The following is a 57,671-nucleotide window of genomic DNA, read 5'->3' as shown; positions in this document are numbered from 1 at the left end:
TGAGAATAAAAAAGCGATGGAAAAATGCATCATAGAAGGTTTATTGTGAAAAGAGGGGAAATAATGGTTAATTACTATGATATTGTAAAGGAAATTACAAACGAACTCACCACTACTTTAAACCAAATTGATATGAATGAAGTCAATAAATTGTTAATCGAGATAAAAAAAGCAGATAAAGTATTTTTTGTCGGGGTTGGAAGAGTTCTATTATCTTTGAAAGCTATCGCTAAACGATTAGCCCATCTTGGTATTAAAACTTATATTGTCGGCCAAATCACTGAGCCTGCAATAACTGAAAAAGACTTATTGATAGTGGGGTCGGGAAGCGGAGAAACGGCTTTTCCATTAATCATTGCAAAGAAGGCAAAGCAATTTAAAGCAAAAGTTGCTCATATAGGTGCAAATCCAAATAGCTCAATGAATGAGTATTCAGATTGTTTCGTAAGGATACCAGTAGGTACAAAACTACAGCTGCCAAATGAAGTGAAATCTGTACAACCAATGACAAGCTTATTTGAACAAAGCTTATTGTTATTAGGCGACGCGTTAGCCTTAATGATGATTAGAGAGCAAAATATTGATATGTCTAGTCTTTGGCAATATCACGCGAATTTAGAGTAAAAAGTTAATAGCCTCGCTGGATTGGATATTCTTTGATAAAGAGTTTTAAGTATTGTAAAGGGAGATAATATTATGCTAGCGTTGCATTTTGGTGCAGGGAATATAGGGAAAGGTTTAATTGGTTACTTATTAAACAAAACTGGGTATGAAGTTTGTTTCGTGGATATAAATCAAAAAACGGTTGATAAATTTAACAATTACAATAGTTATCAGGTTGAGATATTAGATGATAATCATACGGTAGAGACTATCTCTCCGGTTTCAGCATTAAACAGTGTAACACAAGAAGAAGAAGTGGTCAATGCTATTGTGAATGCAGATTTAATTACAACATCTGTCGGCATCAATAACATACCTAAAATTGCTAATATATTAGCTCAAGGCCTTTTGAAAAGAGCAAAAGAAAATAAAAAGAAGATCGACATTATCGCAAATGAAAATGCAATTAACGCTTCTTCCAGTTTGAAACGTGAGATAAAGAGATATGTTTCAAATAAAGAAATGGAAAATATATGTACTTTTGTTGGCTTTCCTAATTCAGCTATTGATCGCCTAGCTTTATCAAAACATAGCGAAGGGGGTGAGAGTGTTCTTGTAGAACCGTTCTATGAATGGATCATTAACAAATCAGAAATCGTTAATGCAGATTCGCCTATTATAAAAAACGCAATCTATGTTGAAGATTTACAGCCTTATATTGAAAGAAAATTATATTTAGTGAATATGGGTCATGCGGCAACTGCTTATATTGGGTTTTTAGCAGGAGAATCTACAATACAGAGCGCTTTGAGAAATGCAAAAATTGAACATCTTGTACGGGAAACGCTAAATGAAGCTTCCCAATATATTTTGAGGAAATTTAATATGGATCCAAAAGATATGAGTGATTTTATTGAAAGAATTATAAAGCGCTTTAAAAACAAAAATATTAGCGACTCGATTTTGCGAGTAGGAAGATCGCCGATTCGCAAACTGGGCTATAATGAACGATTAATTAAACCCACTAGAGAACTTTTTGATTTAGGACTTTCAATAGAATATTTATCAGTTGCCGTTGCTGCTGCATTTTTATTCGATAACCCTGATGATGAAGAGTCTGTAATTTTGCAAAACTACATTTGTGAAAATGGGATCGAACAAGCCATTTTACATTTTACAGAGTTAGAAAATAAAACAATTAGAGAAAAAATTAAAGAAATTTATTATCAACTAAAAATACAGAAATGGTAGTGTAAATAGAATCATGAAGAAAGGTGAAACGGTGTGTTAAGTGAATATTTAAAAGGTAATATAAATTTCTTGAATAGAGTATCTTCATGGGAGGAATCTATAAGAGTTGCTTCCGATCCTTTATTAAAAAAAGGTAATATTACTCCTAAATATATTCAAGATATGATTGATAATGTCAATAAAAATGGTCCATATATAGTAATTGTTCCGGGAATTGCCATGCCGCATGCAAGAAACGAAGGAGGAGTAATCAAAACAGGCATTTCTTTTTTGAAATTACAAAACAACGTGCAGTTCCCAGAGGGAAAAGAAGTGAATATTATTATCGTCTTAGCGGCTGAAGACAATTCAAGTCATTTAGGTTTGCTATCCGACTTATCTTCTATACTAATTGATGAAGATGTTGTAAACAAGTTTAGAAATTCAAGCAATGAAGAAGAAATAATGAATGTTATTAAAATGGTAGAATAAAAAATGTTTTTTTGATTAAATTTAAAATTTAAACATCGTTTTTTTTTTCAAAAAAGTATAAAAATTTCTTCTATAATATTGATATGAAGAAAGGGTGTTATACATGGAAAATGTAATTAAAGCCAAAACTCCATCTTTTCGTGCACGCATCCAAGCTGTTGGAGGATTCTTGACCAATATGGTTTTGCCGAATATTGGAGCTTTTATTGCATGGGGATTATTAACAGCTTTGTTTATACCTTCTGGCTGGTTTCCAAATGAGAATCTTGCTAGTATAGTTGATCCGGCAATCAAGTATTTATTGCCTTTGCTTTTAGCAAGCACAGGAGGGAGAATGGTTGCCGGCCAAAGGGGCGCTGTAATGGGTACCATCGGAGCCATAGGGCTAATAGTTGGATCCGATATACCAATGTTTTTAGGCGCGATGATTATTGGTCCTTTGGGAGGCTGGCTTATAAAGAAATTTGATAAATTGATAGATGGTAAAATACCTGCAGGATTTGAAATGATTGTTAATAACTTTTCAATTGGTATTTTAGGCTTCTTTCTAATGATTTTCTCCTTTTATTTTATAGGACCGGTTATTGAAGCGGCAAATAATGTTGTTTCATCCGCTATTAAATCTCTAGTGGATACAGGGTACTTACCATTATTATCTCTTATTAATGAGCCAGCTAAAGTATTGTTTTTAAATAACGTCATTGATCAAGGAATATATTATCCTTTAGGTATGCAAGAAACGCTTGAAGCAGGAAAATCAATTTACTTTACCGTTGCGTCAAACCCAGGACCTGGTCTTGGATTATTATTAGCTTTTAGCTTTTTCGGCAAAAAGGCTGCTAAGCGGACTGCTCCGGGTGCTATAATAATTCATTTCTTCGGAGGCATTCATGAGTTATACTTCCCATATGTATTAATGAAACCATTAACAATTTTAGCAATGATTGCCGGCGGGATGTCAGGTATTACAACTTTTTATCTTTTCGATGCGGGTCTTGTAGCTGGACCTAGTCCGGGATCCATAATATCTTATTTAGCTTTAACCCCTAAAGGTAATTTCCTAGGAATCATTTCAGGTGTAATCGTAGCTGCGGTAGTATCCTTCATCGTTACTGCAATAATATTAAAGTTTGATAAAAAAACAGATGAAGAAGATTTTACAAGTTCAATCGAAAAGTCAAAAGCAATGAAATCTGAAGGGAAACAAATTTTAAATCCATCTAATGAACTGTCTAATACAAAAATAAGTAAAATTTCATTTGCTTGCGATGCAGGTGCCGGCAGCAGTGCATTAGGTGCAACCACATTTAGAAAAAGACTGCAAAAAGCAAATATTGACGGTATTGAAGTAAAACATTATAGAATAGAGGATGTTCCAGAAGACACTGACATTATCGTCGTTCATAAAGATTTATTAGAAAGAGCAAGATTATCTCATAAAAACAAAAGAATTATCACTATAGAAAATTATATAGAAGATCCTAATTTATTAAAATTAATTGATGAATTAGGGAAAAGGTAAACAAATGGTTTTGTGTAATTGGAGATTCCTTGCTTGCAAACGTTATCAACAATTTTATAGATATTAGTATTAAAAAGAAAAATAATCATTAGGAGATTAGAGATATGAAAACAGTACTCCCTTGAGATTTAGCTTTTGTGGACGTGGTGTTTTTGCAAATGGCGCAAATAAGGCAATGCTCATTTTTGCAATCGCGGACGGCTCACCACGTCCACTATTCAAAATTAGATTAAACAAAGGCCCTAACTTATATAAGTTAAATAGCCTAAGATACCATAAATTTAATTTACGGTTTTTCTAATCTGAAATGAATTGAAAGCAATGGAACTCCTGATTTATCTTTTTAAAAATATGTTCAAAGTTTTTTAAGTTTCTATCTCTCTAATAAACGAAGAAGTTGTTTTATGGTAATTTTGCAAAATTAAGCGATACACCAATTATTTCAGATTCGGCTATTGTGATTTTGTGTTGAAGACAACAAGAAAATAATAAACATCCGTCCACTATAAAATTATTAATTTTCACTTTTTCAAACGTGCCTATTTCTAAGTCTTTCTATATAATACTTGAATTTGGAAACAGTTTCAAGTTTTATTTAATAATCATTATAGGTGACACCTTTTTTTCGAGTTTGAGCTGTCTGCTTATTCTTGTGAAAAATCATTCTACATGCGAAAAGCTTTTTGGGAAAGAATTGCACTTTGGAACAAACAAAGATAAAGAAATAATAGGAAATGACAGAAATGATGGAAAATACGCTCTGTTTTTTCTTAACGTTTAACTATGTAGAAAACGATCAAGATCAGAAATATCATCTTTACGAATGAATCTAACAAAGCTGTTGAAATCATTATCTTCAATCTATAGCAAAAGCCGGAATGGTATCATAACCACTCCGGCTTTTTGATGTGCGCCCGGCATGTACATGAACTATAGGGTGTAAGTCCCGAACCCCGAAGACAGAAGTAGAGGTTAGCCAAGAGCAAGGGTGTCCGTGGTGACGCGGAATCTGAAGGAAGCTGGAGGCAAAACACCGGTCCGAGGAACACGAACCTCATATAAGGCTAGGTATGATTGAGTGAGTTTGCATAACAAAACAAAGCTCTTTCTGTCGAAGGTCATATCGAGTAAATGAGGCGGATAGATGGTGTGAAAGTGCATGTACTTACCCGGGGAGGTCTGGCGGATATGTGAAGTACTCTTCATAACCTACTTAGTGATAAGTAGCTGAACCGTCAGAAGTCAGCAGAGGTCATAGTATTAGTTGATCTAGAACAACTGAGAAGGACCGAACAATTAAGAGAGAATAGCCCTTGGCATTCAGTGAGTCATGATGAACACAGAAAACGTAGTACCTCACTTGAGGGAGGAAGCGGTGAATCCCGTGGGAGACCTCTTGGAGGGTGGAGTGACCACTGGCATAAAGAGAACAGCTATTCACGGAAGTTATAAAGACTTGCGTCAATTATCTTAATTGAACCGCCGTATACGGAACCGTACGTACGGTGGTGTGAGAGGACGGGAGTTAATCGCTCCCTCCTACTCGATTGCAAAGTTTTTGGAATTATATCGGTTATATTAAGCTGCGGATTGCTTATTATTTTTAAAAGAATTGATATATGAAATAGCTTTTTCAACATCGAACTGACCTTCCCATTTAGACATAACGACAGCGGCTAATGAATTTCCAATGACATTGACCACTGTTCTAGCCATATCGAGAATACGGTCAATACCTGCGATAAATGCAAGACCTTCAGGCGGGATGCCTACTGCTCCCAGCGTAGCCAACAATACAACAAATGAAACGCCTGGAACGCCTGCAATTCCTTTTGAGGTCAACATTAATACTAGCACCAATGAAATTTGATCAGCGATGGACAAATCAATGCCATACATTTGTGCTATAAACAGTGCTGCTAATGCTTGGTATAGGGTTGAACCATCTAAGTTAAAGGAATAACCTGTTGGAATGACAAATGCTGTAATGGATTTTGGGCATCCAAATTTCTCCATTTTCTCCATTATTCTTGGCATAACTGTTTCTGAGCTTGAGGTTGAATAGGCAAGGATAAGCTCTTCTTTAAGTAAACGGATGATGTGAAAAATGTTTAGACCGACTAATTTTGCAACAAATCCAAGAACGACGACAACGAAGAATAACATTGTTCCATAGCCGACAATTACTAATTTACCCAACGGCACCAATGATTCGATACCGAATTTAGACACAGTCACACCGATAAGGGCAAACACACCAAATGGTGCAAATTTCATCACTTGGTTCGTCACCCAGAACATCGTTTCAGCTGTACCTTGGAAAAAGGCAATGATCGGTTTTCCACGCTCTCCGATGGCTGTGACTCCAAGTCCGAAAAATACAGAGAAGAAAATGATCGCCAGCATATTTCCTTCAACAAATGCCTGGAAAATGTTTGGTGGAACAATGTTGACAAATGTATCAGCTATTCCGTGGCTTTCAACTGCTTCTGCCGTATCGACATAACTATTAATATCTGTTTTCTCTAATGAGCTCATATCGACGCCGGAACCAGGCTGAAAAATGTTAGCTGCTAAAAGTCCGACAATAATGGCGACAGTTGTAATAATTTCAAAATACAAAATTGTTTTTCCGCCAAGCTTTCCGAGCTTTTTTGTATCACCTACACTTGCAATACCGACAATTAAGCTGGAAATAACAATTGGAATGACGATCATTTTAATTAATCGTAAAAATATATCCCCAATTGGCTGCAAAAATTTCGCAACATCTGGGTTACCATAAAAAATAGTACCAACAACAATACCTAGTACAAGACCTATTAAAATTTGCCAAGCCAAGCTTATTCTTTTCATCATAGCACCTCTTTTCTTTTATAATTGCCTCCAAAACGAATGGATGACAAAATTGATTATCATTATCTTTTAAATGATTACTCGTCGAAATAATAAGCTATAATAATTAGTAGAGTTGTTTGCGAGAGCGCTTACGAGTTATCTTATCTAATTTAAAATTGAAACTACAAGATCAGACGATAAATCTACAAAATTCTACAAATTGATTATTTACTTCGTTTTTAAAATTCTAACTTTTATTCAATTTTTTAAGAGGAACCATTATAACAAGGTTGTGGTAATATTGAACTTGCACTCTCTTGAAAAAAAAGAACTTCAATTATTGGTTGCAATGATCATTTTGGTTCCGCTCGCTGGCGAAATTAAATTTTATCCATTTAATGAAGTTTATCGGGTGAGTTTTGGACCTCCAACATTGTTTATTTTTTTATTGTGGCTGAGAAAGGTACCAGCTGTTATATGTGGTGTTCTTGCAGGCTTATCAATTGTGACATTTCGGGTTCTTCTCGATTTGATATCCCTTACATCTGTTGATTGGATGGCTTCCATTCATACAAATTCTCCTTATTTTTTCTATTACTTCACGTATGCGCTTGTTTTTTCTGTTTTAAGAATTCACCGATTTTACAATCGACCATGGGTGATCGGCCTTTTGGGGATTGTGATAGAATTGGCAGCCGGGATTGTCGAGCTACTCGCTGAAAATATTATGATTGGAACGGTAATGACTTTAGATGCCTTTAATAAAATTATGATTATTGCCATATTCCGAAGTTTTTTTGTGATCGGTTTATTTAGTATGATAAAATTGCATGAATCTAAGCTAAGGGAAGCGGAGATTCAAAAACGCAATGAACATATGATCATGCTGGTATCGAACCTTTACGAAGAGTCGGTGCTATTAAAAAAATCCGTTCAAGATGCTGAGGAAATTACGAGGCAATCTTACAACCTGTATCAAAAATTGCAGGAGATCAGGAAAGGGAAGAAAAGGCTGTCGCTGGAGGAGCTTTCACGGCATGCCTTGAGGATTGCCGGCGAGGTTCATGAGATCAAAAAAGATAATCAACGCATTTTGTCTGGACTTTCAAAAGTAATTTCAGAAGAAAGCTCCCTTGATTATTTAGATGTCCGATCACTTTTATCAATCATTGTTCGAACACATGAGAAGTATGCTGAGCTGTTGGGGAAAAACATTGAATTCAGTATTGCATATAATGGGTCACATCCTGAGTATCATGTGTATACGTTTATTTCCATTGTGAATAACCTTGTCGCTAACGCAGTGGAGGCCATCAAAGGAACTGGCAGCATTGAGATTGCAGTGGAGCGGGAAAATGATTGGCTCCAAATACGCGTTCATGATGATGGTCCCGGAATTCCCGATCAATATAAAGATATTATTTTTAAACCAGGATTCACCTTGAAATTCGACAGCACGGGTAATTCATCAACAGGTATTGGGCTTTCATATGTGAAAGAATTGGCAGAAAAGCTTAACGGGGAAGTAATGATTGCGCATCAGGAAGATAGCAAAGGGGCAACATTTATCGTTCGTCTGCCAATTGGAAATTTAACCCAGAAAAGGTGATTTTATGAGGTTTTTTATAATAGATGACGATGAGTCAATTCGTACTATGCTATGGCATATCATTGAAGACGAGGAACTTGGTGAAGTCGTAGGCGAAGCAGCAGACGGTGCTGATGTTAGCGGTGAATTTTTAAATTTGAAGAAAGTCGATATTTTATTAGTTGACCTGTTAATGCCCGTTCAGGACGGCATTGAAACGATTAAGAAAATCAAGCCGATTTTTAAAGGAAAAATTGTTATGATATCGCAGGTGGAATCAAAGGATATGATCGGCCAAGCTTATGAATACGGAATCGAAAACTATATAACGAAGCCGATTAATAAAATTGAAGTATTGTCAATCTTAAAGAAGGTGATGGGTCATATATGTTTGGAAAAAACCATTCAGGATATCCATCATTCTTTATATAGCGTTATGAACGTTGATCATCTTCTAAAGCAAAATGTAAATCCTTATAAAGAAAATTCTCTTTCTGCCAGTGCACGATTCCTCCTTTCAGAACTAGGCATTGCCGGAGAAAGCGGCAGTAAAGATCTCATTGAAATCATGCAGTTTTTATATGATTACGAACAAGAGAAAACATTTGCCGGCGGATTTCCTTCATTAAAGGAGATATTTAGAAATATTGCGTTGAAGAAGCTTGGAGAAGGAGCCAGTGAAGAGGATCTGAAAAGGGAAATTAAAGCGTCTGAACAACGTGTGCGGAGGGCGATCTATCATTCCTTGAACAACTTAGCGTCACTTGGGCTCACAGACTTCATCCATCCAAAGTTTGAAAATTACTCATCCAAATTTTTTGATTTCATTGCTGTTCGTCAAAAAATGGAGGAATTAAAAGCCGATCGGCCTGCAGCTGCATCGTCTATACGAATCAATACGAAAAAATTTATCCATGCTTTTTATTTTGAAATCAAGCACTTGATGGAGGAATAAAATCGATTTCAAAGATTCCCTGCATGCGTGCAAACTTATGAAAGTAAAAATGAATCATTCATCTTATTCAAAACAGCGAAACGGTCATAAGTGCCGAAAAAGAGGAAATAACTACAGCTTCATTTTTTATGGGCCATTCTTATTGTAAGAAATGGCCCATTACGTCTTTTAGGGATTGGCTGGCCAGCTCGTCTTCCATCGCTTTTTGAACGCGCGTAAATGTGCTGTCCAGGGCGGATTGAATGTTTTTTCCAACGGGACAATTGGGGTTCGGATTTTCGTGAATAGCGAATAATTCATCTTTCGGTTCGACCGCTTTAAAAATATCCAAAAGTGTTATGTCTTCAGGGTTTTTTGTTAATTTTGCTCCGGTTCTGCCGGCATGGGAAGTTAATAGTCCCGCTTTCTTGAGCATGCTTGTAATTCGCCGGATCACCACGGGATTCGTGTTGACGCTTTTGGCAATAAATTCTGAAGACATATGCTCAAGGGGATTTGATGCTATTAAGATCATAATATGAATCGCCACTGCTAAACGGCTGTTAATCATTCGTTTTCACCACCATTTGTCACTATTTTAGTGACAAATTTGAAATTTTGTCAAACAGGTTGGCAGACAATGATTTCCGGATGACAGCTTCAATCAATAAGTTGACAGGGATTTATATTTGTAACTGTAGTTGAGTAATTTTAATTACAATAATTACCATATAAAAGAGACAAACAGGGTACCCCTTATGCCACGTGGAGCTGTTTTTTCACGGTATCAATGGGAATATTTTGTTTCGCTGCACGGTAAATGAACTCCACGAGGCTATGTCCTTTTCTCTTGCGCAGAAGATCGAGCCCATCAGAAAAATCGCTGTTCGACTCGAACATGCTGTACACGTAAGCAAGCTGCACCAAGATCCAGTAGCGTTTCACCGCCCGACGTCCGCGAACGCGGTATCCATCGAGTTTCAGCTGGTCTTTCGCTTGACGGAAAAAACATTCGATCGACCAACGCTGGGCATAGTAGCGCAAGATCTCTTCATCGCTTAGATCCCGGTCGGTGCTCAAGACGCAGTGAAGATGTTCCGATGTCATCGGCTGATCGGCTTTCCAAGCGAGCAGCACCACGGCATCATCGAGACCTTTGAGAGAGCCTTCGTAGCGATACACGCGATAACGCTCTTCTCCCACCGTGACGAGGTGAGTGTCTTTCGGTTCGATGTAGCGGGCAAACTCCCTCACCTGAACCGCAATGCCTTTTGGATAAAGAAGCCGATTGGCCTTGAGCATTGCGATTACGTGGAATCCCTTTTTCAGACAAGCTTCCACGAGCGTTTGCGATGGATACCAAGAGTCCATCAGCACATAAACAGGACGGTGTACATCCAAAGAAGAAAGCATCTCGATCGCGAGTTCCCCCTTGCTTTTCCCAGCCGCCTTGTCGTAGAGGCGGAACGCAAAGGGAAAAGCCTGGGTCATCGTATGAACCATGAGCCAAACAAGAGAATGTCCCCAGATCGACTTTTTCTCTGTGTGAGAATAGTGCCAATCACACCCTTGAATGGCGTGCGTTGCCCGTGACGAAGGCTTGATTTTTTGGCAAATCGTATCATCGATCGAAACAAAAAGGGGTTGATTTTTCTGTTTGGCGATCCGTTCGACACGATGAAGCATCCATTGCTGGAGTTTGCGAAGCAGCGTCTCTTCATCCCAAGGGCTTTTCGTGAAAAAATGGCTGAGTGTCGTTCGATGATTGGGGTGAAAGCTCCAATGATGAAGATCGGTCAACGTTCCAGAAAAGCCTTTCGTGATCATCGCATCCACGATATGAACGAGATGCTTCATGACAGGTTTTGAAAAATAAAGTGCCAACCCCAACATCGTGAAAAACTTGTGGATTCCTTGATGATGTGCTAATCTATTCATGAGACATGAACCTCCTTGTGTGAATGGTTTGTTGGCACATCTATTCTAACCAAGGAATCGGGTTCATGTCTCTTTTTTTGTTTGGTTGTAAATTTATGTTAGCGAATTTGCTCATCTACAGTTTGTAACTATAATAGTTACATATAATCTGTAACTGAATTAGTTACATAAAGGGAGGAAAATTGTTTATGAAAATTGCCGTTATTGGTGCAACGGGAAAAGCAGGAAGTTTAATAGTAAAGGAAGCAAAGGAACGAGGACATGATGTGACGGCTATTGTCCGCAATGCTTCTAAAGTGACTGATGTACCAGCTGTTGAAAAGGATATTTTCGATATTACATCAGAGGATATAAAAGATTTTGATGTCGTCGTTAATGCATTTGGCACTGCACCTGGTGAAGAGCATAAACATGTAGAAGCAGGAAAAGTATTAATCAATGCCTTGAAAGGAGCACCTAATACGCGGCTTATTGTTGTAGGCGGAGCGGGCAGCCTGTTTGTCGATGAAGCGAAAACAACCCGCCTCTTTGACTCGCCGGATTTTCCAAAAGAATATTTGCCGGTAGCGAAAAGCTCAGCTCAAAATCTGCAAGATCTTGAAAACTCTGAAGGGATTCAATGGACTTATATTAGCCCAGCTGCATTTTTTGATCCGCAAGGTCCGCGCACAGGTGAGTATAAAGTTTCAGGCGATGTGCTTGCTGTCAACTCTGAAGGCCAAAGCTACATCAGTTATGCAGACTTTGCCATAGCACTTGTAGATGAAATTGAAAACCGTAAGCACATTAATAAACGGTTTTCAGTTGTATCCAAGTAAGAGTGCAAAGATTTTTTTAGGCAGTTCGCGGCTCAGCAGTTTTTGGATTTGGGAGGATCGGCTGATCAAGTCCTGGACTTTGTGTAAAAAGGAAGCGGTTAAGTTTACCAGGAATCTAGGTTTCAGAGCGGGAATGAGATGTTACACAATAATTAGGGCTTGACCGATCGGCTTTATTCATTTAATAAATGTAAGCCTCAGCACCTTATAGGGAACTGAAGCTTACATTTTTTTTTATCATGAAAGCGCCGCTTTAATTACCTTTTTATAATAGAGCACGGACAAGATGCCGAAAATCGAGTACAAGGCTGTGTATAGAAGCATGACGAGGATCATTGGCGTCCAGAGCTCTGTGCCGAATAAAAACCATCCGGATTGAACGGCAAAGTAGCTGTGGAAAAGTCCGATGATCAAAGGAATCCCAAAATTAAAAGCTTGTTTGGCTTGAATTCCTTTGATCAAGTCGCTTTGTGTGAAGCCGAGTTTTCTTAAAATCGTATAATTTGGCTTTTCATCTTCGCTCTCATCCATTTGTTTAAAATAAAGAACGCAGCCGGATGTAATCAAAAAAGTTAAACCTAAAAAGCCGACGATAAACATGATAAGCCCCATCGATTGCTTCTGTTGGCTGCTCATGGCGAGCCGGGAATCATGTTGGCCGTTAAACGAAATTTTTTGAAAAATTTCATCGGCTTCTTCTATCTTTGCTTCTTCTTCAATATCAATTCCTATATAAACCGTCGAATCTTTTTGTATTTTCGGGTTCATATCCTTTTTTAAACGTTCAAAAATGGTTTCGTCCACAATGGCGACAGGCAGGCCGCCGCTTGTGAAATAATAGGAAATGTAGTATTCCTTCTTTAAACCTAAATATTTTTGCGGGATGACTTCGTGACGGCCTTTTAATTCGATTTGCCCGGAACTTTTCAGTGACATAAATTTCTGCAGCAAATCATTATAGCCGGCAAACAGAGTTTCATCCGGAGACAGATCGATGTTTCCGATGTCATCATCGCTAATCATCGGAATAGTCATGGCGGCCGGGTCAAATTGTAATTCCTTTAGATTTGGATCTAATATTTGCGTGACATTGGCGCTTACTTGGATGACATCAATCATTTTTTCCCTGTATGGAATGTTTTTTTCCTCTAATGCTTTTTTAAATTGCTTGGCATCTTCCGCATTCGTCAACGAAAAATCGGCGGCGACATTCTTCTCAGCAGATTTTTCCGCAGAATAATAGGAAATATAACTTAACGATAACAATCCAATGGCAAGGGCGGAGACGGTTGTTATGATGGTTAATAACAAGGCATTGGACTTCATGCGGAACATGATCGATGACAGAGATAGCACCTCATAAATGTTTAAATAGCCGCTCTTCTTTTTTCTAATAAGATAGAAAATAAAGCTGACCGTCCCTTTATAAAATAAGTATGTGCCGATAATAACAGATCCTAATATAAAGATCATGGCTAGGAAAAGCTCATTCATCGTTGTAAAGTCACCATCAAATAATTTAGACGAAATATAGTAGCCTAAAATGATCAAGAAAATGCCAAAAATTCCGATAATCATTTCAAGCAGGGATATTTTTTTCACTTCCGTTGTGGAAGCAACTTTAAATAAAGATAAAATGTTTTGCTTTTTAATAAATACGTAATTCATCAACATAATACAAAGATAGACTGCACTAAAAACAATCACTGTTTGTACAAAGGCTTGAGGTGAAAAGGCAAGTGTTGCAATTGCCTGAACACCGGTAATTTTAAACAAAATCATGATGAATAATTTGGAGGTGGCAAATCCAATAAAGATTCCAATGAATAATGAGCTGAAATAAATGAAAAAGTTCTCAGCCGTAAGAATGCGGAATATTTTCCCTTTTGTCATGCCGATTAATTGAAATAAGCCAATTTCTTTACTGCGCCGTTTAATGAAGATGTTATTGGCATATAAAAGAAAAACGGTCACAATGGCAATCAATAATACGGATGCTGTTCGAATGGCAGCAGCCCCTTTAATCGACCCTTTTGTTGCGTCCATTGACGGGTCATATTGCAATGTAACAAAGGCAAAATAAAGAGCCACAGCAAAAATTAAGGCAAAGACATACAGATAGTAGTTTTTCAAATTTTTTTTCAAATTACGGAATATCAGCTGCTTAACGTTCATGTTGCACACCGCCTAATACCCCTTGGGTTTTCATAATATGTTGGAAGAACGTTTGTCTTGTTTCTTCCCCTCTATTTAATTGGGTATAAATTTGCCCGTCTTTTATGAAAATGACCCTGCTTGAGAAACTGGCTGCGACCGGATCGTGGGTGACCATGACAATGGTGGCTTTTCGTTTTTGATTTAATTCTTGCAGCTTGTTTAACAGATCCGATGCCGATTTTGAATCAAGGGCGCCTGTTGGCTCGTCGGCAAAGATAATGCTCGGCTCGTGAATAAATGCCCTTGCTGCTGAAGTGCGCTGTTTTTGGCCGCCGGAAATTTCGTTTGGATATTTATCCTTTATTTCATAAATGCCCAGTTCTGTTGCCAGTTCATTGAATTTTTGTTCCGCTTCTTTTTTTGCTGTTTTTGTAATAGATAAAGGCAGCAGGACGTTTTCCTTCACTGTCAGTGTATCGAGCAAATTGTATTCTTGAAAGATGAATCCTAAGTGCCTTTTGCGGAATTCCGCCAGCTGTTTTTCTTTCATGCCGACAATGTCTGTTCCTTCTATTTTGATCGTTCCTTGGCTGACTTGATCAATGGAGGATAGAACATTGAGCAATGTCGTTTTCCCTGAGCCGGATGGCCCCATGATGCTGACGAATTCTCCCTTTTCTACACGAATGTCCAATCCCTTTAACACTTCTTGTTTATTAAATTTGTTTCCATAGCTTTTGTAAATTTTTGTTGCCTCTAAAATATACATATCGCGTCCCTCCTTGATATTTTTATCATAATCGTCCTTCTTGTATTTTTCCTTCGATTCAGCGAACAAAATGAAAAAGCATGTGACAAAATTGTCACATGCTTGTAATACGGACAAATTCATTTTTCTTTGGAAAGGTTAAGGTAACAGTCGTTCCTTCTTCAAGTTTTGACTCGACTTGAATATTGATCAGCAATGCTTCGGCGGCTTTTTTCGCCAAGTATAATCCCATGCCTGTTGCGGCATTGTCCTGATGTGCGGCCGTGGATGTGAAGCCTTTGTCAAAAATACGCGGCAGATCTTTCGGGTCAATGCCACGGCCAAAATCTTTCACTTCTATCATTGTTTGATCATTTTGCCGATAGCTTTGAATGATGATATCGGATGAATCGCTGTATTTTACTGCGTTTGTCAACAGTTGTCTGATGATAAAGGCGAGCCACTTTGCATCACTGAGGACTTCGGCAGTCTCTAGCTCGACCTCAAATCCAATTCCTTTTTGCATACACCATGATTGTAAAGCTTTGATTTCCTTGAAAATGATTGGTTCTAACGCAACATTTTCAATGTATAAATCATTTTCTATGGAGGGAATTCGCTTTTGGTGTAGCTGCTGATCAAGCAGCAGATGAATGCGCAGCCATTCATATGTCAATTGTGCTTTGATGGCTTCATCATCTAACCGTTCAATGATTAGATGCATTGCTGTCAGCGGTGTTTTGACTTCGTGAATCCATGATAGCAATTCATCTTTTTCCTGTTCCAGCGCTATCCGATTTTGCGAAGCCTCTTGTTTCAAAAGGTTCGTTTGGTTTATAATCCGCTGTTCAACCATTTTTTCGAAAGGGCTTTCCGCATCCGCTATGCTTGTTAAATCAAGGTTGTTTTCCCATCCTTCTAAGCTTTTATAAAACTTTGTTTCTTTATTGTAGCGGATGATGACAAAAATAATAAAAATCATCATCAATAAAAAGACAACATAAAGAATGGATCTTAATGAAATGGTTGTGTCAAGATAAGAGACAAAAACGATAAATAGCTGCATGAATAAAACGAGAAGGATCCAGCTCTTTCTTTCAATAATATATTTTTTAATCATATACGGCTGCCTCTTCCTTTGCCATGTAGCCTTGGCCGACTTTCGTTTCAATAAAGCGTCCCAACCCAAGCTCATCCAATTTTTTTCGCAAACGATTGACATTGACCGTTAATGTATTATCGCTGACAAAGCGCTCATCATCCCACAGGCTTTTGATTAATTCTGTCCGGCTGACGATTTTGTTTTTCTTCTCAAGCAAATGCTTTAATATCAATAGTTCATTCTTAGTTAGTTCAATCGTTCCTTTAGCATTTGTGACCGTATTGTTCTCATAATCGACTGTCGCTCCGCACCATGCCTTCAGCTTCATTTGTTCTGTATTATAGTTGTATACTCGGCGGAGAATGGCTTGTATTTTTGCGATAAGCACCTCGAAATGAAACGGCTTTTGTATAAAATCATCCGCTCCAAGCTGCATTGACATCACCATATCGGTCGGGTGATCTCGCGATGATAAAAAAATAATCGGAACGTTGGAATGGGAGCGGATCATGCGGCACCAATGGAATCCGTCAAATTTTGGAAGCTGAATATCAATGATGACAAGATCAGGTTTAATGGCGGTAAATTCTTCAATCACTTTTCCGAAATCTGTGATGCCATATACATCATAAGACCATTGTAATAACCGTTCTTTGATTTCATGAAACAGGGTGGTGTCATCTTCAATGAGCAAAATTTTAAACAATGTTTTCACCACACTTTTTTCACTTATGTTTGTTAGACTTTTTCCCGCTGTCCTATATTGTGCATGATTGAGCGGATAGCGGTGTTTTTTTTGCGATTTTTCTATAATTGATTGTATAAAATCATTTTCCGGCTTTCTGAAGATTGCTGTTCCCGAGGGTAAAAAATGATCTTTGCCCTTATTATAATTGATTTTACAAGGTAAATGAAACAGGTTTAATGTTGCGATGAGCCGTTTACAACATCGTTTAAGAGTTTTAAAGGTTTATTAAAGGCGGATGTGAGGTCAGAATACTTCTTGTTAAATTTTGTTTTTATATTAAAAATATTCCAGTCTATACCGATATAAAAATTGGAAATTTTATAAAATAAGGAATAAGACATTATTGTGGCTATGTAAATTTTACAATTGTTAGGGAGTGATCCTATATGAATATTACTGAAACTCAATATTTTGCTGCTTATACGCAATTGACGCTTGTAGCTCCGTTCAAAAAACATTTGGAAACAGGCAGCCCTTATGGCAACGAGACAAGAGAAGAATACAACAGCAAAATGGATTTTTATGAATTTATGGACGCAATAAAGGAAGGGAAAATTGTAAATGAAGATTTAGCCAGAGAAACGTCTCATTTCCATAATAAAATTTTGGATGATAAGATGAGGTATGGTGGAGATCCATTTTTCAATGCTGAAGTAGCAAAAATTATTCAAAAAGCATTTAAACTCGGTTTAGTCGGAAAAAACGAAGAACTTATTGCCAAATACGAGCAAAGCATTTAAAAATGGAATAAAACAAGCCGCTTGAACGCCAAATCACCGGCAGTCAAACGGCTTGTTTTCGTTTTGTCTGTTAATTTTTAGTGAATTATTTCACTTCTAAATAAATAGTTCAAGTATTCTCTTTTGTTCCAGCAAAATGCTTTACACAAAATCAAATTAAATTAAAATAAACTGGTTTTATGTTATACTTTGTTCAGTAATAAGCGGGGAACAGATTATGATGAAGGGAAAGAGGCTGCATGAAAATACGAGTATCTGCTGTTCAATATCATCTTCATTCCATCGGGAGCTTTGAAGATTTTGCAAACCAAGTAACGCATTATGTTAAAACCGCAGAAGAGTTTGCTGCTGATTTTGTTCTTTTTCCTGAATTTTTTACGACTCAATTGCTGTCCATTCCGAATCAAAAGCAGACGATTCAAAATTTACCTCATTATACGGATCGATATTATTCACTATTTACATCGCTTGCTAAAGAAACGGGCATGCATATTATTGGAGGCACTCATATTATCGAAAAAGAGGGACGATTGTATAATACTGCCCATTTATTTTATCCCGATGGCCGGATAGCAGAACAAGCGAAGCTTCACTTGACGCCGACGGAAGTGAAAGAATGGCATTTAACTCCAGGAGAAACGGTTCAAATATTTGAAACCGAAAAAGGAAAGATTGCCATGTTAACTTGTTATGATATCGAATTTCCGGAAATTGTTCGAATTGTACGAGGAATGGGAGCTGACGTTGTTTTCTGTCCATCTTGTACGGATGACCGCCACGGATTTCAACGAGTGCGCTATACAAGCCACGCCAGAACGATTGAAAATCAAATCTATGTGGTGACAACAGGGACAGTAGGTTCGCTTCCTACCGTTGATTTTATGAGGGCAAATTTTGGCCAGGCAGCGGTCATTACTCCGAACGACATCCCATTTCCGAAAAACGGGATCTTGATGGAGGGGGAAATAAACCACGATATGATTATTACGGCGGATCTTGATTTATCTCTCTTATACAAAGTGAGAGAAAACGGATCTGTCACCACTTGGAGAGACCGCCGCTTTGATTTGTATCCTGATTTAAGTGTTCATGGACGAAAGGGGAATGGAGATGAGCCGTTACAGAAAGAGATTTTATCTGAATAATCAAGGTCGCAATGTCGAAGTGGTGATAAGGAATTATAATGAAGCAGATTTTGATGAATTAATTGAAATTCAAAAGGAAAGCTTTCCGCCGCCTTTTCCATCAGAACTTTGGTGGAATAAAGAGCAATTAACGAATCACGTGACATTGTTTCAGGAAGGCGCTTTATGTGTTGAGGTAGAAGGAACGTTAGCAGGATCGATGACATCTTTAATCGTGAATTTTGATCCCGCCCATCCTGATCATACTTGGGAAGAGATAACGGACAACGGCTATATCCGTAACCATGATCCGAATGGCAACACTTTATATGTTGTGGATATTTGCATCCGTCCGTCCCACAGAAAGCTGGATTTAGGAAAATGGCTTATGCAATCAATGTACGAAGTAGTTGTCCATAAAGGATTGGATCGCTTGCTCGGCGGCGGCAGAATGCCGGGATATTATAAATATGCGGATGAGATGTCAGCTGAACAATATGTCGATGCTGTCGTCAGCGGAGATTTAAAAGACCCGGTTATTTCATTTCTCCTCCGTTGCGGACGGACGCCTCTTGGAATTGTGGCTAATTATTTGGAGGATGAGGAATCCCGTAACTATGCTGTTCTAATGGAATGGAAAAATCCGTTTAAATAAGTAATTGAAAAAAGCTGCTTGAACGCCAATTATTGGTGATACAGCGGCTTTTTTTCATGCTCGCTCTCTGCTAATATTTTAAACTTGCTTTCACATGGAATATGAGCCAGTTTCCATATCAAACTTCGGCTTTTTGGATCTGTACCTCCGATATGATCGTTCGGCATTTACATATTGCAGCCATTGCCTATTCACTTTTGCCTAAGGTAAAATCAAGCATAATAAGGCATAAATGGGGCGATAAATAGTGGATGAACGAACGAGGCATTATTTTGCGGAATTGCAGTCAAGTGATAGAAATGCGCAGTACGAAGCGTACAGCAGCATTATGAAGATCACTGAAGAAGAAGTCGATTGGGCGTATGAAGTATGGGATCAGCTGAAGGAAGAGCTGACAAGTAAAGACCCTCATAAGCGCTCGCGTGCTGCTCAGTTTTTAAGCCGCTTAGCGATCAGCGATCCCGAACAGCGAATGTTGGAGGATTTTCCTCAAGTTTGGGAAGTAACCTATGATAAAAAGTTTGTAACTGCCAGACATAGTTTGCAGACTATTTGGAGGATTGGTTTAGCTGGGGAAAAGCAAAAAGAGATGGTCATCCGTCATTTGGCAGCTCGGTTTGACAACTGTGTTGACGAAAAACATGCGACACTTATTGGTTCGATATTATTCAAGGGCTGCGAAACTTGTATGATAAAGTGCAGGATGAAGCGATCAAGCAGCTTGCCTTCGATTTAATTGAAAAGGAAGAAGATCCGAAATATCAAAAAAAATATGCAGCAGTATGGAAATAGAAAAAAAGAGCCGTCAGTAGCAACACTCCCAGTAAATGAATGGCAATATGATTGAAAGAATGATTGTTTGCTGATTATAGTAGTGGCTTTAGAGGATCGGAAGGTATTTGCAGACTGTCTCAGGCATTCATCTCCAACAGATTAATTGAAGAACAAACATATTCTTACAATAACAGAAGGAAAAATAATGCCCTTTTAAAGTGATTGCACATCAAATAAATGCCGTTTGAAGTGAAAAAAGAAGAAAATTTTCATTTTGAAGTATTATACGCTGTCAAGCTTCTATAAAAAATGCTTTTGATCATTCGTCTCAGCGTTTCAAAGCAGAGGTTTCAAAAGAAAAAACTGCACGTAAATATTAAATCGGCAACATTTTATAAAAAAATTTTTCAGTTGATTGGCTATCATAGAACAAAGAATTACATTTCGGAGTGATAAACGATGGAAAATTCTCAAATAAATGAAGTTCAAGAGCTGTACCAGCAACTAATCAATGCGTGGAACAATCGAACTGCTAGCGGAATGACGGATCTGTTTACTAAGGATGGCGAAAGCATTGGTTTCGATGGCAGTCAGTCGATTGGACGCGATGAAATATTCGCACATCTCCAGTCCGTCTTTGAACACCACCAGACAGCTAAATTTGTCAGCAAAGTGAAAAATGTCCGGTTTCTAGCTCCTGATATCGCTATTTTACGAGCGATTGCCGGTATGGTTCCTCACGGCCAGTCCGATTTAAATCCTGATGTGAACACTCATCATACACTTGTTGCAGTGAAAACGGAAGGAATTTGGCGTATTCAGCTTTTTCAAAATACTCCAGCTCAGTTTCATGGCAGACCTGAATTGGTTGAACAAATGACCGAAGAGTTAAGACAGCTGCTTAAATAATCCATGTCCTGTTCAGGGGAATGGTGAAATATACTTTCATGCAAAAAGAAGATTAGGAAAATCCTAAATCTTCTTTTTTGATGTGTGCGAATAAAACGCTTCACATTTTCATAACGAAAAAATCATTTTTATATAATCATCGTTGATATCAAATTTGTTATTAATGACTTTTTGTTGCTGTAAGCCTTTGTGATATTTGGACAAGTAATCTTTGATACCTATTAGTGGCATTTGTTTTAAATAAAAAGCGGGCAAATCGGAAAATGCTTTTACTACTATAAAACTACCCTCCAATTATGATTGCAAGCTGCGATGATAGTTTTGTGCTCTAATATGTAGTTGGCAATGAGTTCGGTCATGTCGATGGGGATATTTTTAACGATCGGTTTTTCTTTAAACATATCAAAATTGCCTGTTCCACCTGCGCGGTAGCTGTTCATGACGACATCATATTCTTTGTCAAGCTCCAATGGGCTGCCGTGATAATTTAGCTTCACAACTCGTTGGCCAACTGGATTAGAGATTTTTAATTCGTATTCAATTCCTTCCCACATATCATAATTGTAATGCTGCGGTTTAGGATATAAGAAAGCGGGATTGACAGAGATTGTTCCGTTTTGAACCGTAAAATACTTGGCGCTTTGCTCTAAAGCATCTTTAATATCTTGGCCGCTGATGCGGATGACAGTTAATGTGTTCGGATAAATATAATTGGAAACAATATCGCGCATTGTAACATGTTGTTTGAATCCAGGCAAGTCATTATTGAATAAGGCAGTGGCAGAAATATCAACTTTGGCTGTTTCCATTTGCACCTTATTGATAAATTCTATAAAAGGATTGTCTTGTAATCGGGTCTTGAATGGATCAGATACGGTCATGTCACCAATAACGGTTCCGATCGGCTGATCCAGCCATTTTTGCGTTTCTTGTTCAATATCGGATATCAATGCCAAAACATCTTGATTCGCTTCCATTTTTTCATCAATTTTGATTAAGTTGGAATGACTAACGATTGCGGGGCTGTTTCCATTTGCCTTTTGTCTAACTTTCATCGTCACTTCACCCAAAAATTGCCCCAGATGGCTTGGCTGAATGATTGTGATGCCGTTTAGTTTATCTGCGAGTGGGCGGTGCTGATGGCCTGTGATTAAAATATCAACACCCTCTAGTTCTTGGCACATTTGGTAGGCTTGGTTTTCTCCTGTCAGCTGTTCTAAAGGCTCTCCTGTTTGTAGATCCCTTTCAAATCCTCCATGATATGAGACGATCATCACATCTGGTTTTTCTTTTTGACGAATATCATTCACCCATAATTTAGCCGTTTGCAATGCATCTTTGAAAACGAGTCCCTCAATATTTCGCGGTTCTTCCCAATTAGGGATGAAATGAGTGGTTACACCAAGTACAGCAATTTTGACACCGTCCAATACTTTGACGAAATAAGGTGTTCCAAAAGCAGGCTCTCCTGTTGTTTGCTTTAAGATATTGGCGGACAGCCAAGGAAAAGCAGATTGGTGAATCGCTTTTTGCAAATAATTGAGCCCATAATTAAATTCATGATTTCCCAATACGCATGCATCATATTGGAGATCATTCATAACTTGAATCATCGGATTTTCACTGTCGGGTCTCCTTTTTGCGTGATAATAAGTCAACGGGCTTCCTTGAATCAAGTCTCCATTATCAAGTAAGAGCACGTTCCCTTTTTTTCTTTTTTCTTTTATAATCGTGGCTATTTTGGCCAGTCCGAAGTTTTGTTCAGCTTTGTTTCGGTAATTGGTCGGGTAAATGTAGCCGTGAAGATCGCTAGTCACAAGCAAATGAATCGTAGTTTCCTTCTCCATTATTTTCCTCCTCCTTTTTTCATCATAACAAATTGTTGCAAAAATGAAACGAATAATTGAGTGAAAAGAAAAATTTACAAAGTTAACAAAATATTATTAATATTTTATAACAACATTTACAAATAATAAAAAAATTGGTGTTAAAATGGAAATTAGATTTTCAAAAAGATATGGGGGAAATTAATATGTTTAAAAAATTAGTAGCTTTTGGAACAATACTAGCTTTAACAGCGGTGGTCATCAGCGGATGCGGGGACTCAAGCCAACAAACTAATAGCAGCAAAGAATCAGAAGGGTATATTCCGAAAACTCTTTCTGTACAATTTGTACCTTCTCAAAATGCAGATACATTGGAAGCCAAAGCAAAGCCGCTTGAAAAGTTATTGGGGGATCGTTTGGGTATACCTGTAGAGGTGAGTGTTTCAACGAACTATAATACCATTGTTGAAGCAATGGAATCCAAAAAAGTAGATGTAGGATTTTTGCCGCCAAATGCCTATGTGCTGGCGAAAGAAAGAGGTGCTGCTGAAGTAATTCTTCAAGCGCAACGTTACGGAGTGGATGATGAGACCGGGCAGCCAACAGATGAACTAGTAGACAATTACAAATCAATTTTTGTAGTGAAAAAAGATTCTGCTATTAATAGTGTGAAAGATTTAAAAGGAAAGAAAATTGCTTTTCAAGATGTCACTTCATCTGCAGGTTATGTTTGGCCGGCCGCCACGCTGATGGATAATGGGATTGATCCATTAAAAGATGTGCAAGGAATAACAGTAAAAGGGCACGACCAAGCGATTATTTCTGTTTTGAACGGTGATGTCGATTGTGCGGTTGTTTTCCAAGATGCCCGCAATACCGTAGCAGGAGATTACCCAACTGTTTTCGAAGATACGAAAGTCATTGAGTTTACAGAACCGATTCCGAACGATACGATTTCCGTCCGTTCCGACATGAATTCGGAATGGATTGACAAAATCAAGAAAGCTTTTATTGATATTGGAAAAGATGAAGAGGGGCATGCGATTATAAAAGACATCTATACGCATGAAGGCTACATAGAATCGAAAGACAGCAACTTCGATATCGTCAGGGAATATGCTGAAAAAGTGAAAACTGAATAATGTATTTTCATAAAATATAGCCAGTCGAATCGTTCGTACTGGCTAATCTCTATGAATAGATAAAGCAACATCGGGACGTTTCGATAAATTATTTAAAAAAAGGTTGGTATGCAGAGTGATAGAATTTCATCGTGTTACAAAAATCTATCCCAATGGTGTAGTAGGATTGGAAAATATTGATTTAAAAATTGAAAAAGGGGAATTTGTTGTGATTGTCGGTTTATCTGGCGCTGGAAAATCAACGTTGCTACGTTCTATTAATAGATTGCTTGAAATTAGTTCCGGAGAAATAACAATAGATGGGAAATCCATCACGAAAGCAAAGGGGAAGGAACTCCGCCGCATCCGCCGCGACATTGGGATGATCTTCCAAAATTTTAATTTAGTGAAAAGGTCGACTGTTTTGCGAAATGTTTTATCTGGAAGAGTCGGCTACCATTCTACTCTCCGAACCGTTTTGGGATGGTTTCCAAAAGAAGATGTGGATTTGGCCATGAATGCTCTGGAACGAATGAATATTCTTGAAAAAGCGTACACCAGATCGGATCAGCTTTCAGGAGGACAGCAGCAAAGAGTGTCAATTGCTAGAGCTTTGGCGCAAAAAGCTAAAATCATTTTAGCGGATGAGCCTGTAGCATCTTTAGATCCTTTGACAACAAAACAAGTAATGGATGATTTAAAAAAGATCAATCAAGAGTTAGGAATAACGCTTGTTGTCAACCTGCACTCGGTCGATTTAGCTAGACAATATGCCACAAGGATCATCGGCCTGAAAGCAGGACAAATTGTGTTTGACGGATCTGCTAGGGAAGCGACAGATAAACGGTTTTCTGAAATATATGGAAAGCCTTTTGAGGTGGGAACAAATGAAGCGGATAGAGAGTTTAAATATGAATCGATTCACTAAACAAGAAATTCCTAAAGCACCTACTAAAATAAAGCATTACTTGACAGCAGCGTTGATTGTGCTGCTGATCGGCTGGAGCGCCTATCAAACGGAAAGTTCTTTCATCGATTTTGTTGAAGGGTTTCCAAATATGTTTGATTTGCTTGTGCAAATGTATCCTCCCAGCTGGTCATATTTTGATGATATTGTTCCGGCAATGCTTGACACATTCCGCATGGCGGTTATAGGGACAACGATGGGAGCTTTGCTTGCGGTCCCATTTGCTTTGTTATGCGCAAGCAACATCGCTGCAAACACTTGGATTTATTACCCGTTCCGATTTATTTTAAATTTAATTCGTACCCTTCCAGAACTGCTTTTGGCCGCTATATTTGTTGCGATTTTCGGATTGGGGCCATTACCAGGAATATTTGCTTTAGCTGTTTTCTCAATGGGCATTATCGCAAAATTAACTTATGAAGCGATGGAAAGTATTGATAAAGGCCCATTGGAGGCAATGACGGCAGTTGGCGCCAACAAAATTCAATGGATTGTCTACTCTGTCGTTCCACAAGTGTCCCCTTACTTTGTCTCATTCGTTCTTTACACCTTTGAAATCAATATAAGGGCTGCAGCTATATTAGGGCTAGTTGGAGCAGGAGGAATCGGAGAATATTATGATAAAACATTAGGTTTTCTAGAATACGACAAAGTGAGTACAATCATTATCTTTACATTAATGGTTGTTTTGTTGATCGACTATATTAGTACTAAATTGCGGGAGAAACTATTATGAAGAGTGTTGCAAGACCAGTTAAACCAAAAAAGAACCAGTTTAAGCTGTGGAGTATATATGTGTCATTGGCTGTTATTTATGTATGGGCATTATCTGGTATTCCAATAGAAGGATTTAAAGAAACGGCCGGCCAAATTACAAAAGCAATTTTATCCGGCATTCTTTCTCCTGATTGGGGTTATGTTTACTTGCCCGATGGCGAAGATTTGCTTCGAGGGCTATTAGATACTTTAGCGATTGCTGTATTAGGCACATTTATTTCAGCTTTTCTATGTATACCGTTTGCTTTTTGGGCGGCTAATAACATGACGAAAGGGAAGATTGCGGCAGGAATAGGAAAATTTATTTTAAGCTTTATCCGAACATTTCCAGAACTAGTGATGGCGTTGTTATTTATTAAAGTAGTAGGCCCTGGCTCTTTTGCCGGCGTGTTGGCGCTCGGACTCCATTCCATCGGGATGCTCGGCAAATTGTTTTCAGAAGAAGTGGAAAATATTGATTTCGGACCAATTGAAGCTTTGAAAGCTACAGGAGCAAGCGGCTTGCAAACGCTATGGTTTGCCGTTGTTCCACAAATCATTCCTGGATTTATCTCATACACCTTATATCGTTTTGAAATTAACCTCCGTTCCGCAAGCATTTTAGGAATCATCGGTGCAGGCGGAATCGGTACACCGCTTATATTTGCCATGCAGTCTCGCGACTGGAGTCGTGTCGGTATTATTTTATTAGGAATCATTGCCATGGTTACGATCGTCGATATCATTTCCGGCTATTTGCGCAAGAAGGTAGTTTAGCAGATGCTCATAAGGCAGCAATGTATATCGGAAGCTTCAGCAACAATGGCTGAACTCAATAAAAGGCTTTTTGCCTTGTTGAGTTAATAAATTATGGAGGTAGAGTAATTATGAGAAAGAAGCTGTTGCAGGGCCTTATGGCAGTATTGGCGTTTTTTATTATTGCTTTGGAAAACGTAACTGTAAGTGCAGAAGGTCCGAATGATCCGGCCCCAATCTTAGTTCCTAGCGATCCGAACGGCAAGAAAGTTTTGTTTGATAACAGCCATGGCCAAACAGCAGGACAGTCCGATTGGGTGATTGATGGTGCATTTTCCGATTTTGCCAATGCATTGCTTGAAGCGGGATATACAGTGAAGGAGCATCGGAGTTTAGATCCGCTTACTCTGGAAGATTTAGAAGGTTATGATGTTTTTATTATTCCAGAGGCACAAATTCCTTTTAAGAAGTCTGAACAAGATGCTATTGCCGAGTTTGCAGAACAAGGGGGAGGCGTATTTTTTATTGCCGACCACTATAATGCCGACCGAAATTTTAACCGTTGGGATTCAAATGAAATTATGAATGGTTGGCGCAGAGGGGCTTTTGATAATCCAACAAAAGGGATGGATCAAGGTGAACAAGCCGCAATGGCCGGTGTTGAAAGCACTGATTGGCTAAGTGAAGAATTTGGTGTAAGATTTCGTTTTAACTCGATAGATAACACAACAGCAAATGTGATTGTACCATCTGATGAATCCTTTGGAATAACGAATGGCATTGATGAAATATCGATTCATGCAGGTTCTACACTGGCTATTATGAATCCGGAAATTGCTAAAGGGATTGTTTATTTGCCTGATGGGCTTACTGTAGAAGAAAACAAATGGAGCAATGCAGTTGACGAAGGGGTTTATTTTGGCGGCGGAATTCATGAAGGGCCCTTTGTAGCGATAGGAAAAAAAGAAAGAGGAAAGGCCGCTTTCATCGGCGACTCTTCTGTGGTGGAAGACAGCACCCCTAAATATCGAAATGAAGAACACGGCGGAGTCAAGAGAACGTACGACGGATTTACTGAAAAAGATAATGGCCAATTGCTAATGAAAATTGTCGAATGGCTGTCTCATAAAGAAAGTTATCTGACCTTCTCTGAACTTGGTATACCGCTTGATCAGCCTTCACCAATATTAGAAATGGAAACCCCAGAGCATTCTGAGGAGCTGAAGCCTGAGCCTTGGCGTTCACCGAATGAAGGTTATCTTTGGTATGACCAATCGACATTTGCTGACGGTTCATTTGGCTCGGAAATGGATCCTCCAAAAGACATTAAATATAACATTGAAACACCTGAATTTTTGCCAACTGGCGGAGAACCTTTTCAAGTAACACTCAAATTAACAGATATGAAACCGGGACAAGTCATTGAAAATGGAGAAATTCAAGTATATTTAGAAGGTGGTACATCAATTTCGCAAGTTCGGCTTCCGAATGGAACATGGCCAACCACTTACGGTTATCAAAGTGTTGGGAGCATTCAAGCCAATCAGCATGGTGTGGCGGAAAAAGTACTGACAATGAGGCTTAACCCAATGGTACAAGACGGAACAACAGGATATATTCGTCTTCGCATAGGGGCTGGAAACAACGTCTTTACCAAAACAGTCGGTATCGGTCAGTCAAATGTTGAGACGCCGCCTAGTGGTGAAGAGAAATATCAATTGTTAACACCGAAATTCATTCCGCTCGGTGGTATACCATTTCCGGTAGAAGTGGTGATGAATGGTTTAACACCTGGCCAAACAGTAGCAAATGCACAAATCCAAATATATTTGTCAGGCGGCAAAAGCATTTCGCAAATCCAATTTGAGGACGGAACATGGCCAACCACTTACGGTTATTTCAATATCGGCAAACTGACAGCAGATGAAAATGGAAAAGCAAAGAAAACGATCATGATGCGCATCAATCCAAATGTATCGGCTTATGAAGCCTATATTCGCCTGCGACTAGGTTCGGGCAATAACGTTCTCACGCAGAAGGTAGCTATGAGATAGCCATTACAAATTGAAAAATGTGTGTATCAGGTTTTTTAGAACAGTATTTTGCAACGGGGTTAATAATTATGTTTACATTAATTCGATAAAGTATCACTAAAATGTTATTCAGCTGAAAGAAGAAGACTAAATATTCACCCTTACGTGTGGAAAAGCGGTGTTCCTTATATGCCCCTTTTTACATTATTTAGTGATCCGATAAGTCCTAATAAGATGAAGCCAGTATAGAAAAACAGCTCATTTTTCTATACTGGCTTTTGTATATGTTTACAATTTTTACTAGAAAACAGCTGGCGTATGACGGCTATCCCTTCATGAGCCTCGGCAAATTCTTGAAGCTTTCTCTCCGCCTATTTCTCATTAAAATCCTGAATTGTTTTCCTCAGCTTTTGAGTTCAAACTGTACATCGACTTCAAACGTTTCCGAATCTCCTTGATCGTCTGTTCGATTACATTGGTCGCATACATCACGCTCCGAATACTGACTGGATTCGTCCATAATTGTCAGAAGGACATCCAAGTCGTTGCTGCGATTGCGCCTCTCTCAGATACTTAGTAATGACGGAATGGCAGATCATAAAATATTGCCTGCGCCCCGGGAGCAATGGTGATACGCTTTCTCAGGCGTAATCACTTGCAGCACTGGCGGGATCACTATAAATAAAAACAAGGGGATTCCCTTTTTCCACTTCAGAGTCGAAGTAATAGCATAAAAACATCCGCCTGTCTAATCCCTTTCAAAATGCATAATGAAGCAAAAAATTTCCCACGGCATTTGAACGGGGAAACAATTGAAAATTTTATTTGCGAAAATTTCATGAAGATTCTATTATTTATTTAGAAAATCGCTATATGTTTTGGAGTGTGGTCGCATATTTATGAAAATGGTTTCTTTTAATGCATACCGGACTATCGGAATTCCAGGTGTTCACTATATAAAACCTGATAATATGTTTAAAGAATTAGAAACCATTCGACAAGCGGATATTGTTCTTTTTCCTGAAACGTGGCAAGCCCCTGCTCTTGTATACGGATTAAAGAAAAAAATTTTTCCGAGCATTGAATCTTTGCAATTGGGCTTCAGCAAGGTGGAAATGACAAGAGCTCTTTGGACGGTGGCGCCAGAGCATGTTCCATATACGGAAATATTGGCGAGCACCCCAAGCAATATCGAAAAAGTGTTGGAAACTTTCCCATTCCCATTTGTTGCAAAGGAAGCCCGGAATTCAATGGGGCAGGGGACTTTTTTAATAAAAAATGAGTATGATTTTTATCAATATGCCAATCGGAATGATGTGCTGTACGTACAAGAATATTTAGAAAACGATGGAAAAGATTTGCGGATTTGTATCGTTGGAAAGGATATTTTGACCGCCTATTGGCGGGTAGGGGCGGAAGGGGAGTTTCTCCACAATGTAGCCCAGGGAGGCAGCCTCTGTTTTGATTTTATACCGCAAGAGGCTTGCGAGCTTGTGTTGAATGTCTCAAAACAATTGAATATTAATCATGCCGGTTTTGATGTACTGGTAAGCGGAGGACATTATTATATTCTTGAGTTTAATGTTCTTTTTGGCAATCAAGGCATTGCCGAAAGGGGATTATCTGTAGAAAAAGCAATCTATGACTATTTGCAAAGCGAATTTGTGCCTCCTTTTCCAACATCACCGACTACAAAAAAGGTTATTTAAATCAATAAATGCTAAATGTTCATTTTTGTAGATTCATAGTGATACTTAATAAGGAAAAGACGGAAGAAATGCAATAGTTTTTCTTATCAAAGAGTGGGAAGCGGCCAATTGGAAATTTTTGTTTTTTTGAATGGGAAATACAGTATGAAATTGCTTGTGGATAGATCGTGCGCCAGCTTTGGAAAAGATGTATTAACGGGCTTCCTTCGTCGATTGTGTACATGCTTCAGGAAGAGCATGTAATGGTTCATTTGCATGAAGAATTATTTTAAAAAAACTTTTTTCTCGCTATTGCTCAGCTGATCACAAAGGGTAGATTTTTTTATCTTTAAACGAAAGGACAGCCGAAAGTTGCACCTTCCTTCAATAACGATTTGCCGCACAACAGGTAAAATTTGAGCCGGCTGTCTGATTTATGTTTCACATGGAACAAATGTGCTGAACGTTTGTCTATTGCAATAAATATGAAAACATTTATTATAAGGTATATATTTGAAAAAATGGAATTTTAAAATTTTTATTATTTCCCAGGTTAAATTGTTTGCGTTCCCTTTATTATCATGTAATAATTTCTGTTAACAACATAGATATTTAGTATTTCAAAACAGATCTCTATAATACTGCAAGTGGTGGTGTATAAAATGGAAGGAATCAATCAGTTGCCAGTGAAAGTAGGGGATTGGGTAAAAGGAAAAACAAAAAGCGGCGAATTTATTTACGGTTATGTTGAAACGATAGATTCATCACAAAAGATTATAAGAGTAAAAGTTATGGCTTGCGACAATGAAATCGTCGTTGGTAAAACAGTTGAAACATTAAATCATTGGGTAAAAAAATTGCCCGTATCTCCAATAGAAAATGAAGAGCAGATTAAAGCATTAATTGATTTAGCCTTGTTAACAAAAGATGAAAATTGGTTTATGGAGCTGTCCAACAAATTAAAACAATTAACGAAAGAAAAGGAGAAAGAAAACATAATATAAATGAATAGGACAGCTCCGATGATAATTTTTTCACAATAATTTTTATGATCGTTTTAATACGATTCACGTTCCCCCGTTATAACTTTATGTTATCCTCCCAGAATATAGAGCATTTTATTATTTCAATATATTATACTTCTTTCCCATTGCCAAAAACCTTTATTCTTTTATAGCTGCCCAAATTCCTACCATTGTATATATTTTTTTATCAGTTCAATTCAGTTGTTATGTAATGAAGGAAGCCGTTTGAAAACATCATCATACTGATCAATATTTGTTCACAATGGGGAGTCGTTTGAAAATCGTTTCGTCTTTTTTTATGAAACATATTAAAAAATCACTGATTTTAAACATTAGGAATTACTGTTTAAATGCCATGAAACCGTTTCTTTTAGAAAAAACAGAGCTTTGCCAAATCACCATCCGATCAAGTTGATAACTGGCAATACAAATTTCCAAACACATGCATAATGGAAAAAAGAGAATGATTTGGCCTTCCGTGCAGCAGCAAATAAGGCTGATTCCAATCTTTTGGAATCGGTTTTTTTTATGACCAATTTTGTACAATTTTGTCGATGTGTCCAGTACGATCGGCAACTGTAAATTTCTGTATTTACGGGATATCAAAAGAAGGGAGCCCCAATTTCTCATGATTGAAAAAGCAAAAGGGGGTTTCCAGCATTTTTGATTTAAAAAGTTTCAAAATAAAAGGAGCTTCATTCAGTGGATCGCTAGTTCTCACAGCTTTTTTGTAATGCTACAATAAAGGAGAATATTAAAAAATACGATAAACATTGTAAGCTGGCATGTGATGCGATTGGACGGAGAAGCTTCAATCAACAATTGAAGGAGGTGTTTTATGATGAAGAAAAGAGAGTATGTCAAACAATGTTGGAAGCGCTTTATTTTTGAAAATAAGCTCGACGAAAAATTATCTCCCATTGTAAAAGATTCATGGATTCGTTCCAAAGAAATGGAAGTTGACCCTTTTCAGCGATACGGTCAAATAAAAAAAATTGAAATAGACCATTACAAGCCTTTAATTGAATGTTCGGTTCCGTTTATGGAAGGATTGTATTCAATCGTAAAGGGCTCGGGTTTTTTAGTGATTCTTTGCAACGAAAAGGGACAGTTGTTAAAATCAATTGGCGACGCTGATACGTTAAAGATGGCAGCTGATATTCAATTTGTGGAAGGTGCTGATTGGAGTGAACAAGCAATGGGAACGAATGCAATCGGCACTTCGATTGTGATCAATCAACCTGTACAAATATATGCTGAGGAGCATTATTCGGAAATTTGCCAGGCATGGACATGCTCGGCTGCGCCCATTCACGATTCAAAAGGAAAGATAATCGGCGTATTAAATGTTTCAGGCCCATATGAAAAAGTGCATCCACATACTTTAGGAATGGTAGTGTCAGCAGTGAAAGCGATTGAGTACCAACTGGAGCTGATTGAAAAGACAGAAAAAAACATTATGATGCAAAGATTTCTTGAAGCGACTACCAATAATATGAAAGAGAGCATCCTCATTTTCGATACGGAAGGGCTCATTATTAAAGTGAATGATCAATTAAAAAAGCTGCTTCAATTGAATCATTCTTGCCTGGAAGGGAAAAAGATCAGCGAAGTTTTTAGCAACAAATCGATTATTTCCAATCGCCCTCGACATCTTCAAAATCATGAACTGCACTTAAAAATAAAACAGTCAAACAAAGTTTTTCATGTTCTAGTTGATAAACTCCCCATTTATAAAGACAGCCAATGGATCGGTTCAATGATGATTATAAAAGAGATTCAAAAGATAAGACAATTTATTAATCATTTATCAGGCAATCAGGCGAAAATCACTTTTTCTGATATGATCGGGAAGCATCCCCAGTTTCTCCAAAAAGTAAACGAAGCGAAGCTAGCAGCAAAAACGGACTCAAATGTATTAATTTTAGGAGAAAGCGGTACGGGAAAAGAAATGTTTGCACAAGCGATCCATAATGAAAGTGACAGAAAGCATAAGCCTTTTATAGCCATCAATTGCGGCGGAATTCCTCGAGATTTATTAGGAAGCGAACTGTTTGGTTATGCGGACGGTGCTTTTACCGGAGCGAAAAAAGGGGGAAGTGCAGGAAAATTTGAGCTTGCCGATGGCGGTACGCTTTTTTTAGATGAGATTGGAGAAATGTCTTTGGAAATGCAAGTATTGCTTTTACGAGTCATACAAGAAAAGGAAGTGGTGCGAATCGGCGGGCATAAAGTTTTGCCTGTTGATGTTCGCATCATCGCAGCGACGAACAAAAATCTTCGGGAAGAGGTCGAAAAAGGCAGCTTTCGGGAGGATTTGTTTTTCCGGCTTAATGTCATGCCGATCACTTTGCCGTCATTGCGAGAAAGAAAAGAAGACATACCGCTCCTTGTTCATCATTTTATTGAAAAAAATTGTGAAAAGTTAAATAAGCCTTTTCCTGAAATCAAACCGGATTTTTTTCAAGCGTTAATACATTATCATTGGCCGGGAAATATTAGAGAATTGCAAAACATAGTAGAAAGAACTTTAAACAAATTGACGAAGCCTGTTTTAACTATTAAAGATTTGCCTGAGGAAATTATAAAAACGGACTCCAAGCCAAAATCGGAAACGGTGTTTATTCATCGAGATGAAATGAAAAAGCAGTCGATCTTGCAAGCTTTACGTCTATATAACGGCAACATCACAAAAGCTGCGCAATATTTAGGGATATCACGAAGCACTTTTTATCGGCAAATGCAAAGATTTCAAATCCCTTATTAATATCATTTGTTTCATTTCGTATCAAATTGTATCATTGTGTCTCTAAAAAGCGTCCCAAAACGGGACGTTTTTTGTGTAGCATAAGAAAATCTTATTCATTTTCAATGAAACTAAATATATCAATCACGAAAAATGTAGTTTGGCACAATTTTTGCATTTAACTATTTGAAACCGTTTTCTATTTTGGTAGAAGGGAGAGAATACATTGGCAATTTCTAAAAATGATCTTTTATGGATGTATGAAAACATGTACAAAATCCGTTATTACGAAGACAAAATGGCAGAAGCTTATACTGAAGGGAAAAATCCGGTTTTCAATATTGGGGCGGGTCCTGTTCCTGGCGAGATGCATTTGGCAACAGGGCAAGAACCGGCAGCCGTTGGCATATGTGTTCATTTGAAAAAAGAAGATACGGTTACGTCGCCGCACAGGCCTCATCATCATGCCATCGCGAAAGGCGTTGACCTAAATAAAATGACGGCTGAAATTTTCGGAAAAGAAACCGGGCTTGGCAAAGGCAAGGGAGGACATATGCATTTGTTTGATCCGGATGTCAAGTTTTCCTGCGGAGGAATTGTTGGAGCAGGAATCCCACACGCTCTTGGAGCAGCTTTAGCTGCTAAGAAAAAAGGGAAAGACTGGGTTGCGGTTTCATTTATCGGAGAGGGAGCTGCCAATCAAGGAGCTTTCCATGAGTCATTAAATATGGCAGCACTTTGGAATTTACCTCTTATTGTGGTGATTGAAAATAATCAGTACGGAATTTCTGTTCCGAAAACAGCATCGACATCTGTAGCATCTAACGATGTTCGTGCAGCTGCATATGGCATTAAAGGATATTACGTCAAAGACAACGATCCGATCAGCATGTACGAAGTATCAAAAGAAGCAGTGGAACGCGCCAGACGAGGCGAAGGTCCATCGATTATTGAAATTGAAACATATCGTTACTTGGGGCATTTCCAAGGGGATCCGGAGTTGTATAGAGATAAAAATGAAGTGTCGCTTCTTCGGGATAAAGATCCGATCATCCGCCTTCGAAATCTATTAATCTCTGAACAAAACATAGCGGAAAACGATCTTGACATCATTGAAAATAAAGCAAAACAGGAAGTAGACGCTGCTTATCAATTTGCACGCAGCAGCAATTATCCGAATCCGGAAGATGCTTTAAAAGATTTATACGTTTCGTAAATAAACAGGAAAGGGGTTATAAGCTGTGCAAGGAACAAAAACGCGCTTATTAACGGGAAATAAAGCCATGGCGGAAGCGATTAAATTGGAGATGGAGCGAGATCCAAACGTGTTTGTCATGGGGGAGGATGTCGGAGTTTACGGGGGAATCTTCGGATCGACAGAAGGATTATTTCAACAATTTGGATCAGATCGAGTGATTGATACCCCGATATCTGAAACTGCATTTATTGGAGCGGCCGTTGGCGCAGCAGCCGAAGGAATGCGGCCGATCGTTGAATTGATGTTTGTCGATTTCTTTGGCGTTTGCATGGATCAAATTTATAACCATATGGCAAAAATCCCTTATATGTCGGGCGGTCGAGTGAAGCTGCCGATCGTGCTGATGACCGCTGTTGGCGGAGGGTACAGTGATGCTGCTCAGCACTCTCAAACTTTGTATGCAACGTTTGCGCATTTGCCGGGAATGAAAGTGGTGGCTCCATCCACTCCATATGATTTAAAAGGGATGATGATTTCAGCCATTCGGGATGATAATCCTGTAGTCTTTATGTTCCATAAAACGCTGCAAGGCTTAGGATGGATGGATCAATTAGACGCATCAGTCGGTCATGTTCCGGAAGAAGCCTACACGGTGCCGTTAGGAAAAGCAAACGTTGTTAGGGAAGGGAAAGATATAACAATTGTAGGGATTCAAATGACGACTCATCATGCATTGGAGGCTGCCAAAAAGCTGGAGCAAGAAGGAATTGAAGCAGAAGTCATCGATTTGCGTTCACTTGTCCCGTTAGATCGTGAAACAATCCTGCAATCCATTAAAAAGACTCATCGATTACTTGTAGTAGATGAAGATTATTTATCATACGGCATGACGGCGGAGATTGCTGCCATAGCTGCAGAGGAAGGCTTGTATGACTTAGAAGCTCCGGTCAAACGATTGGCTGTACCAGATGTGCCGATTCCTTTCAGCCGCCCGCTTGAACAGTTTGTTTTACCGAATGCAGAAAAAATTTATCAAGAAGCTATAAAACTCGTTAATGAATAAATCTACCATTTCTTTCACAGGAGGCCAACATGATTATTGAAATTAAATTGCCGCAATTGTCGGAAGAATATAATGAGAGCTTAATTGCATTTTGGCATGTGTCTGAAGGGGATGAGGTGGAGCAAAATGACATACTTGTTGAAGTTCAAACGGAAAAGGCGGTATCGGAGCTGCATGCACCTGCAAGCGGAATCGTGAAGGAAATCCGTAAAAAAAGAGGAGATACAGCATCTGTCGGCGAAGTGCTTGCAACAATTGAAACAGCTGAACGCGACGGGCAGCCTGACATCAAACAAGAAGAAACGAATGAAAGATTGAAAGAACAAGAAAGATCGGAAGGACAAGCAGCGACGGAGCAAAAAGTCGAGAAAAAGGCGACGCCGCGCGTGAAGAAATTAGCGAAAGAGCTAGGGGTGGATTGGCGGCTTGTGGAGCCGACTGGTTTAAACGGGAAAGTAACGGAAGAAGATATTCGCAACGAGTACAAGAAGCGGGAAAAAGAGAAGCAAACAAATTCTTCATTCATAGTGGCCGCTCCATCCGTGCGCAAATTTGCAAGAGAACATCAAGTGAATCTTGAAGAGGTAATTCCATCGGGTCCAAACGGCAAAATATTAAAAGAAGATATTGAGGCCGTGATCAATAGGCGCGAAAATCAGCAGCCTGAGATGGAAAGTCAGCAAAAAAATCAGAAGGAAGAAACAAAGACCAATTCGGTACAAGATGAATATATTCCGCTTTCAAACATTCGCAAACTCATTGCACGTTCAATGGTTCATTCGAAAAAGACGATTCCGCATGTAACACATTTTGATGAAGCGAATGTTACTAAGCTTGTTCAGCATCGGCAAAGTGTAAAATCGTTTGCGGAAGAGGAAGCAATCAAACTCACCTATTTAGCTTATGTTGTGAAAGCGTTGACGATCGTTTTGAAAAAGTATCCACAATTAAACGCTTCCTTTCATGAAGAACGTGAAGAAATCATTTTGAAGAAACAATACCATATCGGTTTTGCTGCTGATACAGACCGCGGCCTTGTCGTGCCGGTCATACGGCATGCAGACCAAAAAACATTATTTCAAATTGCTAAAGAAATTCACGAGCTTACCCTAAAGGCAAGAGATGGTTCCATTCAAGCGGATGAAATGACAGGCTCTACATGTACGATATCGAATATCGGATCAGCTGGCGGCGCATGGTTTACACCGATTATCAACCATCCGCAATCGTGTATTCTTGGCATCGGCCGAATCGAGAAAAAAACTGTTGTGGTCGATGATTCGATTGAAATTGCATCCATGATGGCGTTATCGCTCAGTTATGATCACCGGATTATGGACGGAGTGTTGGCACAAAAAGCATTGAACGCGCTAAAAAAATATTTGAACGAGCCAAATTTCATTTTTGTCAATTAATGTGGGTTTGAAGAAATATAGACAATATTGGGGCTGTTCAGACAGTCAAATCTCCATTGAAAACAAAAAACATCAAATATCAACGTTTTTAAAATATTAAAGGGGGCCGTCTATAAGCCGAAAAAGTCTTATAGACAAGCCCCTTTGTCCTTCACAACAATTTTAAATTCTGCCCTTGAGACGTTCTTACTTTTTTTACTTATTTCAGATCAATTGAAAACAGACCGACGCCTAGCATTTTTATGGGCTGCTTTAACAGGTTTCCCTAAGAACAGTAGCTGGGGTCCGATTATTTTATTTTTTGGTTTTCTCCGCAAAATGAAGCGGATGTCTTCTCGACTTTTTATGGTAAAATAATTAACAACAGTCTCAATTAAAGGAAGAGGATGCATGTGAAAAAATGGCTGCCCATTTTGTTTATTGGCTGTGGTTTGTTTTGTGTCGCATATGGCGGATGGAAGTTATGGTCAATGCACAGCGCACAAAATGAGGCGTTGAAGGAAGCCCATCAGCTTGTTGGTGCAGAAGGTGTAAAGAAAAAGGAGAGAAGCGAAGTTGTACCAAGCGACTTTCAACCGAAAATGGACGAGGTGATTGGCATTTTGCACATCCCGAAACTTAAAGCACAATTGCCGATCGTTGAGGGGACGGATGCAGACGAATTGGAGAAAGGCGTCGGTCATTACAGAGGAACTGCTTTTTCTGGGCAAAACGACCAAATCGTTTTATCAGGACACCGGGATACAGTTTTTCGCAATGTTGGCGATTTAAAAATTGGAGATGAACTCATTGTTGAAATGGAGTATGGTCGTTTCACATATTTGATTCAAGAAACAGAGATTGTAGATGCCGATGACCGAACAGTGATCCGATCTACTGCTCCAAACGAAGTTTTAACGTTAACAACATGCTATCCGTTCGGTTATATTGGAAATGCGCCACAGCGATATATTATTTATGCGGTACCGGCATAATTCAGTGGAAAAACGAGCCCTTGCTGTAAAGCATCAAGGGTTTTTTTCTGTTTTAATAAAGTCATTCAGCCGTCTATCGGTAACTGTTCATTTAGCATTTGAATGAAGTTAAATGAGCGGTAATTGAATGATAAATTTGGGGCTTTAATTGCAGATTAAGGCGATGTCGATTTCAAATTATTTCATAGTAAGATCCAATGGGCATTCATAAATAAAAAATTCTAATTTTTGATCGGAGAGTTGTTCGAGTTTTGTTTTTCAATATTTCATTACTGTACACGTGCATGTATGCTGTATGTCTCTTGCAATTGGCAGTATATTTTACACTTTACATCTGCATTTGCTGAAAAATGAGTCTGCTAAACTGTCTGGATAAATATTGGATTACCTGTTATGACCAGAAGCCCGGTTTTTTTCTATTGGCACCCAATGGTTCAGTTATTGCTGTGATTGGATATTTGTCATCGGATACAATGTGTTGCGTAGTTTGAAGAATTGACTTTGTCAATCATTTAAAATGCCGCCTCGGAATATATAACAATTTGTTTTTTATTCTAAAAACCTTTTTTCCCTTTTAACGCTAATAAAGTTTTACAAACAATTAATTTTTAAAAAAGTAGAAAAAGTATTGCTTTATAATCATCTAGTTGTCGGCGGGGGAGCTGTACGTTCAAACGGGATTTTATAAAATTGCTTTTGAAATGCACCCAGGTTTTATTGTTTACAATCCTGAAACTTTATTAAAGTTAAGAGAAAATGTAGGGCCAAGTATTGGAGCGAATTTTGATCCAAGCCATCTCATTTGGCAAGGCATTGATCCTGTTGAAGCAATAAAAAAATTAGGACGTGAAAATGCCATATTTCATGTACACGCTAAAGATACTTATTTGGATCAAGCAAATATACAAGTGAATGGCGTTTTAGATACAAAGCATTACAGTAAAATTTTGGACCGATCATGGACATTTCGGTCGGTTGGCTATGGCCAAGGTGAAAAAGTGTGGAAGGATATTGTCAGTGCCTTGCGTGCTGCCGGATATGATTATGTTCTTTCAATTGAACATGAGGATATGCTGGCATCCATTGATGAAGGATTAGGAAAGGCAGTAAGCTTATTAAAGCAAATTCTTTTTAAAGAAGAAGTTGCTGAAATGTGGTGGGCATAACAGTCACATTGTAAAGGTAATCCCTAGGGAATTTTGAGAGTCCCTAGGTTTTTTTATTTGGGTTACGATGGGCATCACTTTTAATGCGAATTTTTTTGCGGAAAGTCCTCTGCAAATAAAAGCTTAGGATATTCATCTGTCTTTCTTAAACAATTCCGAATAAAATTTATTCATTAAGCCATTTGTTTGTATGACGAGTGTAAAAAAAATAAATAATAAAATTTTCGTTATTAAAGAAAAAATGAAGATTGAATGATGAGGAAAACAAGAATTTTCAGCGTTTTCTGCGACGATCATAGATTTCATTAACTATATGTTTTTTTGACGAAATGAATAAAAAATATTGAAATTTTAAAAATTCAGATATATTATAATATTTGAAATATTAGTTCCGGAGGAAAAAGGAGGAGAAAAGATACCCAAGAAAATGAAAGCGTTTTAAAAAAAGGGAGGCGAATTCTGAAAGCGTTTTACTTAACAAATACGGGGGGATTTTGATGAAAAAGAAGTTATTTTTGATTATGCTAGTTGTTTTCTTAGCCGTTTTATCGGCTTGTGGCAACAGCGCGATTCAGTCAACATCGAAAAAAGAAGAAGGCGGGAGCAAAAGCGGAGGAACAATAAAAATTGGTGTGCTGCTTCCAGATTCGGGGGTTTATGCTTCACTTGGAAAGCATTTGCACAAAGGTATGGAGCTGTATTTTGACAGCATTGATTGGAAAATTGGCTCCAAAAAAATCGAAATTATTAAAGAAGACAGTGAAGCTGATCCGCAAGTAGCATTAAGGAAAGCGAGAAAATTGATTGATCAAGATAAAGTGGACATTTTAACAGGAACGGTAAGCACGGCGGTAGCCTATGCCATTCGCGATGAAGTGGATAAGAAAAAAATTCCGTTCCTTGTTTCGCATGCGGGAGGAAATGATTTAACGAGAAGCAAACGAAGTGACTATATTTGGCGTTCTTCTTTTTCCTCGTGGCAGATTGGCAATTCATTAGGAGAATGGGCGTTTCATAACGTAGGAAAGACAATGTACATTGCAGCAGCAGATTATGCGTTTGGACGGGAAGTATCTGAAGCGTTTAAAGAAGCTTATACTGCCGCAGGAGGAAAAATTGTCGGTGAAGTTTACCCGCCTCTCGGAAACAATGATTATTCCTCTTATTTGACCACGATTAAAAATGCAAAGGCTGAAGCAGTATATGCATTTTTCGCAGGAAGTGATGCGGTGAGATTTGTTCAGCAATACGATCAATTCGGGTTAAAAGAAGATAAGAAATTAATTGGTTCCGGCTGGCTTGTTTCAGAGGACGTGCGGAAATCACAAGGAAACGCAGGAGTTGGAACAATTTCCTCTATTTTCTGGGATTATAGTATAAAAACAGAAGAAAATAGACAGTTTAAAGAGGCTTTTGAAAAGAAATATAATGAACGCCCGACCATTGAAGCATTGGAAGGCTATGATGCTGCCAAAATTATCGCAGAAGCGTTGACAACGCTTGACGGCGACGCCTCAGATCCAGATAAAGTGGTAGAAGCGATTTCTAATGTTGAATTCATAAGCCCGAGAGGCCCGATTAAGTTTGACAAGGAGACCCACCACGTTATTCAAAACATGTATATCATTGAAACCAAGCTTGTGAATGGACAGACGGAAAACGAAGTGATCGAAATTATTGAAGAGGTGAGAGATCCAGGAAAATAGATAAAAAAAGAGGTGATAATCATGGATATTATCGGGGCGCAGCTAGTAAACAGCATTTCATACGGGCTTTTGCTCTTCGTCATTACATGCGGATTGTCGCTCGTCTTTGGCATTTTAGGAGTATTGAACTTGGCGCATGGATCGTTGTATATGATAGGAGCCTATGTCTCATATTCGATTACCGTCCATTCTGGACAAAATTTTTGGCTTGCCTTAATCATTGCACCTTTAGCAGTAGCTGTTTGCTCTCTCATTATTGAAATGATCTTATTGCGGCCAACTTATCAGCTAGGGCACCTGTCACAAGTATTGTTAACATTTGGGCTTGCGTATGTCATTCATGATATGACAGCGGCGATATGGGGATCGGATGTTTTATCGATCCCTTTGCCTCAAAGTTTATCAGGTACGGTAACCTTATTTAATCAAGCCTTTCCTGTCTATCGTTTAGCTGTAATTGCAATAGGTTTAATTTTAGCGGGGCTGTTGTGGTTCATTCAAGAAAAAACGCGCTGGGGGGCGATCATTCGCGCTGGACTGAGCGATAAAGAGATGATATGTGCTTTAGGTGTAAATATTCAACTAGTTTTTACCGTCGTGTTTTTCATAGGGGGATATTTAGCAGGTTTTGGCGGAGTCATTGCCGCGCCGATCCTCGGGCTTTATCCAAGCATGGAATTCCAAACGCTTATTTTGGCATTAGTTGTTCTCGTTATAGGGGGCTTAGGGTCGATCGCTGGAACGTTTGTGGCCAGCTTAACGATTGGGATTGTTGAGACTTTTTGCCGATTTTTAGTTCCTGAGTTAAGCTTGTTCGTCGTTTTCGGATTAATGGCGGTCGTCTTAATCGTCAAACCGAACGGATTGCTCGGAAGGCAGGTGGTTAAGCATTGAACAAAAAAGGTTTCGCTCTTATTGCCGCAGTTATGTTGCTCATCTTTTCCCCCTTTATCTTTTCTTTGTTTTATTTAAATTTGGTAACTGAAATTTTAATTTTAGCTATTTTCGCTCTTAGTTTAAATATTTTGGTCGGATATACCGGGCTGGTTTCGCTTGGCCACGCGGCGTTTTTTGGAGTCGGGGCTTATATGTCCGCCATTCTTGCAAGGGAGATATCTCCAAACTTTTTCCTTACTCTTTTCGCCTCGCTTGCGGCTGCAATCATTGCATCCGCCATCATCGGAATTTTTTGCGTAAAGGTGAGCGGCTTTTATTTTCTTATGTTAACATTGGCTTTTTCGCAAATGATTTATTCATTTGTCCACCAGTCAACGACTATCACGGGCGGTTCAAACGGATTATCAGGCGTTCCAAGCCCTTTAATTGGATCACTTGATTTTTCAAACCCGGTTTACTTTTATTATTTGATATTGCTTTTGTTTATATTGATCTACGGCGGTTTAAGCCTCATCGTACACTCCCCTTTTGGGCAAGTATTAATAGGGATTCGCGAAAACGAAACAAGATTGAAATCGATGGGCTATCATACAACACTATATAAGCTTGCCGCATTTGTTTTAGCCGGCGGGCTCGGCGGAGTAGCAGGATCGTTATATACAAGCTTTAACAGCTTCATTTCGCCTAGCGATGTATATTGGACGATGTCTGGCTCTGTTTTAATTATGGTTCTTATCGGCGGTTCCGGAACAATGATCGGGCCCGTTTTGGGAGCAGCATTTATCGTCATTTTAGAAACGATTGTCAGCTCTTATACGACCATGTGGATGATGATTATCGGGATTATCTTTATCTTGTTTGTCGTATTTTTCCCAAAAGGAATTGTCGGGCTTGGAAAATTGCTCTTTCAGTCATTTTCAAAATCCAACAAGCTGTCAGCTATTTCCGGAAAAAAATCCAATGCGTTGTATAACAATGATGTGAAGAATTGAGGGATGGGGCATGGAGAATCCTGTAATCTTGAAGATTGATCGCGTCGGCATGCATTTTGGCGGTCTTGAAATTCTTAAGGATGTTTCATTGGAAGTGAAAAAAGGTGAGCGGATAGGCATTATCGGTCCGAATGGAGCCGGGAAAACGACCTTTTTCAACATTTTAACCGGCGACCTGAAGCCGAGCAGCGGGTCTATTTATTATAAAGGAGAAAATATAACGAATGTTTCCAACTTTAAACGGACAAACGCCGGAATCGTCCGCACCTTTCAACGAAACAATTTGTTGAATGAACTGACGGTGCTTGACAATTTATTATTAGTTTTACAGCGGAAACATCATTTGCAAAACGTGTGGTTTAAAAAGAGAAACGAAAAAAAATACCCGAAGCTTTTCGAGGAAGCAAACCAATTGATCAAAACTTGGGGATTGGAAAAGCGCGCAAATGAAATAGTGAAAAAGTTGTCATACGGCGAACAGCGGCAAATCGAAATTTTGCTTGGCATTGCGATCAATCCGCAAGTTTTATTATTAGATGAGCCGACTGCCGGCATGTCGCAGGCGGAAACGGATTATATTGTCGATTTGCTGCACAATTTGCCGAAGGACTTGACCGTTTTAATTATTGAGCATGATTTGGAGGTCGTATTTGGGCTGGCGGATAGAATGGTCGTTTTATATGACGGAGGAATTCTCATTGACGGCGATCCAAATGAAGTGAGAAACGACAGGAGGGTGAACGAAATATATATTGGAAAGGAGGAAGCGGCAGCACATGCTTAAAGTTTCAGATTTAAATACATTTTACGGCGACAGCCACGTCCTCCATAATGTTTCGTTAACGGTTGAACAAGGCAAGGTAACCGTCCTGCTGGGAAGAAACGGAATGGGGAAAACAACAACGATTCATTCTATCATGGGAATCATTCAATCAAAAAAAGGAAAAATTGTGTTTGAAGAACAGGAAATTCAATCAAAGACGAGCTTCCAGGTTTCGAAATTAGGCGTTGCTCTTGTTCCGCAAGGGAGAAGAATATTTCCGAATTTGACTGTAAAGGAGAATTTAATGACCACTTATAGGCCTGCCGAAAATGGCTGGACATTAGAACAAATTTATGACACGTTTCCAAGGCTGAAAGAAAGAGAAGCATCGATGGGAGGGGCTTTGAGCGGGGGAGAGCAGCAAATGCTCTCAATTGGACGCGCTTTGCTAACGAATCCTAAATTACTGCTGCTTGACGAGCCGTCAGAAGGATTGTCCCCATTGATGGTTCAGGAAGTGAAACGGATTATTCGTGAATTAAAGAAGCAAGGTCTTACAATGCTTTTAGTTGAACAAAATTTATCGATGGCGCTTGAGCTTGCAGACCGCATATATATTTTAAACAAAGGCTCGATCGTGTTTGAAGGCTCTCCCGACGAATTAAGCTCTGCTGTAAAGCATAAATATTTGCTGTTAAGTTCGTAAATTGTTCAGAAACATCTGATGATGATGCTGTCAAAAAGAAAAAGGAGCTCTTAGAAAGTCAAAACGCCATTGAAAACAAAAAATCACAACGTTTCTAAAACATTAATGAGGGCTAATAAGCCGTAAAATCGACTTATTAGCCCCCCTTTTTTACATATTTTCCAGAATAATAGAACGGAAGAAACAGGTCATTACGGTGATTTTCCTAAATAAACTGATGAGCGGGCTGCACCTTATTTTGCAAAAATAAATTGTCGGCGATTTGCAATCAAACTTTCCAAAAGAAAAACAGAGCTGCTGCAATTTACGGGTATCATTTCTAGAAATATTGATTCTTGATGCATAACCCGAATAGAGCTTTCGCAAAGCAGAAAAAGGTTCAATTTGGAACTCTTACATGCTGCAATTGCTTCGGAATGAACGATGAAACCAATCCATATAGGTAAAGCAAGCTGAGTCCTTTATAGAAATTCCGCCAACATTCTTGTCCGCAAGCCTCGCTTAATCGATAGTTCATTGCACGAAATTCACGTTCGACAGGCTCTTAACATTACACACTTATGTAAGTATTTCTTTAGTAAACGATTATTTCCAAACCTCTTCGGCAATTTCTACGACATGGCGCAGTTTTGCCCATTGCTCGTCTTCTGTGAGCAAGTTTCCTTCCTCAGTTGATGCAAAACCGCACTGAGGGCTTAAGCAAAGCTGATTGAGATCAACAAATCGGGATGCTTCATCAATGCGCCGTTTAATTTCATCCTTATTTTCTAATTCTCCAAATTTTGACGTGATCAAGCCGAGAACGATGGATAAATTTGATCGGTTTACGAAGCGAAGGGGTTCAAAGCCGCCGGCTCTTTCGCTGTCATATTCCAAAAAGTAGCCGTCCACATTTACGCCTGCAAACAATATTTCCGCCACTGGCTCATAGCCACCGGATGAAATCCAAGTGGAACGGAAGTTGCCTCGGCATATGTGCATCGTAATTCTCATATCATCAGGACGATTGGCGACAGCTTCATTAATTGTTTTCGCATACAATTGTCCTAACGTATCCGGATTTAAGCCGCGGGCCCGCATTTGCTCCTTTTGCTCTTCTGAACAAAGATACGCCCATGATGTATCATCCAGCTGCAAATAACGGCATCCGGCATCGTAAAATGCTTGAATCGCTTTTTTATACGTTTGGGCTAAATCGTGGAAAAACTCGTCTTGATCTTCATAAGCGCTTTTTTCAATCGTCCCTCTGAAATGAAGCATACTCGGGCTCGGAATAGTCATTTTGGCTGTATGGCCGGAAGCGATACTGTTTAGAAACTTGAAATCTTCAAGCATCGGATGGCCGTTGAAATCTAGTTTATCAACAACTTTAATAGAATGAGATTTTGTTTGTTTTTGATGGAATTGGATTCCGGTCTCTGTGTCGTATCCTTCCACACCTACTAAATTTTCAAGGAAGTCAAAGTGCCACCAAGCTCTTCGGAATTCGCCGTCTGTCACCGCTTTGAGGCCGATTTCTTTTTGTTTTTTGACAATGCGTGTGATTTCTTCGTTTTCCACCTCTCTTAATTGCTCAGCTGTTATTTCCCCATTTGCTTTTTGCAATCGGGCTTGTTTAATTCGCTCTGTTCTTAACAGACTGCCTACATGATCTGCTCGGTATGGCGGTAGGTGGTGATGTGATGATTGATGTGACATATGCTGTTTTCCTCCTTCTCCGGTTGAAATATTAAGAATAATAACAAAAAATAAAAGAAAAGTAAACTTTATAAGCAGAGGGATTTTTCATTAGAGAGGTATGAATGACATTTTTTTGCTAAATTTTCTTAAAATAAAAGCCCTCAGCCGTCATGTGCGGCCAAGGGCAAATCTCTTGCCTGCGGAAGATTAGCTAATGACAAATTCGAAGCTGCCGAATAATTTTACATCTTTGCCGATGAGGAATCCTCCTGTTTCAAGAGCAGCGTTCCATGTTAAACCATAGTCTTCCCGATTGATTTTGCCTTCAACATCAAATCCTGCGACAATGCTTCCGTCCAACGGGTTTTTTGATTGACCGTTGAATTCTACTTTGAACGTTTCGGTTCGAGTAACATTTCTAATTGTCAATTTTCCTGTTACTTCATAGTCATCGTCGGAAACCTTTTTAATAGATTCACTGACAAACGTGATGACCGGATAGTTTTCGACATCAAAAAAATCCCCGGAACGAAGATGGTTGTCTCTGTCTTCATTTTTTGTGTCAATAGAAGAAGCTTGAACTGTTACTTTTACTTTTGCAGATTCGAGCTGATCGACATCGCCGTCAACTTCTACATCAAATTGCGTGAATTCTCCCTTTGCTTTGGAAACCATTAAGTGTTTTACTTGGAAAGAAATAGAGCTGTGCACCTTATCTAATTGAAAATTTGCCATTTTTTATTTTCCTCCCTCTATAAATGTTGATATATCAACGGTTGTAGCCGTTTCAGGGGTGTCAAAAAAATATTTTTCGACAAAGTTCCTAACATTATTTCTTAAATATGTGTATATCTTACATTGACTGGGTACGCTTCGCGGCCACTACTGGTTAAATTTGGTTGTAGTGGGGGAAGCGTATGGGATGCACCGTGGATCTCTGCATCGCTGATGATGACGAACCCTCCCATGTCTCTTGGCATCCTTGCGCCTACATTCCTTCGTTCGGTCTAGTCATCAGGCAGAGGCCGGCTAAGCTCCTTTAGGGACTCAAGGTCGAATGGATGATATCGCGCCAGCTTCTCCGTGTCATCCTTGTTGTCTAGAGAATCGAGACTATAGGCATCAAGCAGCCGTTTCGAGGCCAAAGATGTCCTGCATCATTCGCTTCGCATCGAACGCTTGGTGCTTCGTACATACAGCGTGCAATACCTTCAATAATTTTCCGCATAACACCACAATCGATTGCTTCTTCCGCAACGGATTATCAGGACGTGTCGTGTAATAGTCGTGCAGCTGCCGAAACGCTTCGTTGTGGCGGATCATCGGCATCATCACGCGGAAGAGGAGGGCGCGCAACCGCCTTCTTCCACGCTTGGAGATCCGTTTTTGCCCTTTGTGTTGGCCGGAGGAATGTTCCCGCAGCGTCAGGCCCGCTAATTTGATAAGCTGCCGCGGATCCTGATAATGGGAGAAACTCCCGATCTCTGATAACAGTTCTACGATGGTCGCATCGCCTAAGCCCGGAACGGTCTTCAGCCATTCGTATTCGACGGAGGTTTGAACTAGTTCAATCAGCTGTTCTGTCAATGCCTCGATCTCTTTTTCCAGCTGGCGATATCGGCGGACAAGCGTGGCAATTTCGATACGGGCCATCTGTTGTCCTTCCGTTACGCCAATGGAGTGTTGGGCCAATTCCATCAACTTCTTCGCTTTCGGTTTTTGTGGCGATTGTAATCCCTCACTTTGCCGGTAAAGGGCCAGCACCTCTTCCAGCTCTTTTCCTGCCAGATCACTCGGAAATGGCGTATATTCCAGCACCGCGAGCGCCATTTTCCCAAATGACGGGAAGACTTGGGAAAACTCTGGAAAATATCGATCAAGCCAGCGAATCATTTGATTTCGAATCGCTCCCTGTTCTTCCACCAATTTGGAGCGAAATGTCGCTCCAACGCGCAGTTCGGCCTCCATCCCTTTCAGAATGCGCGGATAGCTGAATCGGCCGTCTTTCACTAACCGGGCAATGACGAGCGCGTCTTTCGCATCATGCTTGGTTGGAAGATTGTCGTCCAGCTCTTTGGAGCGCTTCACGTGCATCGGGTTTGTCATGACGAGAGGAATGCCCTTCTCGTCAAGAAAGTAAGCGAGATTGAGCCAATAATGTCCCGTTGGCTCGATGCCAACGATCACTTCCGTTTTTTCAAATTCCTCCATCGCTTTCACGATGCACTGGTACAACCATTCCAACCCTTCTCTGGATTGCGGAACGGGAAACGATTTTTTCAGCACCCTCCCTCGCTCATCCACAAAGCAGGCGTAATGCTTCTTTTTCGCGATATCCATGCCAACGACGAGCGTTTGATCGGTGACTTGATTAATCTTCTTGTTTGAGATAGAATTCATGTATAGTCCTCCTTGGTATCCAAATTAGGGGTCAATTCGTGCGATTGACACCCCCGAATCATACCAAGAGGGCTTTTTTTATTCAAGTCCCCGAAAAAACTTCTAACAGGAATGCTCCTTTAAATAAAAATCAATTGGCACCCATTCATTTAGGAACGTAAATAAACCTAAAAACGAAAAATACCTTTTTTCACAGGATAAAGATCAGGAAATATTCGTTTGATCTCCATAAATTAACAATACCACAGCTTTAAAAGCTGTGGTAGACCTAAAATTAGTACTTTTTCCTTCCGTTGGCAGAATATGTTTCAACAGATATCACCCTTCAAAAAAGAGCACTTTTTATTCTTCTTCCTGCTGTTTCTCTTGCTCTTCTTTTTCAACGAGCGCAACCGTTGAAACATGTTCATTTTCATCAAGTTTAATAAGCTTTACACCGACTGTATTACGTCCCATTGAAGAAATATCATTGACATCCATGCGAATCAGAACGCCGTTCCCAGTAATGATCATTAAATCTTCGTCACCGCGAACAGCTTTTACAGAAACTACCGATCCATTTTTAGGGGTAATGTTGCATGTTTTTAAACCTTTGCCGCCCCGGGTTTGGATTCGGTACTCGCTTTCGTGCGTACGTTTTCCGTACCCATTTTCAGTTACGACTAATACATCGACACCTGGGTCCAGCACTTCCATGCCGACAACTTCATCATTTTTTTCCAACGTAATTCCCTTTACGCCCGTCGCTGTGCGGCCCATTGACCGGACATCTTGTTCATGAAAACGAATTAACATTCCATTTTTTGTTCCAATTACAATATCTTTTGTACCATCTGTCAAATGTACGGAGATAAGCTCGTCCCCTTCGCGTAAGTGCAGCGCAATTAAACCGCTGTTACGTATATTGGAAAATTGAGAAAGCGGTGATCGTTTACATATTCCTTCTTTTGTCGCAAAAAATAAAAACCAATCATCAACAAATCCTGGAACAGGGATGATGGCATTGATCCATTCATCTTGGTCTATTTCCAATAAATTAATGATCGGAAGCCCTTTAGCTGTTCGTCCATATTCAGGGATTTCATATCCTTTTGCTCGATAAACTTTTCCTTTATTTGTAAAAAATAAAATAGTATCGTGTGTACAAGTTGTTAAAAGATGCTCAACAAAGTCGTCAGCATTAGTTCCCATTCCTTGAATGCCTCTTCCGCCACGCTTTTGACTGCGGTAAGTAGAAACAGGGAGGCGCTTAATATAGCCTTTATGGGTAAGCGTAATGACAATATTCTCTTTTGGAATCAAATCTTCGTCTTCAAAAGATTCTAAACCAGTTGCGATTATTTCTGTACGGCGTTCATCATTAAAACGCTCTTTTATTTCTTCCAATTCCTCGCGAATAATGTCTAAAACCTTTTCTTCGTTGGCTAATATACCTTTTAACTCTTCAATTAGCTTTATAAGCTCATTATATTCCTCTTCTATTTTTTCTCGTTCAAGGTCTGTCAGGCGCTGGAGCCGCATATCCAAGATGGCCTGTGCCTGCTTTTCCGTTAAGCTGAATTTTTCCATTAATCCTTCGCGGGCAATATCTGTTGTTTTGGAGCTTCGAATCAGGTTAATCACTTCATCGATATGATCTAATGCAATTCTTAACCCTTCCAAAATATGCGCTCGCGCTTCAGCCTTTCTTAATTCAAAAGCAGTACGTCTTCTAATAACGACTTTTTGATGATCTAAATAATGCTCTAAAATTTGTTTTAAATTTAATACTTTCGGTTCTCCGTCTACTAAAGCAAGCATATTAATTCCAAAGCTTGTTTGTAATGCCGTCTGTTTATATAAATTATTCAAAAGCACGTTGACATTTGCATCTCTCCGAACTTCGATGACTATGCGCATACCTTTTCTATCAGATTCATCTCTTAAATCGGAGATACCGTCAATTTTTTTCTCACGGACAAGCTCTGCAATCTTTTCAATAAGTTTTGCTTTATTTACTTGGTACGGAATCTCAGTCACTATAATTGCCTGTTTCCCGTTTTCTCTTTCTTCAATTTCAACCTTTGCCCGGAGCGTGATCGATCCTCGTCCGGTCTCATAAGCTTTTCGAATGCCGCTTTTCCCCATTATTTGTCCTGCCGTCGGAAAGTCCGGTCCAGGAATGATTTCCATTAGCTCTCCAATGGTGATGTCTGGATTTTTACTTAATGCCAGAACACCGTCGATTACTTCGCCGATTTGATGTGGAGGAATGTTGGTCGCCATTCCTACTGCAATTCCGGATGCGCCATTTACGAGCAAGTGCGGGAAACGGGAAGGAAGAACGACAGGCTCCTTTTCCGTTCCGTCATAATTATCTTGATAATCAATGGTGTCTTTATTAATGTCACGCAAAAGTTCCATTGAAATTTTTGACATTCTCGCCTCTGTATAACGCATCGCAGCTGCGGCGTCTCCATCAACGGATCCAAAGTTTCCGTGACCATCCACCAGCATATAGCGATAGTTAAAATCTTGGGCCATTCTCACCATCGTCTCGTAAACAGCTGAATCTCCGTGTGGATGGTACTTACCGATCACATCTCCTACAATCCTTGCAGATTTTTTATGCGGTTTATCCGGAGTCATGCCAAGGTCATGCATGGCATAAAGAATTCTCCGGTGAACAGGCTTAAGTCCGTCACGGACATCAGGCAAGGCGCGCGACACGATGACGCTCATCGCATAATCAAGGAAGGATGAACGCATTTCTTGGCTTATATTGACTTCCTGTATTTGCGATTCTTTGTTTTCAGCCATTTTTTATTACCTCCGTAAAAATCAATTCCCAAACCTCACTTTATGGAGAAAAACAAAATGAGAATGGGGTGAACAAATCGATTAAATATCCAAATTTTTTACATAACGGGCGTTTTCTTCAATAAACTGGCGGCGAGGCTCCACTTTGTCTCCCATTAAAATTTCAAACGTTTCATCCGCATCGATCGCATCCTGCAACGTTACTTGCAGCAGTGTTCTAGTTGACGGATTCATTGTTGTTTCCCAAAGCTGCTCAGCATTCATTTCTCCAAGTCCTTTGTAGCGTTGAATGCTTGGCTTCGGTTGGCTTGGAAGATTGGACAAAATTTTATTGAGTTGACGATCATTGTACGCATATTCAACCTTTTTGCCTTGTTGAATTCTATATAAAGGAGGCTGCGCAATATAAACATATCCTTTTTCAATAATTCCCCTCATGTACCGATAGAAAAAGGTAAGCAGCAATGTACGAATATGCGCTCCATCCACATCGGCATCCGTCATGATCACTACTTTATGGTATCTCGCCTTCGAAACATCGAAATCTTCGCCAATCCCTGTTCCAATGGCTGTGATTATGGCACGCACTTCATTGTTGGATAATATTTTGTCAAGACGTGCTTTCTCAACATTTAAAATTTTTCCTCTCAACGGCAAAATAGCTTGGAAATGTCTGTCCCGGCCCTGCTTAGCAGAACCACCGGCAGAATCACCCTCAACAACAAACAATTCTGAGATGGATGGATCTTTTGACGAACAATCTGCTAATTTTCCAGGCAAATTCGAAACATCTAATGCGCTTTTTCTTCTCGTTAATTCCCTTGCTTTTTTGGCAGCTAAACGGGCTCTTGCCGCCATCAAACCTTTTTCCACAATTTTTTTGGCTGTTTGCGGATGTTCGAAAAGAAACGTTTCAAACATTTCCGAGAAAATGGAATCCGTAATTGTTCTTACTTCGGAATTTCCAAGCTTTGTTTTCGTTTGTCCCTCAAATTGGGGATTAGGATGTTTGACAGAAATGATCGCGGTTAACCCCTCACGAACATCTTCTCCTGATAAATTTTGATCGTTTTCTTTAATAGCTCCTGTTTTTCTAGCGTAATCATTAATAACTCGAGTTAAGGCAGTTTTAAAGCCGGATTCGTGAGTGCCACCCTCATATGTGTGAATATTATTAGCAAAAGAGTAAATATTACTTGTATATCCATCATTGTATTGAAGAGCGATTTCTATTTTTATTCCATCTCTGTCTCCTTCAATGTAAATCGGTTCTTCATGAAGAACCTCTTTTGTACGGTTGAGATGCTTTACATAGGAGATGATACCGCCCTCATAGTAATATGAATTTTGCCGTCCTTTTTCGTCCCGCTTATCTTCTAATGTAATCTTGATTCCACGGTTTAAAAAAGCAAGTTCTCGCAACCGCGACGCCAACGTATCATAATCATATTCGGTTGTTTCTTTAAAAATTTCAGGATCAGGCTTGAAATGCACAATGGTTCCCGTCGTTTCAGTTTTTCCAACAATTTTCAAATCTTCACAAGGCACACCTCGGCGATATTTCTGGTAGTAAATATTTCCATCACGATGAACAAATACCTCCAGTTCTGTTGACAGTGCATTCACAACTGAAGCTCCTACACCGTGAAGTCCACCAGAAACTTTATAGCCTCCGCCTCCGAATTTTCCTCCGGCATGAAGTACAGTCATGATGACTTCAACGGCTGGTCTTCCCATTTTTTCATGTATTCCGACGGGTATTCCTCGCCCGTTATCTTTTACTGTTATGCTATTGTCTTCTTCGATCGTCACATTAATTTCTGTACAAAAACCCGCTAAAGCCTCATCTATACTATTATCGACAATTTCCCAAACGAGATGATGAAGACCCTTAGAACTGGTAGATCCAATATACATCCCAGGTCTTTTTCGAACAGCTTCCAACCCTTCCAGTACTTGAATCTGGTTTTCATCATATGTTGTTTGTTCCTCATGATTTTGTTCCATCGCCACAATGATCACCTACACTTTTATAAACATAAAATCGATTGAATAGATAAAAAAATCTTTTTTCCACAAAAAAATCTAAATGGATTGATCCGCTTTTTTCAAAGTAATGACACGATCTATGCATGAGTAAAAAACAAGCTGCAGATGTTAAAATTCTTAATAGCATCATGATCTGTTTCAAAAAAAATAATTTATATTAATTGTCCGGAAGATACACGATAGATAGCCGCTTCCTTCAAGGTTTTGTGGTCAATTCCATCTACGCTTGTTGTTGTCACAAATGTTTGCACTTTCCCTTGAATGGCATTTAATAAATGAGATTGCCTAAAATCATCTAATTCTGATAAAACATCGTCCAACAATAATACAGGATAATCGCCAATCTCTTCATGGATCAAATCGATTTCGGCCAATTTCAGCGAAAGAGCTGTTGTGCGCTGCTGGCCTTGCGATCCGAATGTTTGAACATCCCGGCCGTTCACATAAAAAATAAGGTCATCTCTGTGGGGACCGGCTAATGTCGTTCCACGTTCTATTTCCTTTTCTCTTATTTTAGCAAACCTGTCATAGTATACTTCTACTATTTTCGACAATTCTGCTTCTTCTGATACATCAACAGAAGGCTTATACTGAATTCTTAATTCCTCCATTCCTCTTGAAATGCTGGAATGAATCGGTTGTGCCCATTTTTCAAGCTGTTTAACAAACAAATATCTTTTTTTAATGATATTGCTCGCTGTCTCACACAGCTGAAGTGTAAGCACATCCAACATTTTTTCATCCGTCTGCTTTCTCGTTTGGAGAAGCTTTAAATAATGATTTCTCTGCTGAATGATTTTTTGATATTTGTTCAGTTGGTGCAAATAAACGGGAGAAACTTGTCCAATTTCCATATTGATAAAACGCCTGCGAATTTGTGGACTTCCTTTAACTAAATTCAAATCTTCCGGAGCAAACATAATCACATTGACGTGACCGACATATTCACTTAATTTTTTTTGTTCTAAATGATTTAATTTAGCTTTTTTCCCTTTGTTGGAAATAATTAATTCAACCGTAGAAAAACGATTTTGTTTTTCTATTCTCCCTTCTATTTTAGCATATTCCTTCTCCCATTGAATGAGCTCTTTATCATTGCTGGTTCGATGGGATTTCGCCATCGCCAAAACATAGATGCCCTCCATCATATTTGTTTTCCCTTGGGCATTTTCTCCAATTATCACATTGACTTTGTTTTCAAACTGTACATGAAGGGACTCATAATTACGGTAGTTCTTTAAACTGAATTCTTTTAAATACAATGAAGGTCACCAACTTCAGTTTTTTACAATAAAGGTTCCAATCTCTTTTACTTCTACGATGTCTCCGTCTCTTAATTTTCTTCCCCGGCGCTGTTCCCTCTCAGAATTTACGAGCACTTCATGCTCTTGCAGAAACCATTTTGCCATTCCGCCAGTTTGGATGACATCCGCTAATTTTAAAAATTGTCCGAGTGTAATATATTCACCTTTAATTTGAATCATACGCTTCATCTGAATTTCATCCGCTTTCTCAAAATAGTCTCTAACTTTTTATTTTACTAAATATTTCCCAATTCGAAAAGAAAGCTACTAGCTTTTTTGATTACTAGTAGCTTTCATTTTTATTTCCAGTACTTCAAAATAGAGGAATTTATCATAAAGAACCGGTGACAGCTGTTTAATATGTTCGGACAGGAAGAATCAGCTGCAAAACTGTTTCATCTTCGGGAACACGAATTAAAAACGGCCTCATCGCCCCCGTAAAGCTGATGTGAATTTCTGATCCTTCCACAGCTTTTAATGCATCTATCATATATTTTGCACTAAAGGAGATTTTTAAATCTTCTCCTTGTACATTTTTGGCATGAATTTCTTCGACAACCTTCCCAATTTCCGGTGAATTTGACAAGATTTCAACCTTCCCGTTAGGAAATGTTGTCAACTTGACGACGTTATTGCGTCCTTCTCTTGCAAGAAGAGATGCGCGGTCTATAGCTTGTAAAAAATCTTTTGCATCAAGAATGATATCCGTTTTACTTTCCAATGGAATAAGCCTGCTCGTATCAGGGTAATTTCCATCTAAGAGGCGTGAAAAGAATAATATGTTTTTCGTCTTAAACAAAACTTGATTTTCTGTAATGACAATCTCGACAAGATCATCGTTTTCATCAAGAATTTTATTCAGCTCATTTAAGCTTTTTCCCGGAATAACGACATTATGCGCTTTAGAAATATTGGTTTCCACTTTTGCTTTCCGTAAAGCTAATCGATGGCTGTCCGTTGCAATACATGTTAATTCGCCATTTTCTAAACGCCAGTTTACACCGGTTAAAATTGGTCTTGTTTCTGAAACCGAAACAGCAAAAACTGTTTGTCGAATTAAGGTTTTTAATAGATCTGATGGAATTTTAAAAACGTTTTGCTCTTCAATTTCCGGCAATCTTGGATATTCTTCTGCATCCAAACCATGCAGATTAAATTCCGCACTTCCTGATCGAATAATAGTTAGAAAGTGGTTTTCCACTTTCATTTCCACTTTATCCTGCGGAAGCTTCCTCACAATATCACTAAAAAAACGAGCTTGCAAAACAATGCTTCCGGGCTCGATGATTTCCGCATGAATCGTTCCATTTTCTTCTGCAGGTATAAAGGACTCAATCGAAATGTCTGAATCACTGCCTGTTAATGAAATCCCCTCTTCTGTTGCGACAATTTTTATTCCGGTCAATATAGGAATGGTTGTTCTAGAGGAGACGGCCTTCATGACATCTTGGACGCTTTCAACAAGCTTATTTTTTGGGACAATAACTTGCATGTAAATCCTCCTTCTAAGGCTGCACTGTCATCTATCAAATACACTTCATATTATTATTTTTTAATTAAAAAATATAGTATAAGTAGTAATAGGGCTTGTGGATATGTTGATAACAGTGTTAATGAAAGGAAGCACAGTTTATCCACATGTGGATAAACTGTGCATACCAATGTCAAAGTTATTCACAATGTCCTCAACTAATGATAATGAATGGAATGCTTTAACTGTTCTTTTATTTCATTTATTTGATTTTGCAGCTGTGGGTCTTCTTCTAATAGCTTTGAAATTTTTTCATGAGCATGAATGACTGTTGTATGGTCTCTTCCTCCAAATTCTTCTCCAATTTTCGGCAAAGAAGAGTCGGTTAATTCTCTTGATAAGTACATGGCAATCTGTCTTGGAAATGCAACAGACTTTGTTCTCTTTTTTGCTTTAAAATCTTCCAATTTAACATTAAAATGCTGTCCAACTATACGTTGAATTTCTTGAATGGTAATAATTTTAGGCTTGGAGCTCGGTATAATGTCTTTTAATGCTTCTGCCGCGAGATCCGCGTTAATATCTTTATTAATGAGAGAAGAATAGGCTACTACGCGTATAAGGGCACCTTCTAGCTCACGAATATTTGTATCAATTTGGTTGGCAATATAAAGCATGACTTCATTTGGAATATCCAATCCATCAGCTTTCGCTTTTTTTCTTAAAATGGCAATTCTTGTTTCGAGGTCAGGAGGAGTAATATCTGTTATGAGCCCCCATTCAAAACGTGATCTCAGCCGGTCTTCAAGAGTAGGAATTTCCTTTGGCGGCCTGTCGCTTGAAATGACTATTTGCTTGCTTTCCTCGTGAAGTGTGTTGAACGTATGGAAAAATTCCTCTTGTGTTTGTTCTTTTCCAGCAAGAAATTGAATATCATCTATCAATAGAACATCAACATTCCGGTATTTATTGCGAAATTCATCGGCTTTATTGTCACGGATTGAGTTAATAAATTCATTCGTAAATTTTTCTGATGACAAATAGACGACTCTCGCGGAAGGATTATGTTCTAATACATAATGGCCGATTGCATGCATTAAATGAGTTTTTCCGAGACCGACGCCACCATAAATAAACAGCGGGTTGTATGCTTTTGCCGGCGCTTCCGCAACAGCCAGGGATGCAGCATGGGCAAATCGATTTCCTGAGCCGATAACAAACGTATCAAAAGTATATTTTGGATTCAGCAA

Annotated in this window: 46 protein-coding genes and 3 pseudogenes (1 of these 49 running past the window's edge); 31 read left to right on the top strand and 18 right to left on the bottom strand. The window is 39.0% G+C overall.

Annotated features, from left to right (window positions below):
- The 5 genes from NSR00_RS16975 to NSR00_RS16955 form a co-directional block, all read left to right on the top strand.
- Positions 1–49: the 3' end of a ribulose-phosphate 3-epimerase gene (locus NSR00_RS16975; RefSeq protein ID WP_066251481.1), read on the top strand. The gene continues 647 nt to the left of window position 1, outside the view; 49 of the gene's 696 nt are visible here — the last part of the coding sequence; its start codon lies beyond the left edge, outside the window; the stop codon is at positions 47–49.
- A gap of 14 nt (positions 50–63) precedes the next feature.
- Positions 64–624 carry a 6-phospho-3-hexuloisomerase gene (hxlB, locus tag NSR00_RS16970; RefSeq protein ID WP_066251479.1) on the top strand — a complete coding sequence of 187 codons (561 nt, stop codon included), beginning with the start codon at positions 64–66 and terminating at the stop codon, positions 622–624.
- Positions 625–696: 72 nt separating this feature from the next.
- Entirely contained in the window at positions 697–1,854 is a 1,158-nt protein-coding gene (locus tag NSR00_RS16965; RefSeq protein WP_327848291.1) for a mannitol-1-phosphate 5-dehydrogenase, read from the top strand.
- Positions 1,855–1,887: 33 nt separating this feature from the next.
- Positions 1,888–2,325 carry a PTS sugar transporter subunit IIA gene (locus NSR00_RS16960; RefSeq protein ID WP_066251473.1) on the top strand — a complete coding sequence of 146 codons (438 nt, stop codon included), beginning with the start codon at positions 1,888–1,890 and terminating at the stop codon, positions 2,323–2,325.
- A 103-nt stretch (positions 2,326–2,428) separates the two neighbouring features.
- Entirely contained in the window at positions 2,429–3,847 is a 1,419-nt protein-coding gene (locus tag NSR00_RS16955; RefSeq protein WP_066251470.1) for a PTS mannitol transporter subunit IICB, read from the top strand.
- 1,578 nt (positions 3,848–5,425) lie between these two features.
- On the opposite strand, the gene NSR00_RS16950 is transcribed toward NSR00_RS16955, so the two are convergent.
- Positions 5,426–6,703: a cation:dicarboxylate symporter family transporter gene (locus tag NSR00_RS16950; RefSeq protein ID WP_327848289.1), complete on the bottom strand. Its 1,278-nt coding sequence runs from the start codon at positions 6,701–6,703 to the stop codon at positions 5,426–5,428.
- Between the two features lie 283 nt (positions 6,704–6,986).
- On the opposite strand from NSR00_RS16950, the gene NSR00_RS16945 reads away from it, so the two are divergent.
- Both NSR00_RS16945 and NSR00_RS16940 read left to right on the top strand, forming a co-directional pair.
- Positions 6,987–8,294 carry a sensor histidine kinase gene (locus tag NSR00_RS16945; protein WP_082829613.1) on the top strand — a complete coding sequence of 436 codons (1,308 nt, stop codon included), beginning with the start codon at positions 6,987–6,989 and terminating at the stop codon, positions 8,292–8,294.
- 4 nt (positions 8,295–8,298) lie between these two features.
- Positions 8,299–9,228, top strand: a complete 930-nt coding sequence (locus NSR00_RS16940; protein ID WP_340789926.1) for a response regulator — start codon at positions 8,299–8,301, stop codon at positions 9,226–9,228.
- A 139-nt stretch (positions 9,229–9,367) separates the two neighbouring features.
- On the opposite strand, the gene NSR00_RS16935 is transcribed toward NSR00_RS16940, so the two are convergent.
- Entirely contained in the window at positions 9,368–9,778 is a 411-nt protein-coding gene (locus NSR00_RS16935) for an Rrf2 family transcriptional regulator (RefSeq protein ID WP_327848286.1), read from the bottom strand.
- A gap of 185 nt (positions 9,779–9,963) precedes the next feature.
- Positions 9,964–11,145, bottom strand: coding sequence for an IS701 family transposase (locus NSR00_RS16930; protein WP_340789924.1), 1,182 nt, complete (start codon positions 11,143–11,145; stop codon positions 9,964–9,966).
- 188 nt (positions 11,146–11,333) lie between these two features.
- On the opposite strand from NSR00_RS16930, the gene NSR00_RS16925 reads away from it, so the two are divergent.
- Positions 11,334–11,963, top strand: a complete 630-nt coding sequence (locus NSR00_RS16925) for an NAD(P)-dependent oxidoreductase (protein ID WP_340789923.1) — start codon at positions 11,334–11,336, stop codon at positions 11,961–11,963.
- 237 nt (positions 11,964–12,200) lie between these two features.
- Here the strand turns inward: NSR00_RS16925 and NSR00_RS16920 are convergent, their stop codons facing one another.
- The 4 genes from NSR00_RS16920 to NSR00_RS16905 all read right to left on the bottom strand — a co-directional run bounded on the left by NSR00_RS16920 (position 12,201) and on the right by NSR00_RS16905 (position 16,676).
- Positions 12,201–14,138, bottom strand: a complete 1,938-nt coding sequence (locus tag NSR00_RS16920; RefSeq protein ID WP_340789922.1) for an ABC transporter permease — start codon at positions 14,136–14,138, stop codon at positions 12,201–12,203.
- Positions 14,128–14,889 carry an ABC transporter ATP-binding protein gene (locus NSR00_RS16915; protein WP_339193663.1) on the bottom strand — a complete coding sequence of 254 codons (762 nt, stop codon included), beginning with the start codon at positions 14,887–14,889 and terminating at the stop codon, positions 14,128–14,130. Before NSR00_RS16915 ends, NSR00_RS16920 begins: the two co-directional genes overlap by 11 nt.
- Before the next feature lie 94 nt (positions 14,890–14,983).
- Positions 14,984–15,988 (bottom strand): sensor histidine kinase, encoded by a 1,005-nt coding sequence (locus NSR00_RS16910; RefSeq protein ID WP_340789919.1) that lies wholly within the window; start codon positions 15,986–15,988, stop codon positions 14,984–14,986.
- Positions 15,981–16,676, bottom strand: coding sequence for a response regulator transcription factor (locus tag NSR00_RS16905; protein WP_340789965.1), 696 nt, complete (start codon positions 16,674–16,676; stop codon positions 15,981–15,983). Before NSR00_RS16905 ends, NSR00_RS16910 begins: the two co-directional genes overlap by 8 nt.
- 428 nt (positions 16,677–17,104) lie before the next feature.
- Between NSR00_RS16905 and NSR00_RS16900 the strand changes: the two genes are divergently transcribed.
- The 5 genes and pseudogenes from NSR00_RS16900 to NSR00_RS16880 all read left to right on the top strand — a co-directional run bounded on the left by NSR00_RS16900 (position 17,105) and on the right by NSR00_RS16880 (position 20,920).
- Positions 17,105–17,458 (top strand): hypothetical protein, encoded by a 354-nt coding sequence (locus NSR00_RS16900; protein ID WP_066251453.1) that lies wholly within the window; start codon positions 17,105–17,107, stop codon positions 17,456–17,458.
- A 239-nt stretch (positions 17,459–17,697) separates the two neighbouring features.
- A complete protein-coding gene (locus NSR00_RS16895) occupies positions 17,698–18,603 on the top strand; it encodes a carbon-nitrogen hydrolase family protein (protein ID WP_340789918.1) in 906 nt (301 codons plus the stop codon).
- Positions 18,569–19,237, top strand: coding sequence for a GNAT family N-acetyltransferase (locus NSR00_RS16890; protein ID WP_232515623.1), 669 nt, complete (start codon positions 18,569–18,571; stop codon positions 19,235–19,237). The genes NSR00_RS16895 and NSR00_RS16890 overlap by 35 nt, the downstream gene beginning before the upstream one ends.
- Before the next feature lie 247 nt (positions 19,238–19,484).
- A pseudogene (locus NSR00_RS16885) lies at positions 19,485–20,029 on the top strand (hypothetical protein).
- Positions 20,030–20,470: 441 nt separating this feature from the next.
- On the top strand, positions 20,471–20,920 hold the full coding sequence (locus NSR00_RS16880; RefSeq protein WP_063389118.1) for an SgcJ/EcaC family oxidoreductase: 450 nt from the start codon (positions 20,471–20,473) through the stop codon (positions 20,918–20,920).
- 275 nt (positions 20,921–21,195) lie between these two features.
- On the opposite strand, the gene NSR00_RS16875 is transcribed toward NSR00_RS16880, so the two are convergent.
- Entirely contained in the window at positions 21,196–22,767 is a 1,572-nt protein-coding gene (locus NSR00_RS16875; RefSeq protein ID WP_340789917.1) for a bifunctional metallophosphatase/5'-nucleotidase, read from the bottom strand.
- A 185-nt stretch (positions 22,768–22,952) separates the two neighbouring features.
- On the opposite strand from NSR00_RS16875, the gene NSR00_RS16870 reads away from it, so the two are divergent.
- The 5 genes from NSR00_RS16870 (at position 22,953) to NSR00_RS16850 (ending at position 28,400) form a co-directional block, all read left to right on the top strand.
- Complete coding sequence (locus NSR00_RS16870; RefSeq protein ID WP_340789916.1) at positions 22,953–23,888, top strand: phosphate/phosphite/phosphonate ABC transporter substrate-binding protein; 936 nt, start codon at positions 22,953–22,955, stop codon at positions 23,886–23,888.
- 115 nt (positions 23,889–24,003) lie between these two features.
- On the top strand, positions 24,004–24,795 hold the full coding sequence (phnC, locus tag NSR00_RS16865) for a phosphonate ABC transporter ATP-binding protein (protein WP_340789915.1): 792 nt from the start codon (positions 24,004–24,006) through the stop codon (positions 24,793–24,795).
- Positions 24,779–25,570: a phosphonate ABC transporter, permease protein PhnE gene (phnE, locus tag NSR00_RS16860; RefSeq protein WP_340789964.1), complete on the top strand. Its 792-nt coding sequence runs from the start codon at positions 24,779–24,781 to the stop codon at positions 25,568–25,570. The genes phnC and phnE (NSR00_RS16860) overlap by 17 nt, the downstream gene beginning before the upstream one ends.
- Positions 25,564–26,367: a phosphonate ABC transporter, permease protein PhnE gene (gene phnE / locus NSR00_RS16855; protein WP_445659590.1), complete on the top strand. Its 804-nt coding sequence runs from the start codon at positions 25,564–25,566 to the stop codon at positions 26,365–26,367. The genes phnE (NSR00_RS16860) and phnE (NSR00_RS16855) overlap by 7 nt, the downstream gene beginning before the upstream one ends.
- A gap of 110 nt (positions 26,368–26,477) precedes the next feature.
- Positions 26,478–28,400 carry a DNA-binding protein gene (locus NSR00_RS16850; protein WP_340789913.1) on the top strand — a complete coding sequence of 641 codons (1,923 nt, stop codon included), beginning with the start codon at positions 26,478–26,480 and terminating at the stop codon, positions 28,398–28,400.
- Positions 28,401–28,645: 245 nt separating this feature from the next.
- Here the strand turns inward: NSR00_RS16850 and NSR00_RS16845 are convergent.
- A pseudogene (locus NSR00_RS16845) lies at positions 28,646–28,957 on the bottom strand (IS256 family transposase); the annotation flags it as partial.
- Positions 28,958–29,278: 321 nt separating this feature from the next.
- Between NSR00_RS16845 and NSR00_RS16840 the strand changes: the two are divergent.
- From NSR00_RS16840 to NSR00_RS16780, 13 genes and pseudogenes are all read left to right on the top strand, one after another.
- Positions 29,279–30,088 carry an ATP-grasp domain-containing protein gene (locus NSR00_RS16840; protein WP_340789912.1) on the top strand — a complete coding sequence of 270 codons (810 nt, stop codon included), beginning with the start codon at positions 29,279–29,281 and terminating at the stop codon, positions 30,086–30,088.
- Between the two features lie 641 nt (positions 30,089–30,729).
- Positions 30,730–31,071: an IDEAL domain-containing protein gene (locus NSR00_RS16835; RefSeq protein WP_063389111.1), complete on the top strand. Its 342-nt coding sequence runs from the start codon at positions 30,730–30,732 to the stop codon at positions 31,069–31,071.
- An 859-nt stretch (positions 31,072–31,930) separates the two neighbouring features.
- The gene (locus NSR00_RS16830) at positions 31,931–33,859 is read left to right on the top strand and encodes a sigma-54-dependent Fis family transcriptional regulator (RefSeq protein ID WP_340789911.1); all 1,929 of its coding nucleotides are present in this window, start codon (positions 31,931–31,933) and stop codon (positions 33,857–33,859) included.
- 205 nt (positions 33,860–34,064) lie between these two features.
- Positions 34,065–35,054 carry a thiamine pyrophosphate-dependent dehydrogenase E1 component subunit alpha gene (locus NSR00_RS16825; protein WP_144597639.1) on the top strand — a complete coding sequence of 330 codons (990 nt, stop codon included), beginning with the start codon at positions 34,065–34,067 and terminating at the stop codon, positions 35,052–35,054.
- A 25-nt stretch (positions 35,055–35,079) separates the two neighbouring features.
- Positions 35,080–36,099 (top strand): alpha-ketoacid dehydrogenase subunit beta, encoded by a 1,020-nt coding sequence (locus tag NSR00_RS16820; RefSeq protein ID WP_340789909.1) that lies wholly within the window; start codon positions 35,080–35,082, stop codon positions 36,097–36,099.
- Positions 36,100–36,128: 29 nt separating this feature from the next.
- On the top strand, positions 36,129–37,514 hold the full coding sequence (locus tag NSR00_RS16815; protein ID WP_340789908.1) for a 2-oxo acid dehydrogenase subunit E2: 1,386 nt from the start codon (positions 36,129–36,131) through the stop codon (positions 37,512–37,514).
- A 392-nt stretch (positions 37,515–37,906) separates the two neighbouring features.
- Positions 37,907–38,488 (top strand): class D sortase, encoded by a 582-nt coding sequence (locus NSR00_RS16810; RefSeq protein WP_340789906.1) that lies wholly within the window; start codon positions 37,907–37,909, stop codon positions 38,486–38,488.
- Between the two features lie 677 nt (positions 38,489–39,165).
- A pseudogene (locus NSR00_RS16805) lies at positions 39,166–39,654 on the top strand (sugar phosphate isomerase/epimerase family protein); the annotation flags it as partial.
- Positions 39,655–40,151: 497 nt separating this feature from the next.
- On the top strand, positions 40,152–41,360 hold the full coding sequence (locus tag NSR00_RS16800; protein WP_063389097.1) for an ABC transporter substrate-binding protein: 1,209 nt from the start codon (positions 40,152–40,154) through the stop codon (positions 41,358–41,360).
- Between the two features lie 21 nt (positions 41,361–41,381).
- Positions 41,382–42,254, top strand: a complete 873-nt coding sequence (locus NSR00_RS16795) for a branched-chain amino acid ABC transporter permease (protein WP_063389096.1) — start codon at positions 41,382–41,384, stop codon at positions 42,252–42,254.
- Positions 42,251–43,249, top strand: coding sequence for a branched-chain amino acid ABC transporter permease (locus NSR00_RS16790; RefSeq protein WP_340789903.1), 999 nt, complete (start codon positions 42,251–42,253; stop codon positions 43,247–43,249). Before NSR00_RS16795 ends, NSR00_RS16790 begins: the two co-directional genes overlap by 4 nt.
- A gap of 10 nt (positions 43,250–43,259) precedes the next feature.
- Positions 43,260–44,033 carry an ABC transporter ATP-binding protein gene (locus NSR00_RS16785; RefSeq protein ID WP_063389094.1) on the top strand — a complete coding sequence of 258 codons (774 nt, stop codon included), beginning with the start codon at positions 43,260–43,262 and terminating at the stop codon, positions 44,031–44,033.
- Positions 44,026–44,718: an ABC transporter ATP-binding protein gene (locus NSR00_RS16780; protein ID WP_066251407.1), complete on the top strand. Its 693-nt coding sequence runs from the start codon at positions 44,026–44,028 to the stop codon at positions 44,716–44,718. The genes NSR00_RS16785 and NSR00_RS16780 overlap by 8 nt, the downstream gene beginning before the upstream one ends.
- A 585-nt stretch (positions 44,719–45,303) precedes the next feature.
- Here the strand turns inward: NSR00_RS16780 and NSR00_RS16775 are convergent.
- The 9 genes from NSR00_RS16775 to dnaA all read right to left on the bottom strand — a co-directional run.
- Positions 45,304–46,416, bottom strand: coding sequence for a cobalamin-independent methionine synthase II family protein (locus tag NSR00_RS16775; protein WP_340789901.1), 1,113 nt, complete (start codon positions 46,414–46,416; stop codon positions 45,304–45,306).
- 189 nt (positions 46,417–46,605) lie between these two features.
- Positions 46,606–47,133 carry a YceI family protein gene (locus tag NSR00_RS16770; RefSeq protein ID WP_063389090.1) on the bottom strand — a complete coding sequence of 176 codons (528 nt, stop codon included), beginning with the start codon at positions 47,131–47,133 and terminating at the stop codon, positions 46,606–46,608.
- Positions 47,134–47,520: 387 nt separating this feature from the next.
- Entirely contained in the window at positions 47,521–48,798 is a 1,278-nt protein-coding gene (locus tag NSR00_RS16765) for an IS110 family transposase (protein ID WP_340786644.1), read from the bottom strand.
- Positions 48,799–49,140: 342 nt separating this feature from the next.
- On the bottom strand, positions 49,141–51,597 hold the full coding sequence (gene gyrA, locus NSR00_RS16760; protein ID WP_340789900.1) for a DNA gyrase subunit A: 2,457 nt from the start codon (positions 51,595–51,597) through the stop codon (positions 49,141–49,143).
- A gap of 81 nt (positions 51,598–51,678) precedes the next feature.
- Positions 51,679–53,604, bottom strand: a complete 1,926-nt coding sequence (gene gyrB / locus NSR00_RS16755) for a DNA topoisomerase (ATP-hydrolyzing) subunit B (RefSeq protein WP_340789899.1) — start codon at positions 53,602–53,604, stop codon at positions 51,679–51,681.
- 194 nt (positions 53,605–53,798) lie between these two features.
- A complete protein-coding gene (recF, locus tag NSR00_RS16750) occupies positions 53,799–54,908 on the bottom strand; it encodes a DNA replication/repair protein RecF (RefSeq protein ID WP_340789898.1) in 1,110 nt (369 codons plus the stop codon).
- Positions 54,909–54,923: 15 nt separating this feature from the next.
- Entirely contained in the window at positions 54,924–55,139 is a 216-nt protein-coding gene (yaaA, locus tag NSR00_RS16745; protein ID WP_066251626.1) for a S4 domain-containing protein YaaA, read from the bottom strand.
- Between the two features lie 166 nt (positions 55,140–55,305).
- Positions 55,306–56,442: a DNA polymerase III subunit beta gene (gene dnaN, locus NSR00_RS16740; protein ID WP_340789896.1), complete on the bottom strand. Its 1,137-nt coding sequence runs from the start codon at positions 56,440–56,442 to the stop codon at positions 55,306–55,308.
- Between the two features lie 197 nt (positions 56,443–56,639).
- On the bottom strand, positions 56,640–57,671 hold a 1,032-nt coding region (gene dnaA / locus NSR00_RS16735), incomplete at its 5' end, for a chromosomal replication initiator protein DnaA (protein ID WP_340789894.1).

It is taken from the genome of Aeribacillus sp. FSL K6-8394, from assembly GCF_038008865.1.
Lineage (GTDB): Bacteria > Bacillota > Bacilli > Bacillales > Aeribacillaceae > Aeribacillus > Aeribacillus composti.
This window is presented reverse-complemented; position numbering and strand designations above follow the sequence as displayed.

What these genes read in the sequence shown, in the direction of transcription:
- hxlB (WP_066251479.1), top strand. Translation starts at nt 64, where the DNA reads ATGGTTAATTACTATGATATTGTAAAGGAAATTACAAACGAACTCACC.
- NSR00_RS16965 (WP_327848291.1), top strand. Translation starts at nt 697, where the DNA reads ATGCTAGCGTTGCATTTTGGTGCAGGGAATATAGGGAAAGGTTTAATT.
- NSR00_RS16955 (WP_066251470.1), top strand. Translation starts at nt 2,429, where the DNA reads ATGGAAAATGTAATTAAAGCCAAAACTCCATCTTTTCGTGCACGCATC.
- NSR00_RS16950 (WP_327848289.1), bottom strand. Translation starts at nt 6,703, where the DNA reads ATGAAAAGAATAAGCTTGGCTTGGCAAATTTTAATAGGTCTTGTACTA.
- NSR00_RS16940 (WP_340789926.1), top strand. Translation starts at nt 8,299, where the DNA reads ATGAGGTTTTTTATAATAGATGACGATGAGTCAATTCGTACTATGCTA.
- NSR00_RS16935 (WP_327848286.1), bottom strand. Translation starts at nt 9,778, where the DNA reads ATGATTAACAGCCGTTTAGCAGTGGCGATTCATATTATGATCTTAATA.
- NSR00_RS16930 (WP_340789924.1), bottom strand. Translation starts at nt 11,145, where the DNA reads ATGAATAGATTAGCACATCATCAAGGAATCCACAAGTTTTTCACGATG.
- NSR00_RS16925 (WP_340789923.1), top strand. Translation starts at nt 11,334, where the DNA reads ATGAAAATTGCCGTTATTGGTGCAACGGGAAAAGCAGGAAGTTTAATA.
- NSR00_RS16920 (WP_340789922.1), bottom strand. Translation starts at nt 14,138, where the DNA reads ATGAACGTTAAGCAGCTGATATTCCGTAATTTGAAAAAAAATTTGAAA.
- NSR00_RS16915 (WP_339193663.1), bottom strand. Translation starts at nt 14,889, where the DNA reads ATGTATATTTTAGAGGCAACAAAAATTTACAAAAGCTATGGAAACAAA.
- NSR00_RS16910 (WP_340789919.1), bottom strand. Translation starts at nt 15,988, where the DNA reads ATGATTAAAAAATATATTATTGAAAGAAAGAGCTGGATCCTTCTCGTT.
- NSR00_RS16900 (WP_066251453.1), top strand. Translation starts at nt 17,105, where the DNA reads ATGAATATTACTGAAACTCAATATTTTGCTGCTTATACGCAATTGACG.
- NSR00_RS16895 (WP_340789918.1), top strand. Translation starts at nt 17,698, where the DNA reads ATGAAAATACGAGTATCTGCTGTTCAATATCATCTTCATTCCATCGGG.
- NSR00_RS16890 (WP_232515623.1), top strand. Translation starts at nt 18,569, where the DNA reads ATGAGCCGTTACAGAAAGAGATTTTATCTGAATAATCAAGGTCGCAAT.
- NSR00_RS16880 (WP_063389118.1), top strand. Translation starts at nt 20,471, where the DNA reads ATGGAAAATTCTCAAATAAATGAAGTTCAAGAGCTGTACCAGCAACTA.
- NSR00_RS16875 (WP_340789917.1), bottom strand. Translation starts at nt 22,767, where the DNA reads ATGGAGAAGGAAACTACGATTCATTTGCTTGTGACTAGCGATCTTCAC.
- NSR00_RS16870 (WP_340789916.1), top strand. Translation starts at nt 22,953, where the DNA reads ATGTTTAAAAAATTAGTAGCTTTTGGAACAATACTAGCTTTAACAGCG.
- phnE (WP_340789964.1), top strand. Translation starts at nt 24,779, where the DNA reads ATGAATCGATTCACTAAACAAGAAATTCCTAAAGCACCTACTAAAATA.
- NSR00_RS16850 (WP_340789913.1), top strand. Translation starts at nt 26,478, where the DNA reads ATGAGAAAGAAGCTGTTGCAGGGCCTTATGGCAGTATTGGCGTTTTTT.
- NSR00_RS16840 (WP_340789912.1), top strand. Translation starts at nt 29,279, where the DNA reads ATGAAAATGGTTTCTTTTAATGCATACCGGACTATCGGAATTCCAGGT.
- NSR00_RS16835 (WP_063389111.1), top strand. Translation starts at nt 30,730, where the DNA reads ATGGAAGGAATCAATCAGTTGCCAGTGAAAGTAGGGGATTGGGTAAAA.
- NSR00_RS16830 (WP_340789911.1), top strand. Translation starts at nt 31,931, where the DNA reads ATGATGAAGAAAAGAGAGTATGTCAAACAATGTTGGAAGCGCTTTATT.
- NSR00_RS16815 (WP_340789908.1), top strand. Translation starts at nt 36,129, where the DNA reads ATGATTATTGAAATTAAATTGCCGCAATTGTCGGAAGAATATAATGAG.
- NSR00_RS16800 (WP_063389097.1), top strand. Translation starts at nt 40,152, where the DNA reads ATGAAAAAGAAGTTATTTTTGATTATGCTAGTTGTTTTCTTAGCCGTT.
- NSR00_RS16795 (WP_063389096.1), top strand. Translation starts at nt 41,382, where the DNA reads ATGGATATTATCGGGGCGCAGCTAGTAAACAGCATTTCATACGGGCTT.
- NSR00_RS16785 (WP_063389094.1), top strand. Translation starts at nt 43,260, where the DNA reads ATGGAGAATCCTGTAATCTTGAAGATTGATCGCGTCGGCATGCATTTT.
- NSR00_RS16780 (WP_066251407.1), top strand. Translation starts at nt 44,026, where the DNA reads ATGCTTAAAGTTTCAGATTTAAATACATTTTACGGCGACAGCCACGTC.
- NSR00_RS16775 (WP_340789901.1), bottom strand. Translation starts at nt 46,416, where the DNA reads ATGTCACATCAATCATCACATCACCACCTACCGCCATACCGAGCAGAT.
- NSR00_RS16770 (WP_063389090.1), bottom strand. Translation starts at nt 47,133, where the DNA reads ATGGCAAATTTTCAATTAGATAAGGTGCACAGCTCTATTTCTTTCCAA.
- NSR00_RS16765 (WP_340786644.1), bottom strand. Translation starts at nt 48,798, where the DNA reads ATGAATTCTATCTCAAACAAGAAGATTAATCAAGTCACCGATCAAACG.
- gyrA (WP_340789900.1), bottom strand. Translation starts at nt 51,597, where the DNA reads ATGGCTGAAAACAAAGAATCGCAAATACAGGAAGTCAATATAAGCCAA.
- gyrB (WP_340789899.1), bottom strand. Translation starts at nt 53,604, where the DNA reads ATGGAACAAAATCATGAGGAACAAACAACATATGATGAAAACCAGATT.
- yaaA (WP_066251626.1), bottom strand. Translation starts at nt 55,139, where the DNA reads ATGAAGCGTATGATTCAAATTAAAGGTGAATATATTACACTCGGACAA.
- dnaN (WP_340789896.1), bottom strand. Translation starts at nt 56,442, where the DNA reads ATGCAAGTTATTGTCCCAAAAAATAAGCTTGTTGAAAGCGTCCAAGAT.